The 55,570-nt window shown below is 71.9% G+C and carries 61 protein-coding genes; 29 read left to right on the top strand and 32 right to left on the bottom strand.

From position 1 onward, the window contains the following. Window position 1 precedes the first annotated feature (1 nt). The 8 genes from V5O40_RS10555 to V5O40_RS10520 all read right to left on the bottom strand — a co-directional run bounded on the left by V5O40_RS10555 (window position 2) and on the right by V5O40_RS10520 (window position 7,705). Window positions 2-211 (bottom strand): helix-turn-helix domain-containing protein, encoded by a 210-nt coding sequence (locus V5O40_RS10555; RefSeq protein ID WP_007465625.1) that lies wholly within the window; start codon window positions 209-211, stop codon window positions 2-4. Between the two features lie 225 nt (window positions 212-436). After that, complete coding sequence (locus V5O40_RS10550; RefSeq protein ID WP_281582349.1) at window positions 437-1,621, bottom strand: ABC transporter permease; 1,185 nt, start codon at window positions 1,619-1,621, stop codon at window positions 437-439. After that, a complete protein-coding gene (locus tag V5O40_RS10545) occupies window positions 1,618-2,397 on the bottom strand; it encodes an ABC transporter ATP-binding protein (protein ID WP_332905271.1) in 780 nt (259 codons plus the stop codon). The genes V5O40_RS10550 and V5O40_RS10545 overlap by 4 nt, the downstream gene beginning before the upstream one ends. Continuing rightward, entirely contained in the window at window positions 2,394-3,785 is a 1,392-nt protein-coding gene (locus V5O40_RS10540; protein WP_332905270.1) for an efflux RND transporter periplasmic adaptor subunit, read from the bottom strand. Before V5O40_RS10540 ends, V5O40_RS10545 begins: the two co-directional genes overlap by 4 nt. Window positions 3,786-3,830: 45 nt before the next feature. Beyond that, entirely contained in the window at window positions 3,831-5,072 is a 1,242-nt protein-coding gene (locus tag V5O40_RS10535) for a gluzincin family metallopeptidase (protein ID WP_332905269.1), read from the bottom strand. Window positions 5,073-5,313: 241 nt separating this feature from the next. After that, window positions 5,314-5,901 carry a TetR/AcrR family transcriptional regulator gene (locus V5O40_RS10530; protein ID WP_332905268.1) on the bottom strand — a complete coding sequence of 196 codons (588 nt, stop codon included), beginning with the start codon at window positions 5,899-5,901 and terminating at the stop codon, window positions 5,314-5,316. Beyond that, window positions 5,894-6,694, bottom strand: a complete 801-nt coding sequence (locus V5O40_RS10525) for an alpha/beta fold hydrolase (protein ID WP_332905267.1) — start codon at window positions 6,692-6,694, stop codon at window positions 5,894-5,896. The genes V5O40_RS10530 and V5O40_RS10525 overlap by 8 nt, the downstream gene beginning before the upstream one ends. Before the next feature lie 90 nt (window positions 6,695-6,784). Further along, window positions 6,785-7,705 carry a proline dehydrogenase family protein gene (locus V5O40_RS10520; protein ID WP_332905266.1) on the bottom strand — a complete coding sequence of 307 codons (921 nt, stop codon included), beginning with the start codon at window positions 7,703-7,705 and terminating at the stop codon, window positions 6,785-6,787. 135 nt (window positions 7,706-7,840) lie between these two features. On the opposite strand from V5O40_RS10520, the gene V5O40_RS10515 reads away from it, so the two are divergent. From V5O40_RS10515 to V5O40_RS10505, 3 genes are read left to right on the top strand one after another with little or no spacing between them, the layout of a single operon-like run. Then, entirely contained in the window at window positions 7,841-8,083 is a 243-nt protein-coding gene (locus tag V5O40_RS10515) for a hypothetical protein (protein WP_332905265.1), read from the top strand. Between the two features lie 2 nt (window positions 8,084-8,085). Then, on the top strand, window positions 8,086-9,252 hold the full coding sequence (locus tag V5O40_RS10510; protein ID WP_332905264.1) for a glutathionylspermidine synthase family protein: 1,167 nt from the start codon (window positions 8,086-8,088) through the stop codon (window positions 9,250-9,252). 18 nt (window positions 9,253-9,270) lie between these two features. After that, window positions 9,271-9,828 (top strand): CGNR zinc finger domain-containing protein, encoded by a 558-nt coding sequence (locus V5O40_RS10505; protein ID WP_269738399.1) that lies wholly within the window; start codon window positions 9,271-9,273, stop codon window positions 9,826-9,828. 31 nt (window positions 9,829-9,859) lie between these two features. Here the strand turns inward: V5O40_RS10505 and V5O40_RS10500 are convergent, their stop codons facing one another. Next, complete coding sequence (locus V5O40_RS10500) at window positions 9,860-10,666, bottom strand: sugar phosphate isomerase/epimerase family protein (protein ID WP_332905263.1); 807 nt, start codon at window positions 10,664-10,666, stop codon at window positions 9,860-9,862. A 75-nt stretch (window positions 10,667-10,741) separates the two neighbouring features. Beyond that, on the bottom strand, window positions 10,742-11,686 hold the full coding sequence (locus V5O40_RS10495) for a Ppx/GppA phosphatase family protein (protein ID WP_332905262.1): 945 nt from the start codon (window positions 11,684-11,686) through the stop codon (window positions 10,742-10,744). Window positions 11,687-11,758: 72 nt separating this feature from the next. Here V5O40_RS10495 and V5O40_RS10490 point away from each other — a divergent pair, with 72 nt between their 5' ends. From V5O40_RS10490 to V5O40_RS10480, 3 genes are read left to right on the top strand one after another with little or no spacing between them, the layout of a single operon-like run. Continuing rightward, a complete protein-coding gene (locus V5O40_RS10490) occupies window positions 11,759-12,568 on the top strand; it encodes a hypothetical protein (RefSeq protein ID WP_332905261.1) in 810 nt (269 codons plus the stop codon). Between the two features lie 45 nt (window positions 12,569-12,613). Further along, complete coding sequence (locus V5O40_RS10485; RefSeq protein WP_269738403.1) at window positions 12,614-12,814, top strand: hypothetical protein; 201 nt, start codon at window positions 12,614-12,616, stop codon at window positions 12,812-12,814. After that, a complete protein-coding gene (locus V5O40_RS10480) occupies window positions 12,814-13,197 on the top strand; it encodes a type II toxin-antitoxin system death-on-curing family toxin (protein WP_332905308.1) in 384 nt (127 codons plus the stop codon). The genes V5O40_RS10485 and V5O40_RS10480 overlap by 1 nt, the downstream gene beginning before the upstream one ends. Before the next feature lie 14 nt (window positions 13,198-13,211). Here the strand turns inward: V5O40_RS10480 and V5O40_RS10475 are convergent, their stop codons facing one another. After that, window positions 13,212-13,895, bottom strand: coding sequence for a response regulator transcription factor (locus V5O40_RS10475; protein ID WP_093403456.1), 684 nt, complete (start codon window positions 13,893-13,895; stop codon window positions 13,212-13,214). 56 nt (window positions 13,896-13,951) lie between these two features. After that, a complete protein-coding gene (locus V5O40_RS10470; RefSeq protein ID WP_408631855.1) occupies window positions 13,952-15,190 on the bottom strand; it encodes an ATP-binding protein in 1,239 nt (412 codons plus the stop codon). Window positions 15,191-15,391: 201 nt separating this feature from the next. Between V5O40_RS10470 and phoU the strand changes: the two genes are divergently transcribed. After that, window positions 15,392-16,042: a phosphate signaling complex protein PhoU gene (phoU, locus tag V5O40_RS10465; RefSeq protein ID WP_332905306.1), complete on the top strand. Its 651-nt coding sequence runs from the start codon at window positions 15,392-15,394 to the stop codon at window positions 16,040-16,042. 71 nt (window positions 16,043-16,113) lie between these two features. Here phoU and V5O40_RS10460 read toward each other — a convergent pair whose 3' ends face one another. Further along, the gene (locus V5O40_RS10460; protein WP_332905260.1) at window positions 16,114-16,881 is read right to left on the bottom strand and encodes a phosphoglyceromutase; all 768 of its coding nucleotides are present in this window, start codon (window positions 16,879-16,881) and stop codon (window positions 16,114-16,116) included. Window positions 16,882-17,032: 151 nt separating this feature from the next. Here V5O40_RS10460 and V5O40_RS10455 point away from each other — a divergent pair, with 151 nt between their 5' ends. Next, entirely contained in the window at window positions 17,033-18,340 is a 1,308-nt protein-coding gene (locus V5O40_RS10455) for an MDR family MFS transporter (RefSeq protein WP_332905259.1), read from the top strand. Between the two features lie 52 nt (window positions 18,341-18,392). Further along, window positions 18,393-19,706, top strand: coding sequence for an MFS transporter (locus V5O40_RS10450; protein ID WP_332905258.1), 1,314 nt, complete (start codon window positions 18,393-18,395; stop codon window positions 19,704-19,706). A gap of 367 nt (window positions 19,707-20,073) precedes the next feature. On the opposite strand, the gene V5O40_RS10445 is transcribed toward V5O40_RS10450, so the two are convergent. From V5O40_RS10445 to mshA, 3 genes are all read right to left on the bottom strand, one after another. Continuing rightward, complete coding sequence (locus V5O40_RS10445) at window positions 20,074-21,027, bottom strand: hypothetical protein (RefSeq protein WP_332905257.1); 954 nt, start codon at window positions 21,025-21,027, stop codon at window positions 20,074-20,076. Window positions 21,028-21,104: 77 nt separating this feature from the next. Then, window positions 21,105-21,638 carry a type III secretion system chaperone family protein gene (locus V5O40_RS10440; RefSeq protein ID WP_332905256.1) on the bottom strand — a complete coding sequence of 178 codons (534 nt, stop codon included), beginning with the start codon at window positions 21,636-21,638 and terminating at the stop codon, window positions 21,105-21,107. A 101-nt stretch (window positions 21,639-21,739) separates the two neighbouring features. Next, window positions 21,740-23,089, bottom strand: coding sequence for a D-inositol-3-phosphate glycosyltransferase (mshA, locus tag V5O40_RS10435; protein ID WP_332905255.1), 1,350 nt, complete (start codon window positions 23,087-23,089; stop codon window positions 21,740-21,742). A 184-nt stretch (window positions 23,090-23,273) separates the two neighbouring features. Between mshA and V5O40_RS10430 the strand changes: the two genes are divergently transcribed. Together V5O40_RS10430 and V5O40_RS10425 are read left to right on the top strand one after the other, a co-directional pair. After that, the gene (locus V5O40_RS10430) at window positions 23,274-24,038 is read left to right on the top strand and encodes an SDR family oxidoreductase (RefSeq protein ID WP_332905254.1); all 765 of its coding nucleotides are present in this window, start codon (window positions 23,274-23,276) and stop codon (window positions 24,036-24,038) included. Next, on the top strand, window positions 24,038-24,832 hold the full coding sequence (locus V5O40_RS10425; RefSeq protein WP_332905253.1) for a methyltransferase domain-containing protein: 795 nt from the start codon (window positions 24,038-24,040) through the stop codon (window positions 24,830-24,832). Before V5O40_RS10430 ends, V5O40_RS10425 begins: the two co-directional genes overlap by 1 nt. 83 nt (window positions 24,833-24,915) lie before the next feature. Here V5O40_RS10425 and V5O40_RS10420 read toward each other — a convergent pair whose 3' ends face one another. Beyond that, complete coding sequence (locus V5O40_RS10420) at window positions 24,916-25,998, bottom strand: UDP-N-acetylmuramate dehydrogenase (RefSeq protein WP_332905252.1); 1,083 nt, start codon at window positions 25,996-25,998, stop codon at window positions 24,916-24,918. A 70-nt stretch (window positions 25,999-26,068) separates the two neighbouring features. Between V5O40_RS10420 and V5O40_RS10415 the strand changes: the two genes are divergently transcribed. From V5O40_RS10415 to V5O40_RS10380, 8 genes are all read left to right on the top strand, one after another. Beyond that, window positions 26,069-26,833, top strand: coding sequence for a maleylpyruvate isomerase family mycothiol-dependent enzyme (locus V5O40_RS10415; protein ID WP_332905251.1), 765 nt, complete (start codon window positions 26,069-26,071; stop codon window positions 26,831-26,833). A 176-nt stretch (window positions 26,834-27,009) separates the two neighbouring features. Continuing rightward, on the top strand, window positions 27,010-28,317 hold the full coding sequence (locus tag V5O40_RS10410; protein WP_332905250.1) for an ABC transporter substrate-binding protein: 1,308 nt from the start codon (window positions 27,010-27,012) through the stop codon (window positions 28,315-28,317). Window positions 28,318-28,430: 113 nt separating this feature from the next. Then, window positions 28,431-29,438 carry a carbohydrate ABC transporter permease gene (locus V5O40_RS10405; RefSeq protein ID WP_332905249.1) on the top strand — a complete coding sequence of 336 codons (1,008 nt, stop codon included), beginning with the start codon at window positions 28,431-28,433 and terminating at the stop codon, window positions 29,436-29,438. A gap of 236 nt (window positions 29,439-29,674) precedes the next feature. Next, window positions 29,675-30,508, top strand: a complete 834-nt coding sequence (locus V5O40_RS10400; protein WP_332905248.1) for a carbohydrate ABC transporter permease — start codon at window positions 29,675-29,677, stop codon at window positions 30,506-30,508. Next, window positions 30,505-31,875, top strand: a complete 1,371-nt coding sequence (locus V5O40_RS10395; protein ID WP_332905247.1) for a GH1 family beta-glucosidase — start codon at window positions 30,505-30,507, stop codon at window positions 31,873-31,875. Before V5O40_RS10400 ends, V5O40_RS10395 begins: the two co-directional genes overlap by 4 nt. Window positions 31,876-31,894: 19 nt before the next feature. Further along, complete coding sequence (locus tag V5O40_RS10390; protein WP_332905246.1) at window positions 31,895-32,902, top strand: LacI family DNA-binding transcriptional regulator; 1,008 nt, start codon at window positions 31,895-31,897, stop codon at window positions 32,900-32,902. 108 nt (window positions 32,903-33,010) lie between these two features. Next, a complete protein-coding gene (locus tag V5O40_RS10385) occupies window positions 33,011-33,964 on the top strand; it encodes an endonuclease domain-containing protein (RefSeq protein ID WP_332905245.1) in 954 nt (317 codons plus the stop codon). A gap of 123 nt (window positions 33,965-34,087) precedes the next feature. After that, the gene (locus tag V5O40_RS10380; RefSeq protein ID WP_332905244.1) at window positions 34,088-35,005 is read left to right on the top strand and encodes a GNAT family N-acetyltransferase; all 918 of its coding nucleotides are present in this window, start codon (window positions 34,088-34,090) and stop codon (window positions 35,003-35,005) included. On the opposite strand, the gene V5O40_RS10375 is transcribed toward V5O40_RS10380, so the two are convergent. Together V5O40_RS10375 and V5O40_RS10370 are read right to left on the bottom strand one after the other, a co-directional pair. Beyond that, complete coding sequence (locus tag V5O40_RS10375; protein ID WP_332905243.1) at window positions 35,002-35,517, bottom strand: O-acetyl-ADP-ribose deacetylase; 516 nt, start codon at window positions 35,515-35,517, stop codon at window positions 35,002-35,004. The two genes, V5O40_RS10380 and V5O40_RS10375, sit on opposite strands and share 4 nt — an antisense overlap. Before the next feature lies 1 nt (window position 35,518). Beyond that, window positions 35,519-36,310: an EI24 domain-containing protein gene (locus tag V5O40_RS10370; RefSeq protein WP_332905242.1), complete on the bottom strand. Its 792-nt coding sequence runs from the start codon at window positions 36,308-36,310 to the stop codon at window positions 35,519-35,521. A 160-nt stretch (window positions 36,311-36,470) separates the two neighbouring features. Between V5O40_RS10370 and V5O40_RS10365 the strand changes: the two genes are divergently transcribed. The 5 genes from V5O40_RS10365 to V5O40_RS10345 are packed head-to-tail and all read left to right on the top strand — an operon-like array spanning window position 36,471 to window position 41,118. Next, on the top strand, window positions 36,471-37,379 hold the full coding sequence (locus V5O40_RS10365) for an ABC transporter ATP-binding protein (RefSeq protein WP_332905305.1): 909 nt from the start codon (window positions 36,471-36,473) through the stop codon (window positions 37,377-37,379). Window positions 37,380-37,389: 10 nt separating this feature from the next. Further along, window positions 37,390-38,124, top strand: a complete 735-nt coding sequence (locus V5O40_RS10360; RefSeq protein WP_332905241.1) for an ABC transporter permease — start codon at window positions 37,390-37,392, stop codon at window positions 38,122-38,124. A gap of 4 nt (window positions 38,125-38,128) precedes the next feature. After that, a complete protein-coding gene (locus V5O40_RS10355; protein WP_332905240.1) occupies window positions 38,129-39,454 on the top strand; it encodes a sensor histidine kinase in 1,326 nt (441 codons plus the stop codon). Next, a complete protein-coding gene (locus V5O40_RS10350; protein ID WP_332905239.1) occupies window positions 39,451-40,101 on the top strand; it encodes a response regulator transcription factor in 651 nt (216 codons plus the stop codon). The genes V5O40_RS10355 and V5O40_RS10350 overlap by 4 nt, the downstream gene beginning before the upstream one ends. A 6-nt stretch (window positions 40,102-40,107) precedes the next feature. Beyond that, complete coding sequence (locus tag V5O40_RS10345; protein ID WP_332905238.1) at window positions 40,108-41,118, top strand: helix-turn-helix transcriptional regulator; 1,011 nt, start codon at window positions 40,108-40,110, stop codon at window positions 41,116-41,118. A gap of 46 nt (window positions 41,119-41,164) precedes the next feature. On the opposite strand, the gene V5O40_RS10340 is transcribed toward V5O40_RS10345, so the two are convergent. From V5O40_RS10340 to V5O40_RS10320, 5 genes are all read right to left on the bottom strand, one after another. Further along, the gene (locus V5O40_RS10340; RefSeq protein ID WP_332905237.1) at window positions 41,165-42,079 is read right to left on the bottom strand and encodes an SDR family oxidoreductase; all 915 of its coding nucleotides are present in this window, start codon (window positions 42,077-42,079) and stop codon (window positions 41,165-41,167) included. 242 nt (window positions 42,080-42,321) lie between these two features. Next, window positions 42,322-43,209, bottom strand: a complete 888-nt coding sequence (locus V5O40_RS10335) for an alpha/beta fold hydrolase (RefSeq protein ID WP_332905236.1) — start codon at window positions 43,207-43,209, stop codon at window positions 42,322-42,324. Beyond that, window positions 43,206-43,520 carry a DUF2516 family protein gene (locus V5O40_RS10330; protein WP_164448510.1) on the bottom strand — a complete coding sequence of 105 codons (315 nt, stop codon included), beginning with the start codon at window positions 43,518-43,520 and terminating at the stop codon, window positions 43,206-43,208. Before V5O40_RS10330 ends, V5O40_RS10335 begins: the two co-directional genes overlap by 4 nt. A gap of 70 nt (window positions 43,521-43,590) precedes the next feature. After that, the gene (locus tag V5O40_RS10325) at window positions 43,591-44,388 is read right to left on the bottom strand and encodes a hypothetical protein (RefSeq protein WP_332905235.1); all 798 of its coding nucleotides are present in this window, start codon (window positions 44,386-44,388) and stop codon (window positions 43,591-43,593) included. A 2-nt stretch (window positions 44,389-44,390) separates the two neighbouring features. Continuing rightward, entirely contained in the window at window positions 44,391-45,038 is a 648-nt protein-coding gene (locus V5O40_RS10320; RefSeq protein WP_408631854.1) for a helix-turn-helix domain-containing protein, read from the bottom strand. Window positions 45,039-45,151: 113 nt separating this feature from the next. On the opposite strand from V5O40_RS10320, the gene V5O40_RS10315 reads away from it, so the two are divergent. After that, window positions 45,152-45,949, top strand: coding sequence for an alpha/beta fold hydrolase (locus V5O40_RS10315; RefSeq protein WP_332905234.1), 798 nt, complete (start codon window positions 45,152-45,154; stop codon window positions 45,947-45,949). A 148-nt stretch (window positions 45,950-46,097) separates the two neighbouring features. Here the strand turns inward: V5O40_RS10315 and V5O40_RS10310 are convergent, their stop codons facing one another. From V5O40_RS10310 to V5O40_RS10295, 4 genes are all read right to left on the bottom strand, one after another. After that, entirely contained in the window at window positions 46,098-47,057 is a 960-nt protein-coding gene (locus V5O40_RS10310; RefSeq protein ID WP_332905233.1) for an asparaginase, read from the bottom strand. A 93-nt stretch (window positions 47,058-47,150) separates the two neighbouring features. Then, entirely contained in the window at window positions 47,151-47,978 is an 828-nt protein-coding gene (locus V5O40_RS10305; RefSeq protein ID WP_332905232.1) for a BKACE family enzyme, read from the bottom strand. A 132-nt stretch (window positions 47,979-48,110) separates the two neighbouring features. After that, window positions 48,111-49,223, bottom strand: coding sequence for a CAF17-like 4Fe-4S cluster assembly/insertion protein YgfZ (ygfZ, locus tag V5O40_RS10300; protein WP_332905231.1), 1,113 nt, complete (start codon window positions 49,221-49,223; stop codon window positions 48,111-48,113). Further along, complete coding sequence (locus V5O40_RS10295; RefSeq protein WP_269738433.1) at window positions 49,220-49,648, bottom strand: Fur family transcriptional regulator; 429 nt, start codon at window positions 49,646-49,648, stop codon at window positions 49,220-49,222. Before V5O40_RS10295 ends, ygfZ begins: the two co-directional genes overlap by 4 nt. 68 nt (window positions 49,649-49,716) lie before the next feature. Between V5O40_RS10295 and V5O40_RS10290 the strand changes: the two genes are divergently transcribed. Continuing rightward, window positions 49,717-50,565, top strand: a complete 849-nt coding sequence (locus V5O40_RS10290; protein ID WP_332905230.1) for an aminotransferase class IV — start codon at window positions 49,717-49,719, stop codon at window positions 50,563-50,565. 59 nt (window positions 50,566-50,624) lie between these two features. Here V5O40_RS10290 and V5O40_RS10285 read toward each other — a convergent pair whose 3' ends face one another. Beyond that, window positions 50,625-51,227: an FABP family protein gene (locus V5O40_RS10285; protein WP_269738744.1), complete on the bottom strand. Its 603-nt coding sequence runs from the start codon at window positions 51,225-51,227 to the stop codon at window positions 50,625-50,627. Window positions 51,228-51,232: 5 nt separating this feature from the next. Further along, on the bottom strand, window positions 51,233-51,337 hold the full coding sequence (gene mtfM, locus V5O40_RS10280; RefSeq protein WP_046570768.1) for a small membrane protein MtfM: 105 nt from the start codon (window positions 51,335-51,337) through the stop codon (window positions 51,233-51,235). A gap of 12 nt (window positions 51,338-51,349) precedes the next feature. Here mtfM and V5O40_RS10275 point away from each other — a divergent pair, with 12 nt between their 5' ends. The 3 genes from V5O40_RS10275 to V5O40_RS10265 all read left to right on the top strand — a co-directional run bounded on the left by V5O40_RS10275 (window position 51,350) and on the right by V5O40_RS10265 (window position 54,247). Beyond that, the gene (locus tag V5O40_RS10275; protein WP_269738435.1) at window positions 51,350-51,724 is read left to right on the top strand and encodes a DsrE family protein; all 375 of its coding nucleotides are present in this window, start codon (window positions 51,350-51,352) and stop codon (window positions 51,722-51,724) included. 94 nt (window positions 51,725-51,818) lie between these two features. Then, on the top strand, window positions 51,819-52,199 hold the full coding sequence (locus V5O40_RS10270; RefSeq protein WP_332905229.1) for a hypothetical protein: 381 nt from the start codon (window positions 51,819-51,821) through the stop codon (window positions 52,197-52,199). After that, window positions 52,196-54,247: an amylo-alpha-1,6-glucosidase gene (locus V5O40_RS10265; protein ID WP_332905228.1), complete on the top strand. Its 2,052-nt coding sequence runs from the start codon at window positions 52,196-52,198 to the stop codon at window positions 54,245-54,247. The genes V5O40_RS10270 and V5O40_RS10265 overlap by 4 nt, the downstream gene beginning before the upstream one ends. A gap of 21 nt (window positions 54,248-54,268) precedes the next feature. On the opposite strand, the gene V5O40_RS10260 is transcribed toward V5O40_RS10265, so the two are convergent. Together V5O40_RS10260 and V5O40_RS10255 are read right to left on the bottom strand one after the other, a co-directional pair. Then, complete coding sequence (locus tag V5O40_RS10260; protein ID WP_332905227.1) at window positions 54,269-55,126, bottom strand: hypothetical protein; 858 nt, start codon at window positions 55,124-55,126, stop codon at window positions 54,269-54,271. Window positions 55,127-55,138: 12 nt separating this feature from the next. Further along, on the bottom strand, window positions 55,139-55,570 hold a 432-nt coding region (locus V5O40_RS10255), incomplete at its 5' end, for a winged helix-turn-helix domain-containing protein (RefSeq protein WP_332905226.1).

Genomic DNA, 55,570 nt, shown 5'->3' with positions numbered 1-55,570 from the left:
GTCAGGCGGTCTCCTGGAAGGCGCCGCGCAGGTACTCGTGCACCGCGTGCTCCGGCACCCGGAACGACCTGCCCACCCGCACCGCGGTCAGCTCGCCGCTGTGCACCAGGCGGTAGACCGTCATCTTCGACACCCGCATGACCGTTGCCACCTCGGCGACGGTCAGGAACTTGACCTCCGACAGCCGACCGTCGGACTGCGACCCGGCCATGGCTCACCCGACCCATCCCATGCCCGGCGCGTGCCGCCACACGGGTCCTCCCGCGCGGCCGGCGACGCGCGTGTTACCAGTACGGTAGCGGGACGGCTGTGACCGGCGCGATCCCTTCCTGCAACTGATCATGGATCGTGCCGGTGCGGCGGCGAAAAACCCCTGGTCGGGTACGGTCCTCGGGATTCCGGCGACGATCAACCTCGGCCGCGGGTATCGGGGAGGTCACTCGGCGCGCAGCGCCACCACCGGATCGAGCCGACCGGCCCGTTGCGCGGGTACCACCCCGAAGACGATGCCGACCGCCGCGGAGACGCCGAAGGCCAGTGCCAGCGACCACCAGGTCACCGCCGCGGGGATGGGTGAGAGCGCGGCCACCAGCAGCGCGCCGCCCACCCCGAGGGCCATCCCGGTGAGCCCACCGACGGAGGTCAGCAGCACCGCCTCCAGCAGGAACTGCACACCGATGTCCCGGGGCCGGGCCCCGACCGCCTTCCGCAGCCCGATCTCCCGGGTCCGCTCACGTACCGAGACGAGCATGATGTTGGAGACGCCGACCCCACCGACCAGCAGCGAGATGCCCGCGATGGCGGCCAGTACGCCGGTCAGGATGCCGAGGATGTCACCCAGCACACCGAGAATCTGCTCCTGGGTGACGGCGCTGAACTCGGTACCGGGGTGCCGGCCGTTGAGTTCGGCCACGATCCGGTCACCCAGCTCGTCGATCCGTTCCCGGTCCGGCGCCTTCACCGCGATGGCGTCGACCCGCTGGGTGCCGTAGAGCCGCTGCGCCGCCGTCACCGGCACGTGCACCTCGTCGTCCCGGTCGACGCCGAGGCTCTGCCCGAGCGGGGTGAAGACGCCGATCACCCGGAAACGGACACCGGCGACGTTGATCTGTTGGCCGACCGCCTCCCGGTCCGGAAAGAGGGACCGGGCCACCGAGTCGCCGAGCACCGCCACCCGCCGGCCGGTGTCCACATCGGCCCGGGTCAGGTACCGGCCCCGGCCCAGTTCCCGGGCGAAGACCGTCGGGGTCGTCTCCAGCACCCCCTGCACGGTCGTGAAGTCCTCCCGGTTGCCGGCCCGCACGGTCGCACCCGAGGCGACCGTCACGGCCACCCGGTCGGGATCGCCGACCACCCGCCCTACCGCGTCGACGTCCTGCAGGGTGAGCGGGGACAGCGCCGGCGCGCTGCCCACGTCCAGTCGCCCCGGCACGACCAGCAGCAGATTGGATCCGAGTCCCTCCACCTGCTGTTCCACCCGCTGCTTGGTGCCGGTGCCGATGGCCACCAGCAGCACCACGGAGGCCACCCCGATGACCACCCCGAGCATGGTCAGCGCGCTGCGCATCCGGTTCGCCCGCAGTGCGTCCCAGGCCACCCGCCACGCCTCGGCCACCCTCACGTGCCGGCCCCGCCGTCAGCCACTCCGCGCGCACCGGCCCCGCCGGCGTCCGCACCTGCCGGCCCCGCCGGCTCGTCGGCCGAGGTGGCCGCGCTGTCGGCGACGACCACACCGTCCCGCATCGCGATGCGCCGTCCGGCCCGGGCCGCCACCTCCGCGTCGTGGGTGACCATCACCAGCGCCACCCCGGACTCGACGTTGAGTCGTTCGAGCAGTTCCAGCACGGCCGCGCCGGTGGCGCTGTCCAGGTTGCCGGTCGGCTCGTCGGCCAGCAGCACGGTCGGGTCGGTGACCAGGGCCCGGGCGATCGCCACCCGCTGCTGCTCGCCGCCGGAGAGCTGGTTGGGCCGGTGGTGCAGCCGGTGCCCCAGGCCGACCCGGCCGAGCATCGCGGCGGCGCGCTCCCGCCGCTGGCGCGCGCCCACCCCCCGGTACACCAGCGGCAGCGCCACGTTGTCCACCGCCGAGGTACGCGGCAGCAGGTGGAACGCCTGGAACACGAATCCGATCGTCTCGTTGCGCAGCCGGGCCAGCTCCGGTGCGGACAGGCTGCCCACCTCCCGGCCACCGATGACCAGACGGCCGCCGCTGGGCCGGTCCAAACCGCCGAGCAGGTGCATCAGCGTGGACTTGCCGGACCCGGAGGGCCCGATCAGCGCCACGTAGTCGCCGGCGCCGACGGTCAGCGACACGCCCCGCAGGGCGGGCACCGAGACCCCGTCCAACTCGTACGTCCGGGACACGTCGAACGCCTCGATGGCCGGCCCCCGGCTCACCCGATCTCCTGGCCCTCGCGGATCTGGTCGGTACCCCGGACGACGATCCGGTCCCCGGCCTGCACCCCGTCGACGATCTGCACCAGGTCCTGGCCCTGGACACCGACGGTGACCACCGCCCGGTCGGCACGACCGTCGCGCACCAGCCAGACGGTGTCCCTACCGTCTACCGAGAAGAGCGCCGACGCGGGCACGGTCACCGCGTCCGCCTCCTCCCGGACCCGCAGTCGCAGCACCGCGTTCATTCCAGGGCGCGGGGTGGGCGCCGGCTCGGCCTCACCGAAGCGGCCGTCGCCGAGCGCGAGTCGTACCCGGTAACTCACCCCGCCCCGGGCCGAGGTGCTGGGCAGCACGTCGATCGAGCGGACCGTCGCCGGGTAACTGGCACCGGGGACGGCGTCCAGTTCGACGGTGCCGGTCAGCCCGGGCCGGACCAGCAGCACGTCCGTCTCGTCGACCTCGGCGAGCAGACCCAGGTCGCGGGTGTCGACCACGGTCAGCACCGCGGTGCCGGCGGTGACCCGACCACCCACCGGTATCGCGGTGTCCACCCCGGGCGGCGGGCCGGCCGGCGCGCCGAGGGCCTCCGCACCGATGCCCGCCGGCATCCCACCCGACTCCAACAACCCGGCGAGCGCCCCCGCCGAGCCACCGCCGCTGCTGACGCCGCCCGGTTGCACCACCCCGGCGATCGGGGCGCGCAGGGTCAACGCGTCGACGTTCGCCTCGGCCAGGTCGTACGCCTGCTGGGCCTGGAGTCGCTGGGCGGTGGCGAGCGCGCTGACGGCGGAGTTCAGGTTGCGCACGCCGCGCTGCACCTCCCGTACCGCCCGGTCGGCGGCCCGGGCCGCCGCGTCGTACCGCCGCTGGGCCGCCTCGACCTGGGTGAGCAGCGCCTTGCGAAGCTCCGGGTCGTCGATCCTCGCCGCGGCGGCGCGGGCGGCGGCGTGGGTCTGCTCGGCGGCCCGGTCGGTGCCGCGCAGGGAACCGACGAGGTCACCGCCGCCACCGCCACCACCGGCGCGCTTCGCCGCGTTCAGCGCGTCACGCGCCTGGCGGAGCCGTTCCCGGGCCGACGGTGAGCTGATCACCGCGAGCACCTGGCCCCGCTTGACCTGCTGCCCCGGCTTGACCCGCAGTCGGGCCAGCGTGCCGTCCGCCGGGGCGGTGAGGGTCGCCGCCGCACGCGCGACGACCGTGGCGGGGGCGTCGATCTCCTCCGCCACCGCCGCTCGGGCCGCGGCGGCGAGGGTGATCGACGGTTCGTCACCACCGCAGGAGGCGGCGGTGGTGGTGACGGTCAGCACGGTGACGGCGAGCAGGACGGTGAGCAGGCGGAGCCGCATGGCTGGCAGCCGCGGCGAGTCGGGGCGGCGCACGCGACACATGCTACGAGCCGCTGTCGATGTCCGCCCTGCCAGGGCCGCCCCAGGTCAGCGCACGGCCTTCCGGACGTACGCGACACACTCCTTGCGCAGGCTCGCCCAGGACTGACCGAAGATCTCCTCGGTGGTCTGCGCCGGTAGCCGCAGGTCGTACACCACCGCCTTGAAGAAGGCGAAGGCCCGCTCCTCGCCGAAGCGGTCGACCAGATGCCGGAAGGCGAGGTACGCGATCCCGTAGTTGCCCGTCACCTCCTCGTGGGGTGCGTCGTCGGCGGGTATGAGCTTGTCCAGCTTGCCGTCCCAGTCGCCCCGCACCAGCCGCCGGGTGGGCACCAGCCCCTCGTACCGCGCGACCGACCGGCCGTCGGCACCGGCGTGCTCGGCCAACCCCTCGATCAGCCACCAGGCCGAGTTGTCCCAGTAGTCCTTGTCGGGCAGCGAGGCGGTGTGGGCCAGCTCGTGCCGGAGCAGCTCGTCCAGCCCGGGGCCGTAGTCGAGCGTCTCGGGTGCCAGCACCACCTCGTGGTGACCGCCGCCGACGTTCACCGCGTACCCCGCGCCCCATTCCGGCTGGTCACCGCCGTACCACCGTTCCCACTCCTTCGGCCCGGCGTAGAAGACGCGGTACAGGTCGGGCGGCGCTCCGGTCACCACGTAGCCGTCCGCCACCTTCGCCGCCGCCTCGGCCCGCTTCAGCAGGCCCGGCAACCGGTCGCGGTGGGCCGGGGTGCTGGCCACCATCACCCGCTTCCCGACCAGGACGGCCAGCTTGCTGACCTCCCAGGGCAGGACACCGGGCTGGCCGTTGTAGCGGCCGTTGACAGTTGCCGAGGACTTCGACTTGAGCAGGCTGAGCAGCCGGGGTTCCGCACCGTCGCGCCACCGGGTCTCGACCACCACCGGGCTCGGTTGACAGTTCCGTACGACGAAGCAGTACTGGAACTCGATCGACACCCGCCATTCCCCCGCCCGGCCCGCGGAGGTGGGCAGGCCACTCGGCCGCCCCTGCCAGTGCATGACCCGCAGGGCCTTGAGCGCGTCGAACCGTCGACGCAGCTCGGGGCGTACCCCACTGGCCGCGATCGCGGCGAAAGCTGACCGGTCACCACCGAGCAGGGCGGCGGCCTGCTTGTCGAGTTGCGCGGTGATCCGTTCGGCGACCTGTCGGGCGGCGGCCGTGGTCGGGTTCTCCGTCGGCGAGGCGGCGGTCGCCGGCTCACCGACCTCGACATCGGACGCTCCGCCGGCCAGCAGCACCACCGGAGCGCCGACACTCAGGGTCAGCAGCACCGCGACTAACGCGGTCCACAGTGGCCAACGTCGACGCCGCCGGCCTTCGATCCCCGGACCGGCTGGCGGCTCCTCCACCGCCGGTACAGATGCCGGCTCCGCCGTCACCCCATCCGGTGTCGCACCGGTCGGCGCCGGCCCATCGCTGCCCACATGGCCCCCGTGATCCACCGGCGAAGGGTACGGCCTGCGGTGGCGCCGACGGAAGGGCGATCGACCGACGCTGTCCCGGTCGGTACGTTCAGGCAGGGCCGGGCGTCCCCGATCCGGGCCAGGACGAGAACGCCACGCCCAAGGCGGCGATCATCTGGTCGAAGGAACGGTCGAGTTCCCGGGGCAACCCGAAGCCACCGGACGCCTCCAGTGCGACGAAGCCGTGCACGGCCGCGCGGAACATCCGGACTCCGTCCACTGCGGCGGCGCCGTGGATGCCGTAGCCCCGCAGGATGGCGTAGACCACACCGACCGCCCGCTCCCCGGCGGCCAGGTGCGCCGGGTCGGCCGGATCCGGTACCCGCTGGGTGGCCGGATAGCGGCCGGGGTGTCGACGGGCGTACGAGCGGTAGGCGGCGGCGACGGCTCGCAGCGCGTCCGCACCGCTACGGCCGGCGGCGGCCGTGGTCATCTCGTCGGCAATCTCGGCGGTGGCCAGCGCGGACAGTTGCTGCGCGAGCGCCTCCAAGCCCTTGATGTGCTTGTAGAGGCTCGGCAGCGCCACGCCGAGCCGGTTCGCCAACGCGGCGAGGGTGAGCCGGTGGTACCCGACCTCGTCGACGAGCCGGGCCGCCTCGCGCACCACCACCTGCGCGTTGAGCCCGGCCCTAGGCACGCTTCGCCGCCGCCAGGAAGCCGACCAGTTCCGCCGCCATCGCCTCCGGACGGTCGGCGTGCGGATAGTGCCCGGCGTCGGTGATCATCCGCGCCTCGGCGACCGGGAACAGCCGTCGGGCGGCCCGCGCCTCGGCGCCCGGGTCGGGGAAGTCGGGGTCCTTCGTGCCCATCAGCACCAGCACCGGCTGGCGCACCTGCGGGGCGCGGGTGGTCCAGTGCGGCCGCACCGGATAGATCACTCCGCGCACCGGCGCCATCCGGCCGGGGCGACGCAGCGCCGCCACCAGCTCCCGGCGGTACTGCGCGTCGTCGGTCGGACGGTGCACGGGAAAGAGCGTGCGGTGGAACAGGCCGAACAGTCGTGGACTACGCAGCACCACGCCCTGCGCCAGCCGCAGGAAGGGGCTGAGCCTCGGCTGGCCGACGAACGCGCCGACCAGCACGATCCCGTTGACCAGGCCGGGCGCGTCGGCGGCGGCGACGACCACGGCGGCGGCGCTCGACGAGCTGCCCACCAGGACGGCCGGACCGCCGCCGAGGTCGCGCACCACCGCGAGCAGGTCGCCGCCCACCTCCACCGGGGCGTACGACGGCCAGTCGGCGCTGGAGTCCCCGTGCCCGCGTACGTCGACCGAGGCGACCCGGTAGCCCGCTGCCACCAGCAGCGGGATCAGATGCCGGTAGGAGCGGCGGTTCTCTCCCATGCCGTGCGAGAGGACCACCAGCGGCCCCTGCCCGTGCACCTCGTAGGCGATCCGACCACCGGCACGCTCCACCAAGCTAGTCTTCATAGCTCTCAAGCTAATGTCATTAGCCAAATCGGTCAAGGCGGTGCCGGATACCGCCGACCAGGTCGATCGGCGGTACGGCCACGTGGGGAGCTACTTCTTCGAGGTGAGCGCGCGGGCGAAGAAGGCCAGGTTGGCGGGACGCTCGGCGAGCCGGCGCATCAGGTAGCCGTACCAGTCGTCGCCGTAGGGCACGTAGGTGCGCACCGTGTAACCCTCACCGACCAGGCGGGCCTGCTCCTCCGGCCGGATGCCGTACAGCATCTGGAACTCGAAGCGGTCGGGGTCACGGTCGAACCAGCGTGCCCGGTCCTCACCGATCGCGATCAGGCGTGGGTCGTGGGTGGCCAGCATCGGATAACCGTCGCCGGACATCAGGATGTTGAGGCACCGGACGTAGGACTTGTCGACCTCGCGGGCCGACTGGTACGCCACCGACTCCGGCTCCCGGTACGCGCCCTTGCACAGCCGCACCCGCGACCCGGCCGACGCCAGGTCGCGACAGTCTGACTCGGTGCGCCGCAGGTAGGCCTGCAGCACCGCGCCGGTCGACGGGTGGTCCTTGCGGAGCTTGGTCAGGATGTCCAGGGTCGAGTCGGTGGTGGTGTGGTCCTCCATGTCCAGGGTGACCGTGGTGCCCGCCGCCTCGGCGGCGGCGCAGATCGCCCGGGCGTTGTCGTACGCGAGCTGCTCGTCGAACGCCTGGCCGAGCGCGGAGAGCTTCACACTGACCTCGGCGGCGGGCGTCAGCTTCGCCTCGCCGAGCATCCGCAGCAACGTGAGGTACTCGTCCCGGGTGGCGTTGGCCTGTTCACCGGTGACGGTGTCCTCGCCGAGATTGTCGAGGGTGACCGCCAGACCGTCGTCGACGAGTTCGCGGGTCGCGCGCAACGCGTCGTCGGTCTTGGCGCCGGCGACGAACCGGCGGACGACGTCCCGGGAGAACGGGGCCGTCGCGACGAGCCGCTCGACCCGGGATGACCGGGAGGCGGCGAGGATGACGGAACGGAGCATGAGCCGAGCGTAACGCCCACCCGACCGCCAGGTACCTTCCCCCGTCGCCCCCGGCCCGGGGCGGACGGGATGGCGTTCATCGGTTACAACCATGTCGTGGAACAACGCCCTCGCCGCCGACTCCGATCGGCCTCCGTGCAGCTTGGCGCCATCACCGCGCTGGCGCTCGCCCTCTCCGGCTGCAACATGACCTCCGACGACGACGATGACGACTGCGCCCTCGGCCCGGCCGGCGGCGGGGAGACGGTGGCCCTGGCCCTGCGGGTGCCGGCCCCCGCCGCCGAGACCGACGCCGGCCGTGCCGCGCCCGAGCCGGTCGGCGCGGCCGTGCCCGAGCGCGGCGGCTTCGGCACCCACCTCGCCTCCTGCGGCGGCTGAGCGTGCGTCGCGAGACGACCGCTCCCCGCCCCGACTGGGACACCACCATCCGCGAGCAGGGCCTGGTCTATGTCGACACGGAACTGCCCGACGGCGGGGTGATGTCGTACTGGGACGAGACCGCCACGTACGCCTTCGAGCTGGACGAGGTGCTGCGGCTGGAGGAGGCCACCGAGGAGCTGCACCGGATGTCGGTGGCCGCCGCCGAACACGTGGTGGCGCGCAACCGGTACGCCGATTTCGGCATCCCGGCGTGGGCGGCCGAGGCGGTCGCCCGCTCGCTGCGGGAGACGCCGCCGACCCTCTACGGCCGCTTCGACCTCTGGTACGACGGCAGTTGGCCGCCGAAACTGCTGGAGTACAACGCCGACACCCCGACCGCCCTGGTCGAGGCGAGCATCATCCAGTGGTACTGGCTGGAACACACCCGGCCGGACCTGGACCAGTGGAACAGCCTGCACGAGCGGCTCGTCGGCAGCTGGGCGAAGATCGGCGCCGAGCTGTACGACCGGCGGGTGCACGTGGTCTGGTCGAACGAGGAGGAGACCGGCGAAGACCACATGACCGCCGGCTACCTGGCCGAGACCGCCCGCCAGGCGGGGCTGGACGTCGAACTGCTGCCGATCCAGGATCTCGGCTGGGACGGCCGGCGTTTCATCGACACCGACGACCGCCCGGTCACCACCTGTTTCAAGCTCTACCCCTGGGAGTGGATGCTCGCCGAGCCGTACGGCCCGCTGGCGCTGCGGCCGGGCACCCCGACCACCTGGATCGAGCCGGCCTGGAAGCTGCTGTTGTCCAACAAGGCGCTGCTGGCCGTCCTGTGGGAGTTGTACCCGGGGCACGAGTTGCTGCTTCCGGCGTACCTCGACTCGCCGCGCGGCATGTCCGAGTACGTCGCCAAGCCGCTGCTCGGCCGGGAGGGCGCCGCGGTGCGGATCGTCACCCCCGGTGGCGAGATCGGCAACCCGGGCGACTACGGCGACGAGGGCTACTGCTACCAGGAGTTCCGGGCGCTGCCCGAGTTCGCCGGAAGCCACCTGGTGCTGGGCAGTTGGACAGTCGACGGAGAGTCGGCGGGCGCCGGGCTGCGGGAGAGCGCGAGCCTGATCACCGACGGCTACGCGCGGTTCCTGCCGCACTACATCGACGCGCCACGCCCGCAGTGAGTCGTCTACCGTTGGGGCGTGAACTTCGACGCGTACGCCCGGACCGGGGTTGACCTCGTCAACGCGCGCCTGGACGATCTCGACGATCTTCGCGCCATCTTCTGCGACGACCAGAAGTGGATGCGCGACGAGGTCGCGGAACGGGACCTGCCGACCTTCCGGCGCGCGCAGAAGCGGCTGCGTGACGTCTTCGAATACGGCACCTCGGGGCGCGACGCCGAGGCGGTGAACGAGCTGAACTCCCTGCTGGAGGCGTTCCCGGTGCAGCCGCGCATCTCGGGGCACGACTCCAGCGACTGGCACATGCACGTGACCAGCCGGGGCGCCTCGGTCAGCTCGGAATATCTGGCCGGCGCGGTGTGGGGCCTGTCGGTGTGGCTGTGCGAGTACGGCAGCGCCCGATTCGGCGTCTGCGCCGACGACCGCTGCGGCAACGTCTACCTGGACACCTCGTCGAACTGCTGCCGGCGGTTCTGCTCGGAGCGCTGTGCCACCCGCTCGCACGTGGCCGCGCACCGGGCCCGCAAGCGGGCCGCCGTGCCCAGCCAGCCGGACCCGCTGGCGCCGGTCTCCTGACCCGCGTGCACGGGCCGTCCCGGCCGGAGCCTCAGGCGTCGACCGGTGACGGCGTGCCGAGGTGCTGGCGGGCGAAGGCCAGCGCCTCGCGCAGGTCCGCCTCACGGACCTGCCGGCTCTTCGCGCCCCGGGTGGTCACCTCCACCGCCACCGAGCCGGTGAAGCCCCGCCCGGCCAGCGAGCGCAGCAGCTCGGCGCAGGGCTGGTTGCCGCGCCCCGGCACCAGGTGCTCGTCGCGTCCCTCGCCGGTGCCGTCGCCGAGGTGCACGTGGGCCAGACCGTCGCCCATCCGGTCGGCCATCGCCAACGCGTCGCTGTGCGAGGCCGCACAGTGCGACAGATCCAGGGTGTACGAGGCGTAACCGGCTTCGGTGGGATCCCAACCAGGCACGTACGGGACGAACTGGCGCCCGGCCATCCGTACCGGATACATGTTCTCCACCGCGAACCGGAGGCCGCCGAACTCGCCGGCCACCCGGTCGAGCCCCTCGGCGAAGCCGCGTGCGTACTCCCGTTGCCAGGTGAACGGCGGGTGCACCACGACGGTCGGCGCCTCCAACGTCTCGGCCAGCACCGCCGCCCGGCGCAGCCGCTCCCACGGGTCGGGGCTCCACACCCGCTGCGTGACCAACAGACACGGTGCGTGCACGGAGAGCACCGGCACTCCGTAGTGATCGGACAGCCCGCGTAGCGCGCCCGCGTCCTGGCTGACCGCGTCGGTCCACACCATCACCTCGAGGCCGTCGTAACCGTGCGTGGCGGCCAGCTGAAACGCCGCCGCGGTCCGCTCAGGGAAGACCGAGGAACTGGACAGGAGCACCGGGACGCGGGAAGTCACGCCATCGAGGGTAGCCGGGATGCGGTCGGGCCTCATGACGAGAACCGACAAAACAGACAGCCGGGACGATCAGCATCACACCGGAGTCAGTCGATCCAGTCGGCTGAGGATCACGCCCTCCCGCAACGCCCACGGACAGACGTCCAGCGCGTCGATCCCGAGTCGACGCATCACCGACTCGGCGACGACGGCACCGGCGAGCAGTTGGTGGGCGCGCCCCGCGCTGACCCCCTCCAGTTCGACAAGCTGCGCGGGCGGGATGTGCCGGATGAAGCCGAGCACCTGTCGCAGCCCGGACCGGGTGAGCCGCCGTCGGGCCCAGAGCCCGGCGCCGCTGGGTGCCGCACCGGCGAGTCGGGCCAGCGTACGGAACGTCTTGGAGGTCGCCACCGACCGTTCCCACCCCACCTCGGTCATCCGCTCGGCCACCGGATCGAGGAGGGCGTCGACGTACTCCCGCAACTGCTCCACCGTCTCCGGCGCGGGCGGGGCGGTGCTGTCCGGATCCACGTCGAGCCGGTCCCGGGTCAGCCGACCGGCACCCAGCGGCAGCGACACCGCGACGTCCGGATCCTCGTCGATACCGGCCGCGACCTCCAGCGAGCCGCCACCGATGTCCAGCACCAGCAGCCGCCCGGCGGACCAGCCGAACCACCGCCGGACCGCGAGGAAGGTCATCCGCGCCTCGTCGGCACCGGAGAGCACCTCCAGCCGTACCCCGGTGGAGTCCCGCACCCGGGTCAGCACCTCCGCCGCGTTCGTGGCGTCGCGCACCGCGGAGGTGGCGAAGGCGATCAGGTCGTCCACCTCCAGATCGGCGGCCGACGTGCGCGCCGCCTCCACCGCCGTGACCAGGGCGTCGGCCCCGGCCTCGCGAAGCGCGCCGTCCGGTCCGATCTGCTCGGCGAGACGCAGCACCGTCTTCTCCGAGTGCGCCGGCCAGGGGTGCGCGCCCCGGTGGGCGTCGACCACCAGCAGGTGCACCGTGTTGGAACCGACGTCGAGGACACCCAGTCGCATGGGGAAACCCTAGGCCCAACCGGTTCGCGCCACTCGGCGACCTGCCCGCCGCACCACGCGTACGCTGGCCGGGTGACAGGGCAGATCGAACTCCGTGTGCTGGTGGACGACCCGGCCGACCCGCGCAGCCGGGAGGTGCCGCTGGACTTCCCCCGGGAGTGGATCGAGTTCGTCGACCCGGCGGACGAACGGCACCTGATCCGGGCCGACCTCACCTGGTTGCTGTCCCGGTGGACCTGCATCTTCGGCAAGGGCTGCCACGGCATCATCGCCGGCCGGGCGGCCGACGGCTGCTGTTCGCACGGTGCGTTCTTCACCGACTCGGACGACGAGTCGCGGGTACGCGCCGCGGTGAAGCGGCTCACCCCGCAGACCTGGCAGCACTATCGGCGGGGATTCAAGAACTGGACCGCGAACGACACCGTCGACGGCAAGACACCGGCCCGGCGTACCGCTACCCGGGACGCCGACGGGCCCTGCGTCTTCCTCAACGACGCGGACTTCCCGGGCGGGGGCGGCTGCGCGCTGCACGCCCAGGCGCTGCGGGACGGGGCGCATCCGCTGGAGTACAAGCCGGATGTGTGCTGGCAGCTGCCGGTCCGCCGGGACCAGGAGTGGGTGAAGCGCCCGGACAACACGAAGGTGCTGGTGTCCACGCTCGCCGAGTTCGACCGGCGCGGCTGGGGTGCCGGCGGGCACGACCTCGACTGGTGGTGCACCTCCTCCACCGACGCGCACGTCGGCGCCGACCCGATGTACCTGTCGTACGCCCCGGAGCTGACCGCGCTCGTCGGCGAGGCCGCGTACGCGAAACTGGCCGAACTGTGCGCGGCGCGGACCCGGCAGGGCCTCGTCGCCCCCCACCCGGCGGACCAACTCTGAAGCAGACCTAGGTGATCTTGATAGCACCGTTGCTACCATGCACCCATGGCCATGACGCTCCGTCTCGACGACGATCGCGAACGCCGACTCCGCCTCGTGGCTGACGAGGAGGAGCGGTCGATGCACGCGGTGGTGGTGACCGCCATCGACGACTACCTGATGCGGCGCAACGCGCGGCAGTTCGACGAGTTGGCCGACGAGATCATCGAACGCCATGCCACGCTGCTCGCCCGCCTGGCCGAGTGATGCCGGAGATCTACTACCCGACGCTCACAGACGTCGTTCGCATCGCCCGCAAGATCGGCGTCGCGGTCCGGGACGCAGGGTTGATCGAATCAGCCGTCGCCCGACCCCGGACCAGCGTTTTTGGTCAGGACGCCTACCCGGATCTGTGGACCAAGGCGGCGGCGTTGCTGCACTCGTTGCTCAACAATCATCCGTTCGTGGACGGGAACAAGCGCATCGGCTGGATCGTGACCGTCGCTTTCCTGCTCCAGAATCGCGCCGTCTCCGTAGCCGAGCTTGATGACGTCGACCAGGATGTCGCGTACGACCTGGTCATCGCGGTGGCGGAGAGCCGGCTGACCGAGGTCGACCCGATCGCGAACTCGCTGCGAAAGCTCTTCTGAGCCGCGTTGTCGGATCAGGGCTCGAACTTGTAGCCGAGACCGCGCACCGTGACGATGTGGCGCGGGGTGGAGGGTTCGGGTTCGATCTTCGAGCGCAGCCGCTTCACGTGCACGTCGAGCGTCTTCGTGTCACCGACGTAGTCGGCACCCCAGACGCGGTCGATCAACTGGCCCCGGGTGAGCACCCGACCCGCGTTGCGCAGCAGCAGTTCGAGCAGCTCGAACTCCTTGAGCGGCAACTGCACCGCACCCCCGTCGACGGTCACCACGTGCCGCTCGATGTCCATCCGGACCGGACCGGCGGCCAGCGTCGGCGCGCCCGACTCGGGCGCCTCCGGGCTCTGCCGGCGCAGCACCGCACGGATCCGGGCGACCAGCTCCCGGGGGGAGTACGGCTTGGTCACGTAGTCGTCGGCACCGATCTCCAGGCCGACCACCTTGTCGATCTCACTGTCCCGGGCGGTGACCATGATGATCGGCACGTGCGAGCGCTGGCGCAGCTGCCGGCAGACCTCGGTACCGGACATCTCCGGCAGCATCAGGTCGAGCAGGACGATGTCGGCGCCGGTCCGGTCGAACTCGGTGAGGGCCGACGTCCCCGTGGCGGCCACGGAGACCTCGAACCCCTCCTTGCGGAGCATGTACGACAGTGCGTCCGAGAACGACTCCTCGTCCTCGACCACCAGAACGCGACTCAACGGCGTTTCCTTTCATCGGTCGGACCGGGCGGCGCCCAGCCTGATCCAGGTGTGGTTCAGACCTGCCGGACCTCGGCCGGACCGGCCTCGATCCCAGCAGGTGGCAGTGTCGCCAGCAGGTCGTCCGGCGGACGGGCGGGCAGCCGGAGGGTGAACGTCGACCCACCACCAAGAGTGCTCGCCACCTCCACCCGGCCGCCATGGTTGCTCGCGATGTGCTTGACGATCGCCAACCCGAGGCCGGTGCCGCCGGTCGCCCGCGACCGCGCCTGATCGGCCCGGTAGAACCGTTCGAAGATGCGGTCGACGTCGGTGGGGGCGATGCCGATGCCCTGGTCGGTGACGGCGATCTCCACCTGCTCCCCGGCGGTCCGGGCGGCGATACGAACCGTGGTGTCCTCGCCGGAGTAGTTCAGGGCGTTCTCCACCAGATTCGCCACCGCCGTGGCGAGCTGGTTGTCGCTGCCGTACACGGTCAGGCCCCGCTCCGCCTCGACGGTTACCTCGATCCGGCGGGCCGCGGCGGCGGTCCGGGTGCGGTCGATCACCTCGGAGATCACCCAGTCCACCGCGACCGGCTCGGGGGCCGGCTGCGGTTCGGCGCCCTGGAGCCGGGTCAGTTCCAGCAGCTCCTGCACCAGCCGTCCCAACCGGGTCGACTCGTGCTGGATGCGCTCGGCGAACCGCCGGGCGGCGACCAGGTCCTCGGAGAGATCCGGCCGGCCCTCACCGGCCGGCTCGGTGGCGTCCAGCAGCGCCTCGGCGAGCAACTGTAACGCACCGATCGGAGTCTTCAGTTCGTGGCTAACGTTGGCCACGAAGTCGCGACGCACCCGGGCCAACCGGTGCGACTCGGTCACATCGGCCGCTTCCACCGCGATGTAGCCGTTGCCCAGTCCCATCGCCCGCAGGTGCACGCCGAGCGGGTTCTCTCCGGCGTTGTCGCGGCCCCGGGGCAGGTCGAGCTCGATCTCGCGCCGCACACCGGTGCGCCGTACCTGCCCCGCGAGGGTACGGATCAGCGGATGGGCCATGATCGAACCTGGTCGGCCACCGGTCCGCAGCAGCCCCATCGCCCGCGCGGCCGGATTGACGAGTACGGGCACATCGTCCGCGTCGAGCACCACGACTCCCGCGCGCAGCGAATCGATCGCGCGGCGGCCGAGCCCGACCTGCACTTCGTCGACGATCGCGAGCCTCCCCTTGCCGAACGGGATCATGCGGGACAACCACAGGCCGGCGACCACCCCGACCACCAGGGCCGTCGCCACACCCACCGTCACCGCCCACGTCACTCGGCGATCGTAGGGTCATTGTTAACCTGGCTATCGCCCAGAACAGGACGAAGCACTCTCACTTCCGGGAAAGTTCACCCGCGCGTCCGGCGCAGTTCATCAGCGTTCACCTCCGGTCCGCCCGCGAGTCATAGCTTGGCGGGCGTACCTGCGCAAACACCCGCCGGCGGGATCGCCGGCCCCGACGGACAGGACGTGAGAATGCGCGACGAGTTCCGGGCCGAACTTCAGGCCGTCAGCCAACTGCTTGTCGAGATGGCCGAGGGAGTTCGGGCGGCGCTGCGACAGGCGACCCGGGCCCTGCTCACCGCCGATCGTCGAGCGGCCGAGTCCGTCATCGAGCGGGACGCCGAGATCGACGGGCTGTACCGCCAGGTCGAGGAGCGGGTCTGCGACCTGCTGGCCCGCCAGGCACCGGTCGCCTCCGACCTGCGCGCCATGATCACCGCGCTGCACGTGGCCGCCGACCTGGAACGGATGGGCGACCTGGCCGATCACGTCGCCAAGACCGCGTTGCGCCGGCACCCGTCCCCGGCCGTGCCGGCCGAGTTGCGTCCGGTCTTCACCGACATGGCCGGCATCGCCGACCGGATGGCCGAGAAGATCGCCTCGGTGCTGGCGCACCCCGACGCCGATCTCGCCGCCGAGCTGGACAGCGACGACGACGCCATGGACGAGCTGCACAAGGGGTTGTTCGGGGTGCTGCTCGGCGCGGACTGGCCGTACGGCGTGGAGACCGCCATCGACGCCACCCTGCTGGGTCGCTTCTACGAGCGCTTCGCCGACCACGCCGTGAACAGCGCCGAACACGTGGTCTACCTGATCACCGGCGAACCCGTCACCTCCCCCTGAGGTGCGCGGAAGGGCCCCTGCCGACGACTGACGTGGCGGGGGCCCTTCCGACGATCGGGGCTCGGGCCGGCTCAGCGGCCCTGGTTGGCCACGGCGGCGGCAGCCTCCTTGGCGGCCTGCGGGTCGAGGTAGGTCCCGCCCAGGGTCTGGGGACGCAGCAGCGGGTCCAGGTCGTAGCGGAGCGGAATCCCGGTGGGGATGTTGAGCTTCGCGATCGCCTCGTCACTGATCTGGTCCAGGTGCTTGACCAGCGCCCGCAGCGAGTTGCCGTGCGCGGCCACCAGCACCGTACGGCCGGCCAGGATGTCCGGCACCACCGAGTCGTACCAGTACGGCAGCATCCGTTCGACGACGTCCTTCAGGCACTCGGTGCGCGGCATCAGCTCGGTCGGCAGCAACGCGTACCGCGGGTCGCCGACCTGCGACCACTCGTCGTCGTCCGCGATCGGCGGCGGTGGGGTGTCGTACGAGCGGCGCCAGAGCATGAACTGCTCCTCGCCGTACTCATCCAGGGTCTGCTTCTTGTTCTTGCCCTGCAGCGCGCCGTAGTGGCGCTCGTTGAGCCGCCACGACCGGCGCACCGCGATCCAGTGCCGGTCGGCGGCGTTCAGCGCCAACTCGGCGGTCCGGATGGCGCGGCGCATCACGCTGGTGTGCACCACGTCCGGCAGCAGGCCGTGCTCGCGCAGCAGCTCGCCGCCGCGACGCGCCTCGTCCTCCCCCTTCGCGGTCAGGTCGACGTCGACCCAGCCGGTGAAGAGGTTCTTGGCGTTCCAGTCGCTCTCGCCGTGGCGCAGCAGGACCAGCGTCCCGACGGTGGGTCCCTCGCTAGCTGTCATGCCGATCATCCTGCCGCAACCCGCTGTGGCACGCGCGCGAAGGGTGGTGACGACCACCACGTGGAAATGCGGGTGACCTTGATTCCGGCACAGCACTAGGTTGGTAAGGATCCTTTAGAGCACCAGGCATTACGGAAACGGGGGCGCCGGCGTGCGCGCGATACGGGGTTGGTTCCGGGACACGACGGGCGGGTTACCGAGGACCTTCTGGTACCTCTGGACGGGCACGCTGATCAATCGACTCGGCTCGTTCGTCCTGGTCTTCCTCGCCATCTACCTGACCCAGGAACGCGGCTTCTCCGCCTCGCAGGCCGGCCTGGTGCTCGGTGCCTGGGGCGTCGGCGGCGCGGTCGGCACCACCGCCGGCGGCACCCTGACCGACCGGTGGGGTCGCCGGCCGACCCTGCTCACCGCCCATCTCGGCGCCGCGACGATGATGCTCGCCCTGGGCTTCGCGCGGGACCTGTGGACGGTCGCGGCGGGCGCGCTGCTGCTCGGCCTCTTCGCCGAGGCGGCCCGCCCGGCGTTCGGTGCCATGATGATCGACGTGGTGCCGGAGCGGGACCGGCTGCGGGCCTTCTCGCTCAACTACTGGGCGATCAACCTCGGCTTCGCCTGCGCCGCCGTACTCGCCGGCTTCGCCGCACAGGCCGGCTACCTGCTGCTCTTCGTGGTCAACGCGGCCACCACCGTGGTCACCGCACTGATCATCTTCGTGAAGGTCAGCGAGACCCGGACGGTCACCGTCGGCATGCCGCGCGGCGGCGCACCGGCGGGAGCCCTGCGCACCATCCTTTCCGACCGGGTGTACCTCGGCTTCGTCGCGCTCAACCTGCTCGGGGCGTTGGTCTTCCTCCAGCACATCTCGATGCTGCCGATCGCGATGGCCGACTCCGGTCTGAGCCCGGCCACCTACGGGTCGGTGATCGCGCTCAACGGCGTGCTGATCGTGGCCGGTCAACTCTTCGTGCCTCGGCTGATCAAGGGACGCAGCCGGTCACACGTGCTCGCCCTGGCCGCGGTGGTGATGGGCGTGGGCTTCGGGCTGACCGCGTTCGCCGAGGTCGCCTGGTTCTACGCCCTCACGGTGCTGATCTGGACCCTCGGCGAAATGCTCAACTCGCCGTCCAACGCCACCCTCATCGCCGAACTCTCCCCCGCCGCACTACGCGGTCGCTACCAGGGCGTCTTCTCGCTCTCCTGGCAACTGGCCGGAGCGGCGGCGCCGATCCTCGGCGGACTGGTCCGGGAGCAGGCCGGCAACGCGACTCTCTGGGCCGGCTGCGCCGTGATCGGTCTGGTGATGGCGGTGGGCCACCTGCTGTCCGGGCCGGCGCGGGAGCGGCGTGCCGTCGCCCTGCGTACCGCCGGTTCGGCACCCGTGGTGACGGTGCAGTCGACCGCACCGCAGCCCGCCGCCCCGCAGGCCGCGGAGCCGGTGGCCACCTCGCGGGGGTGAGCCGCGCCACCCGGCGCCGCTCCGGTCCGGCGATCCGGGCAAGATCTGTTAGGTGTCCGAACAGATTGGGGAGGTCGCGCGGCACGACCCGCCGCCGGTCGGTGCGGTTCGTCGCTGGCTGACCGACACCGCGGGTGGGTTGCCCGCCACCTTCTGGTACCTCTGGGCCGGCCTGCTGATCAACCGGGCTGGCGCGTTCGCGATGCTCTTCCTGTCGCTCTACCTGACCGCCGCTCGGGGCGCCAGCGAGTCGCTGGCCGGCGTGGTGGTCGGCGCGTACGGCGCGGGTGGTGCGGCCGGGGTGCTGCTCGGCGGGGTTCTGGCCGACCGGTGGGGCCGGCGCTCGACCCTGGTGGCGTCGCACGTGGTCACCGCCGCCCTGATGGTCGCCCTGGCCCTCAGCCAGCATCTCGGGGTGATCGCGGCGCTCGCCCTGCTGGTCGGGGTGACGCACTCCATGCCGAGCCCGGCCTTCGTCGCCGCGATCGTCGACGTGGTGCCCGAGCAGCGCCGGTCCCGCGCCTTCAACCTGCAGTTCTGGGCGTTCAACCTCGGCATGGCCGTCGCCTCGTTGCTGGCCGGTCTGCTCGCGGAGGCCAGCTACGTGGCCCTCTTCCTGGTCGACGCCGTCGCCACGGTGGCCACCGCCGCGCTCATCGCCTGGAAGGTCCCGGAGACCCTGGCCCGTCGGCAACCGCCGGCGGATCCGGTCACCGGCACCCGAGGTCCGCGTCGCCCCGGCCTGCACACCGCGTTGACCGACCGGCACTTCCTGATCTTCGTCGGACTGACCTTCGTGCTGGCCGTACTGACCATGCAGGCATCGACGATCATGCCGCTGGCCATGCGTGCCGACGGGTTGGGCCCGTCGTCGTACGGGGCGGTGGTGGCTCTCGGCGGCGTCCTGATCGTGCTCGGGCAACTGTTCGTGCCCCGGCTCATCGACCGCCACCGGAAGGCCCACGTGCTGGCCCTGTCGACGGCGTTGCTCGCCGTCGGCTTCGGCGCGCTCGCCATCGCCGACCACCTCGCGTTCTACCTGGGCGCCTGCGTGGTCTGGACGGTCGGCTCGATGCTGGCCGCGCCGCCCAACGCACAGATCAACGCGGACCTGGCACCACCGGCGCTGCGGGCCCGCTACCAGTCGGTGTTCTACCTGGCCTTCCCGGCGGCGTCGTTCCTCGCGCCGACGCTCGGCGGCTTCAGCCTGCAACGGTGGGGCGACGGGCACTGGTTGCTGGTCGGCGCGTTGGGTCTGCTGGCCGCCGGTGTCCACCTGCTCGCCGGGCCGTCGCGGGAACGGCGCGTGGCCGATCTGCGGCACCAGGGGGAACCGGCCGGGGCGTCGCTGGCCGGGCAGGTGTGAAAAACGCGTCATGCCCGGCACGGAGCCGTGCCGGGCATGTCACTCGTACGACCGGCGGCGGCGGGCGACACTCACCCCCGTAAGCGACGCCCGCTCGCGCCGCCGGTCAAACAGGTGGGCCACCGTCCCCCAACGGTGTCGGTCCACCCGTCCCCCGCGCCTCGCCCGGTTGTCCAGATCTGATCGATCCGCCGCTCCCCCGAACGGTTCCGAGCGTGGCACGGTGCAATAAAGTTAGTGTGGCCCGACCTCGCGATTCAACCTGAGCGACTGTCTCGCCCGTCACAGCGCGAATCCTTTCGAGACGGCGCTTAGGCCCTCGGTCAAGGCCAACTGCGGGTACCCGAGCACTATTCCCGCAAACCACTCACCCGTCCTCCCGATCGGGTGACTCGGTCCGGAAAAAGTTGCTCGGCCGGCCGTCCCGCATCTGCTCCTGATAGATCAGATTCAGCCGACGCAGGTCGAAGGTGTGGAACCACTCGTCCCAGGTGATCTCGCGGATCCGGCTGCTCTCCCGGTAACCCGGAATGTTGAACGTCAGCACCCCGGCCCGGCCCTCGCGCTCGGTACCGCTGATCGTCGCCGGTTTGGCTCCCCGCTCCCGGGCCCAGCGTCGGATGACGTCGTGGTTGGTGGTGACCAGGCTGCGGCCGGGACGTTCCGGCCGGTCCTGGAGGGAGGAGATCACCTGCGACGACCGGACCGAACGGGATGTCGAGCGTCCGGTACGCACCGCGCCACCACGGGCCGGCCGGGCCTCGGCCGGACGGCGGGTCGGTGCCGCCTTGCGGGCGCGGGTGGCCCCAGCCGTCGTGCCGCTCGGCGCCGACCCGCGCGGGGTCGACTTCCGCGCGCCCGCCGTGCTCTTCCGCGCCGTGCCGGCCGTGGACCTGGGCGCCGCGCTTGTCGTCTTGCGGGCGCTGCCGGCGGCCGGCCTGCCCGCCGCGCCGGTCGCCTTACGCGCCGGAGCGGCCCGTTTCGTCGGGGCCGCCTTGGCCCGCCCCGGCGCGGTACGGCCGGACGCCGCCTGCTTCGCACCGGAGGCCTTCGTGGCACCGGCGCGGCCGGCCGGACCACTGCTGCGTCGCCCGGCGCCACTGGACCGCAACGTCTTCGTCAGGGTCTTCACCAGTTCCGGCTTCCGCAGGGCGGAGATGCCGGAGACCCCGTGCCGCCGCAGCTGTCCCCGAATGTCGTCCACCCGCATCCGGGAGATCTCCGCCTCGGAGATCCTCGGCGTGTTCGGGGTCTGGTTGCCACCCTGCCGCTTGGTCCTGGTCGCGGTCCCGCCGCGACCCGAGCTGCTTCGCTGAGCCATGGACGCTCACGCTCCTCGCCACTCGCCGTCTCGGCGCGGCGGGTCCCAACGCCGCACCGCGCGCTGCGGCTTACCCCTCAGGAGCGGTCCGAACCTCCGGCGGTCGGCGGAGTCGACCGGGCCGCCGCCGAGGGCTCGAACAGGTGCGCGAAGGCGGCCAGGTTGGCGGTCGACTCACCCCGCTTCACCCGCCACTCCCACTCGCGGCGGATCGAGCTGCCGAACCCGATCTCCAGCATCGTGTCGAAGGACTCGTCGGCGTAGGTCAGTACCGCGCCGAGCAGCCGGTCCAGCTCGTCGGCGTCGACGCCGTCCGGATTCACCCGACCGGTGAGGTAGACGTCGCCGACCGCGTCGATGGAGAACGACACCGCGTACATCTTGGCGTTGCGCTGCAACAACCAGGCCCACAGCTCCTCGCGCCGCTCGTCCGGTTGGCGCATCACGAACGCCTCGATCCGCAGCGCGTGCTCGCCGACGATCAGGTTGCAGATCGTCTTGAGCTTGTGCGTACCGGGCAGGGTCACCGCGTACGAGCCGGGGCCGGTGGACTCGCAGGCGAGTTCCCGCTCCGCGCAGACGGACTCGACAAGTGCACCGAGGTCGCTCATCCGGCCAACTCTACGGCGACCAGCGCCGCGCCGCCCGGGCGCCGTTGCGCTCCGGCGCTGTCAGGTGGCACGTGGCCCGCCGGGACCGCCCCGCGCCGACGTCAACAGCGGGACGCGGCGAGTTCGGCGGTGAGGCCGGCCCGGTGGTCGGCGACCGCCTCACCGTAGACGGTGAGCAGGCCGGCGGCGGTGCGGTGCCAGGAGAAATCCCGGGCGTGCCGGGCGGCGCCGACGGACAACTCGGCCCGTCGGGCCCGATCGGGCAGCAGGCGGGCCAGCGTACCCGCCCAGTCCACCGGGTCGTGTCCGCGCACCAGCACCCCGCTGACCTGGTCGCGCACCGTGGTGACCAGTCCGCCGACGGCGGCGGCCACCACGGGCGTACCGCAGGCCTGGGCCTCCAACGCGACCAGGCCGAAGGACTCGTTGTACGACGGCACCGCGACCAGGTCGGCCGCCTGGTAGAGCAGGGGAAGCTCCGCCCCGGTACGCGGGGGCAGGAAGTGCACCCGGTCGGTCACGCCGAGCGAGGCGGCCAGCTCGATCAGCGCGGTGGGCCGGTCCAGCCCGGTGCCGCTGGGACCGCCGCAGATCACCACCGCGACCTCACGGGCCAGTTCGGGATCCCGGGCCCGTAGGGCGGCGATCGCCCGGACGAGCACGTCGGGCGCCTTCAGCGGCTGGATCCGGCCGACGAACGCGACCAGGTGGCCACCGGCCGGCAGGCCGAGCCGGATCCGGGCGGCGGTCCTGGCGGCCTCCCGGTCGCCGACCGGGGGACGGAACCGGTCCAGGTCCACACCGGGCTCGACCACGGTGACCCTCGTCGGGTCCGCGTCGTACCGACCGATCAGGTCCCGCGCCTCGACCCGGGTGTTCGCGACCAGCCGGTCGGCCTCCGCGACCACCTGTTCCTCACCGATCACGCGCGCCTTGGGCTCCGGCCGGTCACCGGCGGCCAGCTGCGCGTTCTTCACCTTGGCGAGGGTGTGCGCGGTGTGCACCAGCGGCACCCCCCAACGGTCCTTGGCCAACCAGCCCACCTGGCCGGAGAGCCAGTAGTGGGAGTGGATCAGGTCGTAGTGGCCCGGCGGACGGGCCGCCTCGGCGCGCAGCACACCCGCGGTGAACGCGCACAGCTGGCCGGGCAGTTCCTCCTTGGTCAGGCCCTCCAGCGGGCCGGCCATCACGTGCCGGACGTGCACGCCGGGAGCCACCTCCACCACCGGCGGCAGGTCGCCCGAGGTGGCCCGGGTGAAGATCTCGACCTCGACGTTCGCCTCGGCCAACCGCCGCGAGACCTCAAGGATGTAGACGTTCATGCCGCCCGCGTCCCCGGTGCCCGGCTGGTGCAGCGGCGAGGTGTGTACCGACAGGGTCGCGATCCGCCGGGGTCGCGGCCACGGCAGGGAACCCCGCTGACGCCCGACACCGGTGTGCTCTTCCGCCACGTCCGCTCCCTTTGCCACGGTTGATGCCGTCCCCGCACGACCGGCGCTCCTGCGTAAACACGCCATGCCGGATGTCATCTTCCCGATCGGCGGCGGGAAATACGTCGGGCAGGGTCTCGGGCGTGACCGACCTCATGGCGACCGTGCCGCCGGCGGTCGCCGGGCGGGGAGCGAGAATGGCCGGATGAAGCGTGTCGCGATCGTCACCGGAGCGTCCAGCGGGATCGGCGCCGCCACCGCGCGGCGGCTCGCGGGCGAGGGTTTCCACGTGCTCGCCGCGGCGCGGCGTACCGACCGGCTCGTCGAACTGGTCGCGGAGATCACCGCCACCGGCGGCTCCGCCACCGCGGTGAGCTGTGACGTCACCTCCGACGAGTCGGTGGCCGGCCTCGCCCGGGCCGCGCAGCAGGCCGGCGCGCCGGTGACGGTCCTGGTGAACAACGCCGGTGGCGCACGCGGGCTGGATCCGGTGGAGTCCGGCGCCGTCGGCGACTGGCAGTGGATGTACGACGTCAACGTGCTCGGCACGCTGCGGGTCACCCAGGCGCTGCTGCCGATGCTGGAGGCCTCGGGGGCGGGCACGATCGTCGTCGTCTCGTCGACCGCCGGCTTCACCGTGTACGAGGGCGGCGGCGGCTACACCGCGGCGAAGCACGCGCAGACGGCCATCGCCGGCACGTTGCGGCTGGAGCTGTGCGGACGCCCGGTGCGGGTGATCGAGATCGACCCGGGCATGGTGAAGACCGACGAGTTCTCGTTGACCCGCTTCGGCGGGGACGTCGAGCGGGCGGAGGCGGTCTACGCCGGTGTCGCCGAGCCACTGCTCGCCGAGGATGTCGCCGACTGCATCGCCTGGTGCGCCACCCGTCCGCAACACGTCAACGTGGACCGTCTCGTGGTCCGGCCGCTGGCCCAGGCCGCGCAGCACAAGGTGCACCGGACGGGCTGATGGTGGTGCCGGCGTCCCGGCCGCTCGGCGTGGTCACCAGGGGTACCACCGGGCCCAACCGGCTGCGGCGGGTGGACAACTGGATCGTGGAGACCTGCGCCGACCCGCTGCGCGCCGCACCGGACCCACTCGTGGTGGACCTCGGCTACGGTGCGGCGCCGGTGACGGCGGTGGAGCTGCGGGCCCGGCTCGCCGCACGCGTCCGCGCCGACGTGCGGGTGGTCGGGCTGGAGATCGATCCGGTGCGCGTCGCGGACGCGCAACCGGCCGCCGACCCGCCCGGGCTGACCTTCGGCCGAGGTGGCTTCGAACTGGCCGGTCTGCGGCCCGCCCTGGTCCGCGCGCTGAACGTGCTACGGCAGTACGACGAGAGCGAGGTGGCCGCCGCGTGGGCCACGATGTGCGCCCGCCTGGCCCCGGGTGGCCTGCTGGTGGAGGGGACCTGTGACGAGTTGGGACGCCTCGCCGGCTGGGTGCTGCTCGATGCCGACGGCCCACGCTCGCTGACCCTGGCGGCCCGGCTGGCGACCCTGGAGAGTCCGGCCGAGCTGGCCGAGCGGCTGCCGAAGGCGCTGATCCACCGCAACGTGCCGGGTGAGCGGATCCACGACCTGATCCGGGCCCTGGACGACGCCTGGCACGCCGCCGCCGGCTACGTCCCCTTCGGCCCCCGCCAACGCTGGCTGCACACCGTCTCCGCCGTCCGCGCCCAGGGCTGGCCCGTCCTCGACCGCCCCCGCCACTGGCGCCACGGCCGCCTCACCCTCCCCTGGCCCGCAGTCTCCCCCACCTGAACGAGCCCGGCAGGCACGGGTTGATCAAGAAGTTTTCGTCGGTTCACGCGCGGGAGCTGACGAAAACTTCTTGATCAACCCGGTTAGAGGGTGCAGTTGATGAGGACGGGTTCGGGGTGGAGGGTTACGCCGAAGCGGGACTGGACGCCGTCGCGGATCTCGCGGGCCAGGGTGAGCAGGGCCCGGGTACTGGCGGTGCCGGTGGGGTTGGTCAGGGCCAGGGTGTGCTTGGTGGAGATAGCGGTGCCCTCGGGACCGGGATACCCCTTGCCGAAGCCGGCCTTGTCGATCAACCAGGCGGCGCTGACCTTGACCAGGTCGTCCGCACCGGGCCAGGCCGGTGGCTCGCCCAGCCCGGCGGCCCGCTGCCGCAGCTGCTCGTACGTCGCGGGGTCGAGGACCGGGTTGGTGAAGAACGAGCCGACGGAGCGGGTGTCCGGGTCGTCCGCGTCGAGCACCATGCCCTTGCCGGCGCGCAGTCGCAGCACCGTGGCTCGGGCCTGGGCCAGTGGCACCCGGTCACCGACCTCGACGCCGAGCGCCCGGGCCAGCTCCGCGTAGCGCACCGGGCCGGACAGCGGCGAGCGGGCCAGCCGGAAATCCACCGAGAGCACCACCCAGCGGTCGTTGTACTTGAAGATGCTGGACCGGTAGGCGAAACCGCAGTCCGCCGCCGCCACCTGCCCGACGGCTCCGGCCGTCCGGTCGTAGACCTGCACGGCGGTGATGGTCTCGGCGACCTCCTGCCCGTACGCCCCGACGTTCTGGATCGGGGTGGCACCGGTCGAGCCGGGGATGCCGGACAGGCATTCCAGCCCGGACCAGCCGTTGCGTACCGTCGCGGCGACCAGGTCGTCCCACGGCTCACCGGCCTCGACCCGGATCGTCACGGTCCGCTCGTCCTCGGCGAGCACCCGCAGTCCCCGGGAGCGGACGAGAACCACCGTGCCGGGAAAGCCACCGTCACCGATCACCACGTTGCTGCCGCCGGCGATCAGGAGGATCTCGGCGCCCGCCTCGCGTACCCGGCTGACGATCTCGTCGGCATTGGTGGCGGCGACCACCTGGCCGGCCGGCCCACCCACGCACAATGTCGTGTATTGCGCCAGATCGCCCGTGCTGGCGGGTTGCGCGGCGGCTGTCGGCTGGGCGTAGACGTCAGACACGCCTCTCACCCTAGGCTGAGGGGTAGCCGTGGCACCCACTGGTGGCCCGGTCACCCCCGGGAGGATGGCGATGAGCAGATTGCACGGCAGCAAGGATTTCTGGATCGGCGCACTGCGGGCGGAGGGCCCGGCGTTCGCCGCCGCGGTGGCCGAGGCGCCGCCCGAGACACCCGTGCTGTCCTGCCCCGGTTGGACCGTGACCGACCTGACCCGTCATCTCGCCGGCATCTACCGATGGGTGCACGACGTGGCCGGTTCGGGCGATCCGACGGCACCGCGGCACAGCCGGGCGCAGCCGGTCGAGCCGGCGGCGGGCGTCACCGCCGTGCAGCAGTGGCAGCAGGCGTACGACGAGCTGATGGCGCTCTTCGAGACCCTCGATCCGGAGGCACCGGCATGGAACTGGGCCCCCCAGCCGAAGAAGGCCGGCTTCTGGCCGCGCCGGATGGCCCACGAGACGGCGGTGCACCGCTGGGACGCCCAACTCGCCATCGCCGCGGGTGAGCCGATCGAGGCCAAGCTCGCGGCCGACGGGGTGAGCGAGGTGCTGGACACCTGGTTGCCGGCGGGCCGGCGCAGGTCGGGCGGCCCGTGGGCGGGCGTGGTCCGGTTGACCGCCACCGACGCCGACCACGAGTGGTATCTGCGGCTGCGCGGCGAGGGGGTCGCCCTGCTCGACACCGGCACCATCCTCGACCATGACGATCACCACGCCCGGGTACAGGTCACCGGCACCGCCAGCGATCTGCTGCTGGCGCTCTGGGGACGGGTCAGTTTCGACACCCTGACCGTCGCGGGCGACCGCGCCCTGCTCGACGGAGTCCGCGCCGGCTGATCAGTACCTCCGTCCTGACGAGCGACCCTCCGGTGCGACGAGGGTCGCTCGTGGCCATTCTGTGACCCCTCGCGAGAGAGCGCTCTCTTGACACCGGTCCCGAGCGGACCGCAGGCTACGTGAGAGCGCTCTCAGAGCCCTTCCACCACCACCCGACCTGAGAGGGGTCACCAGAAATGGGCACATTCCCGCGTCACCGCCTCGCGGCGGTCGCTCTGGCCGCCACCGGCGTCCTGCTCGTCACCGGCGGCTGCGGCGGCGGCGACGAGGCCGCCGGCGACGGCACCATAACGCTCACCGTCGACGTCTTCGGACAGTTCGGCTACGAGCAGCTCTACCAGCAGTACATGGACGCCAACCCGAACATCAAGATCGTTGAGCGGGGCACCGGCGGCAACCTCGACGAGTACTCGCCGAAGCTGACCCAGTGGCTCGCCGCGGGCAAGGGCGCCGGCGACGTCGTGGCCATCGAAGAGGGCCTGATGGTCGAGTACAAGGCCAACCCGGACAACTTCGTGAACCTGCTCGACCACGGCGCCGCCGACCTCAAGGGCAACTTCCTGGAGTGGAAGTGGAACCAGGGGCTCACCGCCGACGGCCAGAAGCTGATCGGACTCGGCACCGACGTCGGCGGCATGGCGATGTGCTACCGCACCGACCTCTTCGAGAAGGCCGGCCTGCCGACCGACCGGGAGCAGGTCTCCGCGCTCTGGCCGACCTGGGAGGACTACATCGCCACCGGCGAGAAGTTCAAGGCCGCCGACACCGGCGCCTCGTTCCTGGACGCGGCCACCAACACCTTCAACACGATCGTGCTCCAGACCGCCGGTAACGCGCAGGGCTACCACTACTACGACACCAGCGACAACCTGGTCGTCGACACCAACCCGGCGGTGAAGCAGGCCTGGGACATCACGATGAACATCGTCAACGCGGGCCTGTCCGGCAAGTACGGCTCCTGGTCGGAGGAGTGGGTTTCCGCCTTCAAGCAGGCCAAGTTCGCCACCATCGCCTGCCCCGCCTGGATGACCGGTGTGATCGAGGGCAACGCCGGGCCGGAGGCCAAGGGCAAGTGGGACATCGCCCGGGTGCCGGGCAACGGCGGCAACTGGGGCGGCTCGCACCTGGCCGTACCGCAGCAGAGCAAGCACAAGGACGAGGCGGTCAAGCTGGTCAAGTTCCTGACCAGCGCCGAGGGGCACATCGGCGCCTTCAAGGCCAAGGGTCCGCTGCCGTCCTCGCCGCAGGCGCTCGACGACCCGGCCATCACCGAGGCGACCAACGCGTACTTCTCCGACGCGCCGGTCGGCAAGATCTTCGGCGAGGGCGCGAAGACGCTGAAGCCGGTCTACATGGGGCCGAAGAACCAGGCCGTCCGCACCGAGGTGGAGAACGCGGTCCGCACCGTCGAGCTGGGCCAGCGCAGCCCCGAGCAGGGCTGGCAGGACGCGGTCGAAAACGCCAAGAAGGCCGCCACCAAGTAACCGGCCCGAGACCCCGACCCCGCCGCCGGTCCAGGCTCCGCCGCGATGCGCAGGCATCCGCGACTTGTCCTGGACCGGCGCGGGGCGGGGGCGTGGAAAGGAGTCAACGGGTCATGGCGTTGCAGCTCGACGCACGACCGCCGGCCACACCGGCGCCGCGTGGCACCCGCCCGTCCCGGGCCGGCCGGCTGAGCCGGATCGACGCGAAGTACTCGCCCTACCTCTACATCGCCCCGTTCTTCGTGATCTTCGCGATCTTCGGAGCCTGGCCGCTGGCGTACACCTTCTGGGTCTCGCTGCACGACTGGGACCTGCTGGGCAGCAATCCCACATTCGTGGGCGCGGACAACTACACCCGACTGCTGGCGGACAGCGACTTCTGGCACTCGGTGGTCAACACCCTCGGCATCTTCGTGCTCAGCACCCTCCCGCAACTGCTCGCCGCGCTCTGGCTGGCGAACCTGCTCAACCGGCAGCTGCGGATGCGTACCGGTTGGCGGATGGCGGTGCTGGTGCCCAACGTCACGTCCACGGCCGCCGTGGCGATCGTGTTCGGGGTGCTGTTCGGCCGCGAGTTCGGCATGGTCAACTGGCTGCTCGACCTGGTCGGTGTCGACGGCATCGAGTGGAAGTCCAACCGGTTCGCCTCCTGGGTTGCCATCTCGACGATGGTCGACTGGCGCTGGACCGGCTACAACGCGTTGATCTTCCTGGCCGCCATGCAGGCCATTCCCCGCGATCTCTACGAGGCGGCGGCGATCGACGGCGCGAACCGGGCCCGGCAGTTCTGGAACATCACCGTGCCGCTGCTCAAGCCCACGATCATCTTCTGCGTCATCATCTCCACGATCGGCGGGCTGCAACTGTTCACCGAACCCCGGCTGTTCCACTCCGGCACCAACGCGATCCGGGGTGGGCCGATGCGCGAGTCGCAGACGATGACCATGTACATGTTCGAGAACGCCTTCGCGCCTTACTACAACTTCGGCTACGGGTCCGCGGTCGCCTGGCTGCTCTTCGCCCTGATCGCCATCGTCGCGGCGATCAACGTACTGATCATCCGTCGGCTCGGTGCCGGCGCCCGGCCGGACACCGGCAAGCGGAAGGGGGTCTCGCGGTGAGCGAGCGGAGCGAGCGAACAATTCGGCTCAGTGCCGGGAAAGCTCATCGTGACGCCGAGCGAAGCGAGGTGGCGCGATGAGCGAGCGCAGCGAGCGAACAATTCGGCTCAGTGCCGGGAAAGCTCATCGTGACGCCGAGCGAAGCGAGGTGGCGCGATGAGCGAGCGCAGCGAACGAACAATTCGGCTCAGTGCCGGGAAAGCTCATCGTGACGCCGAGCGAAGCGAGGTGGCACGATGAGCAGGTTGTGGCGGGCGAGCCCGCTGACGTACTTCGCGCTCGTCGCCGCCGGCGTCCTGTCGGTCTTCCCGATCTACTGGATGTTCGTGGTGGCCAGCCGGTCCAGCGACGCGATGGGCCAACTGCCCCCGCCGGTGACCCCCGGCGGCAACCTGGGCGCGAACATCTCCCGGCTGTTCGCCAACACCGACGCCTACTTCCTGACCGGCCTGATCAATTCGGCGATCGTCGCGGTCACGGTCACCGTCTCGGTGGTGTTCTTCTCGACCCTCGCCGGCTTCGCCTTCGCCAAGTTGCGGTTCCGGGGCAGCAACGCACTACTGATGATCATCATTGCCACCATGATGGTGCCCACCCAACTGGGCGTCATCCCGTTGTACATCCTGATGACGAAGCTGAACCTGAACGACCGACTGCCGGCCGTGATCATGCCCGCCCTGGTCACCGGGTTCGGGGTGTTCATGATGCGGCAGTACGCCGGGCAGGCGGTCAGCAGTGAGCTGATCGAGGCTGCCCGGGTGGACGGTTGCGGCACCGCCCGCATCTACTGGAACGTGGTGGTGCCGGCACTGCGGCCGGCCGCCGCCGTCCTCGGCCTGCTCACCTTCATGACCACCTGGAACGACTTCCTCTGGCCGTACGCGGTGCTCAACGACCCGGAGAATCCCACTGTGCAGCTATCGTTGCGAGCCCTGTCTGACGGCTACTACCAGGACATGTCCCAGGTCTTCACCGGAACGGCCATCGCCACGCTGCCCCTGCTGCTGGTATTCGTCCTGTTCGGCCGCCAGATCATCGGCGGGATCATGGAAGGTGCGGTCAAGGCGTGACTGAGTTGAGATTCCCGGACAACTTTCTCTGGGGTGCGGCCACCGCGGCGTACCAGATCGAGGGGGCGGTCCGCGACGACGGGCGCGGCCCGTCGATCTGGGACACCTTCAGTCGTACGCCGGGCAAGGTGCACGCCGGTCACACCGGTGACGTCGCCTGCGACCACTACCACCGCTACGCCGACGACGTCGCGCTGATGGCGGAGCTGGGACTGCAGGCGTACCGCTTCTCGGTGTCCTGGCCCCGCATCCAGCCCGACGGCAGCGGCCCGGTCAACCCACGTGGCCTGGACTTCTACGACCGGCTGACGGACGCGCTGCTCGGTCGGGGCATCGACCCGATCGTCACGCTCTACCACTGGGACCTGCCGCAGACGCTGCAGGATCGGGGCGGATGGACCAGCCGGGACACCGCCGAGCACTTCGCCACCTACGCCAGCGCCGTGTACGCCCGCCTGGGCGACCGGGTCGGCACCTGGACCACGCTCAACGAGCCGTGGTGCTCGGCGTACCTCGGCTACGGCAACGGCGTGCACGCCCCCGGGGTGCAGGACCCGGGCGCGGCCTTCAGCGCCGTACACCACCTGCTGCTGGCGCACGGCCTGGCGACCCAGGCGTTGCGCGCCGGCGGTGCCGGCCGGATCGGCGTCACGCTCAATCCCGCCGACGTGTGTCCGGCCGATCCCAACAGCGCCGCCGACGCCGCCGCCGCACGCCTGGTCGACGGGCTGCACAACCGGATTTTCCTCGATCCGCTGCTGGTCGGCGGGTACCCGGACGACGTCCGCGAGCACGTCGCACGGTTCGTCGAACCCACCTTCGTCCGGGACGAGGACGAGAAGATCATCGCGGCGCCGATCGACCTGCTCGGGATCAACTACTACGCGCCGACCTACGTCGCCGGCCGGCCGGACGGTGCCGGCGGGGGCGGGGCGTACCCCGGCACCGAGGGGCGGGTGCAGTTCCTGGCACCGGTCGGACCGCTCACCGACATGGGTTGGATGATCGAGCCGGCCGGACTGACCCGGCTGCTGGAACGCATCGCCACCGACTACCCGGCGGTGCCCCTGCTGATCACCGAGAACGGGGCGGCGTTCCCGGACAAGACCGCCGACCCGACGACCCCGCTCCAGGACGCGGACCGGGTCGCCTACCTCGACGGCCACCTGCGGGCCGCGCACGAGGCCATCGCCCGGGGCGTCGACCTGCGCGGCTATCTCGTATGGTCATTGCTTGACAACTTCGAGTGGGCCGAGGGGTACCGTAAGCGATTCGGCATCGTGCACGTCGACTACCTCACTCAGCGGCGTACACCGAAGTCCAGTGCCCGGTGGTACCAGGAGGTGATCTCCCGGAACGGGCTGTGACGAGGTGGTGGTTTCTCCGATGACGGGGGCGCAGCGGCCCACTCTGGAAGCGGTGGCACGACGGGCCGGTGTGTCCCGGGCCACCGTCTCCCGGGTGGTCAACGGCTCGACCACGGTCGCCGAACCGATCCAGGAGGCGGTCCGCCAGGCGGTCGCCGAGCTGGGGTACGTGCCGAACCTGGCCGCACGCACCCTGGTCACCCAGCGGACCGACTCGATCGCCCTGGTGATGCCGGAGGAGGCCACCCGGGTCTTCTCCGACGACCAGGTCTTCCCGGGGATCATCCGCGGCGCCGCCCAGGAGTTGGAGGCCGCCGACAAGCAGCTGGTGCTGATGCTGGCCGGGTCGCCGGCCGGGCATGAACGGGTCGCCCGGTACACCACCGGTCGGCACGTCGACGGGGTGCTGTTCGCCTCGCTGCACGGGGCCGATCCGCTGCCCGCCCGGCTGGCCGCACTGGGCATCCCGGTGGTGTGCAGCGGCCGACCGCTCGACGGGGCGGAGGTGCCGTACATCGACGTCGACCAGGTCGGCGGGGTCACCCGCGCGGTACGGCACCTGATCGACAGCGGCCGACGGCGCATCGCCACCATCGCCGGCCCGCAGGACATGGTCGCCGGCATCGAGCGGTTGTCCGGGTACCGGGACACCGTGGCCGCCGCCGGGCTGCCCGAGATGGTGGCGGTCGGCGACTTCACCCGTGAGTCCGGCGCGGCGGCGATGCGCGAACTGCTCGCCGCCCACCCCGACCTGGACGCCGTCTTCGCCGCGTCGGACCTGATGGCGCACGCCGCCCTGCGTACGCTGCGCGAGGCGGGACGGCGGGTGCCCGAGGACGTCGCGGTGATCGGCTTCGACGACATCGAGACCGCCGCGTACACCGATCCGCCGTTGACCACCGTTCGGCAACCGATCGTGGAGCTGGGCCGGCAGGGCACCCGACTGCTGCTCCGCCTCGCCGCCGGCGAGGACGTCGAGCCGGCGCTGATCCTCCCCACCGAGCTGATCATCCGCGACTCCGCCTGAGCTGTTGGCTGCCAGCCGCGCATCCGGCTCGCCGTGAAGTCGATGGTGGGTAGGTTTGTTGTCGCCGGAACGACAACAAACCTACCCACCAATCGGTTCAATCGACTTGTGCGGATCCCCCGAGATGACGCCGACGCGTTGCAGTGGCTGCTGTTCGAGCAGGCGGGGATCATCACCTGGGCGCAGGCCACCGCCGCGTTGAGCCCCGCTGCGGTGCGCCACCTCGTGACGTCCGCACGCTGGAGCCGGGTGTGCCGGAGCGTCCTGCGAGCCGAGCCACCCGGTGGGCCGTACTCCCAGGCACAGGCGCCGTGGGTGGCGGTGCTCGCGGCCGGGGAGGGCGCGGTGCTCGCCGGGCTGGCCTCGGCCACGGCGGGTGGACTGCGCAGTGCCTGGCGCTACCAGACCGTCGACGTGCTGATCCCGCACCAGCGCCACCGAGCCGACCTGCTGCGTCGGCTGCCGCTCGGCCTGCCCGCGGTCCGGGTACGCCGGTCTCGCCATCTGCCGGACGAAGATCGGCAGCGTGGTCGACCCGACCGCACGTCGATGGCCCGCTCCCTGGTCGACGCGGCGCAGTGGGTGCGTACCGACGCCGAGGCGCAACAGATTCTCGCGGCCGGCTGCCAGCAGCGGCGGGCGACCCCGGCGGAGATGACCGCGGTCCTCGCCCGATTGCCCCAGGCCCGGCGACGCGTCCTGATCCGACAGACGCTGCACGACATCGCCGGTGGCGCGGAGGCGCTCTCCGAGATCGACCTGGTACGGCTCTGCCGGCGCCACCGTCTCCCGGCACCGACAGGGCAGCAACGACGCCGGGACGCCGACGGACGGATCCGCTACCTGGATGCCTACTGGCCACGGTGGCGGCTGCACGTGGAGGTCGACGGCGCGCACCACATGGACGTCCGGCACTGGGCGGCGGACCTGCGCCGACAGAACCGGATCTGGATCGACGGCGACCGCATCCTCCGGTTCACCGCCTTCGACGTCCGCCATCGCCCCGACGATGTCGCCGCCCAACTCCGCGCCGCCCTGACCGCCGCTGGCTGGCGAGGCTGAGCGTGGGTACGTTTCTTGTCGCTGGGGCGACAAGAAACGTACCCACCGTCCCGGTGCCGCACGGCGGAGATGGGGCGGAAAAGCGGGCGCGGAGGTCGGTCGGGCTTGGTTAGCGTGCCGTGCATGTCTGCACCGTCCGCGCTGATCCGTCCGACACACCCTGACGACGCACCAGCCGTGGTGGCGTTGCGTACGCTCGTGTTTCCTTTCTTGATCCGTGGGGTCGAGTCCACCCGGCAGCTCATCTCGACGCCACCGGCGGAGCAGCACTGGGGCGGTTTCGTCGCCGAGGTCGACGGGCAGGTCGTCGGTTGGGTGTCGGCGTCCCGCAACACCAACACGAGCGCTGCGGTCGGCGAGGTGTCCCTGCTGCACGTACATCCCGACCAGCGGCGACGCGGAATCGGCGGGGCACTGCTGAGCCGGGCGCTGGAGCACCTCGCGCCGCTCGACCTGATCCGGCTACGTGGGCGGGCGCTGCCGGAGTCGTTGCCGTTCGCCCGCCGGCACGGCTTCATCCCGAGTCGCCAGGAGCGCTTCTCGGCCCTGGAGCTGCGCGCGCTGCCGCCGCTGCCGGCGGTCCCGGACGACGTCCGGCTGGTCCCGCTGGCCGGGGTCGACAGTCGCCAGGTCCACCGAGTGGAGATGCTGGCCAGCGCCGACGAGCCGGGCGACGTGGCCTCCGACGCGATCAGCTACGCCACCTGGTGCGCCGACACCTGGGACAACGTCGGGCTGGACCGGGAGGCCAGCATGGGCGTCGAGGTGGATGGCGAGCTGGTGGCGATCAGCCTGGTGAAGCGGGACGGCGCGCGGATGTGGTCGGACTACACCGGCACCGTGCCACAGCACCGGGGACGCGGGTTGGCCCGGCTGGTGAAGCTGGCCGCGCTGCACCGGGCGGCGGCGCGCGGCGTCACCGTCGCGTACACCGGGAACGACGCGGCGAACGCGCCGATGCTGGCGGTCAACGACCGGCTCGGCTACCGACGGGTGGCCAGCCAGTGGTCCTGCGTACGCGAGCTGCGCCCCGGCGGCTAACCCTCCGCGTACACCCGCTCGGCGATGGCGTGGGTGTCGGCGCCGAACAGCACCAGCCGAGCCTCGGTGATTGTCGTCGGCGTCGCCGAGCGCAGCACCGACAGGGCCTGACGCACGGCGTCCTCGACCGGCCAGCCGTAGACCCCGGCGGAGATCAGCGGGAAGGCGATGCTTGCCGCGCCCAGCTCGTCGGCGACGGCGAGGCTGTTGGTGTAGCAGCCACGCAGCAGTGCGGTGCGGTCCTCGGTGTCCGACCAGACCGGGCCGACCGTGTGCACCACCCAGCGGGCCGGCAGCTCACCGGCGGTGGTGGCCACCGCCTGCCCGGTCGGCAGGCCGCGCCCGTAACGGGAGGCGCGCAGCGCGCGGCACTCGGCGAGGATCGCCGGTCCACCCCGGCGGTGGATCGCACCGTCGACTCCGCCGCCACCCAGCAGCGACGAGTTCGCGGCGTTGACCACCACGTCCACCCGCTCGGCGGTGATGTCCCCCTCGACCAGTGCGATGTCCATGTCATCCCTCCGTGATGGGTTGGCCGAGCGAGCGGCGGGCCAGCAGGGTGGCACCGGCCACCGCGGCCGGCATCAGCAGTACCGCGCCGAGCGGGATCAGGAAACAGACGAAGACCGCGACCCCGAAGCCGAGTGCGGTGGGGCGGTCCGCCTTCAGCGCGGCGCGCCGGTGCGGCAGTCGCTTGCCGCGCCGGGAGAAGGGCGCGCCGGTCAGTTCCACGGCGAGCAGCCAGCCGCCCACCGCCGCGCCGATGACCGGCACCACGGTCTGGCCGACAAGCGGGATGAAGCCGGCGGCGAACAACGGCACACCGAACAAAGCCGCCAGGGCGACCAGGCGGAGCGAGTCGGCGGCGCTACGCTGCAGCGACGGCCAGAACGGCACCTCGACCGCGTCCGGTGTACCGCCGTAGCGTCGCTCCACCCGCTCCGAGATCTTCTCGTAGAACGGATCGCCGATGACCAGGGTGACCGCCGTGAAGGTGAGCACGGTGAGCAGGCCACCGAGACCGAGGAAGGCCAGCCCGGCGATCACCCGGACCGCGCTACGCGGCGTCGTGGCCCAGTCGTCGGCGAACGGGGTGGCCGCGGCGGCCAGGTCGTCGACGAAGAAGACCAGGAGGGCGTACGCGGACAGGAAGACCGCGCCGGAGATCAGCGCCGGGACGACGCCGAGCAGCATCAGACCTGGGCTGCGTACGTACAGGCCGACGCCTCGCAGCAGGAGCGTGGCCCCGCCGAGGAAGCGGCGACCGGCGCCAACGGCGGTGGCGGGAAGCTCGGATGCGTGCACGCCCAGGAGCGTAGTCACTCGTCGGCGCATCCACCGGTTGACGGACCGCCGGAATCAACCGGAGCCGATCAAGATCACCTCCAGCCGGTCGATTCGTCGCCGGTGTGCTCTCGCGACCCTTGAGTCGTACCCGGGAACCCGACGGCGAGAGGCGGTGACCATGCCGGTCATCGAGGTGAAGAACCTGCACAAACGGTACGGGGAGACGGTGGCGGTGGCGGGCGTGTCCTTCGACGTCGAGGCCGGCGAGATCTTCGGCGTTCTCGGGCCGAACGGCGCCGGCAAGACCACCACTGTGGAGTGCGTCGCCGGGTTGCGCGTCCCAGACGGGGGCGGGGTGTCGGTCCTCGGGCTCGACCCCCGCCGGGACGCGACCCGGCTGCGCCAGCAGGTAGGGGTGCAGCTTCAGGAGAGCCAACTGCCCGACCGGCTCCGGGTCGCTGAGGCGTTGGCGCTCTACGCCTCGTTCTACCGCGACCCCGCAGACCCGGCGCGGCTCATCGACGAGCTGGGCCTCGACAGCAAACGGAACACCCCGTACGACAAGCTCTCCGGCGGTCAGAAGCAGCGCCTCTCCATCGCGCTGGCGCTCGTCGGCAACCCGCGGATCGCGATCCTGGACGAGTTGACCACCGGGCTGGATCCGCAGGCCCGCCGGGACACCTGGGACCTGATCGAGCGGGTCCGGGACCGCGGCGTGACCATCCTGCTGGTCACCCATTTCATGGAGGAGGCCGAGCGACTCTGCGACCGCCTCGCCGTGATCGACAAGGGGCGGGTGGTGGCCCTGGACACCCCGGCCGGGCTGGTCTCGGCAGCGGTACCCGAGCACCGGATCCGGTTCCGGCCGTCCGCGCCACTCGACGACCGGCTGCTGACCGACCTGCCGCAGGTCTCCGCGGTGACCCGGACCGGCAGCCAGGTGGTGGTGACGGGTACCGCCGACATGCTGCACGCGGTCACCTCGGTGCTCGCGCGCCACCAGATCATCGCCGCCGACCTACGGCTGGAGCAGGCCACGCTCGACGACGCTTTCGTCGAGCTGACCGGGCGCCGGCTCGCCGACTGAGGGGAACTCGATGCACGCCTTCGGCCAGATCCTCAAGACTGAGGCGAAGCTGCACCTGCGGGACATCCCGACGCTGGTGCTGACCGTCGCCCTACCCACCCTGATCCTGGTGGTGCTCGGGCTGATACCCACGCTGCGCGAACCCAGTCCGGACCTCGACGACAAGTCCTTCATCGCGTACTTCACTCCGTCGCTGCTCGTGGTCACGCTGGCGATGGTCGCGGTGAACGCGTTGCCCTCAGTGCTGGCCACCTACCGGGAGCGCGGCATTCTCCGCCGACTGGCCACCACACCGGCGAGTCCGCTGGCGCTGCTGGCCGCTCAGCTCGTGCTGGCCCTGGTGGGCATCCTGACCAGCGCGGTGCTCCTCGCAGTGGTCGCCCGGGTCGCGTTCGGCATCCCGCTGCCGCGGCATCCGCTCGGGTTCGCGGCGGCGCTCGTCCTGGGTACGGGCGCACTGCTCGCGGTGGGACTGCTGGTGGCGGCGGTCGCGCCCACCGCCAGGTCGGCCCAGGCCCTGGCGGTACCGGTATTCATGCTGATCATGTTCTTCGGCGGGGTGTACCTGCCCCGGTTCCTGCTGCCCGGCTTCCTCGCGGACGTCGGCGCCTACACGCCACCCGGGGTCCAGGCGCTGCTCGACGCCTGGACCGGCACCGCACCGCACCCGCTGCACCTGGGGATAATGGCGGTCATCGCCGTGGCGGCCGGCGCCGCAGCGGCGAAGCTGTTCCGCTGGGAGTGAGCGCATGGTGAGTGGGGACGGGACGAGCTGCGGCGGCGGGGACCCGACGGCCAGCCGCGACGACGCCCTGCCCGCCCACGAGGACCGACTGGCCAGCTGGCGGGCACGCGAGGCGCGGCTGCACCGCCTTCTGCCCTACGGCGGGCTGCTCGTCGGTTCGCTGCTGGCCGCCTTCGCACCGGCACCGCGCGGGCTGCCGATGCTGCCCACCCTGGTCGTCGCCGGGCTGACCGCCTGCTGGGTCACCTGGTTCGTCATCCTGTCTCCGCAGTGGCCGGGACGACGGCGGCCGATGACGCTCTACTACGTCGGGCTGCTCATCTTCGCCACCGCGCTGGTGGCCGCGAGCCCGTGGTACGGCTTCTTCGCCTGGGTCGGCTTCCTGCACGCCTTCCTCGTGCTCAACGGACGATGGCGCTTCGTCGGGATGGCCGCGACCGCCGTGCTGGTCGCCACCGCGCAGGGTGGTGGCCTGCCGTCCTCGTGGTCGAACTGGCCGCTGTGGCTGGTGCTGGTGCTTGTCAACCTGCTCCTGGCCGGTGCGGTCAGCTGGTTCAACCTCCTCGGTGAACGGGAGGACGCCAGGCGCAAGCGGCTGGTGGCGGACCTCGCCGCGGCCAACCGGCAACTCGCCGAGACGGTACGGGAGAACGAAGGGCTGCACGCCCAGCTCATCACGCAGGCCCGCGAGGCGGGCGTGCTTGACGAGCGGCACCGGATGGCACAGGAGATCCACGACACCCTGGCGCAGGGACTGACCGGCATCATCACCCAACTGGAGGCGGCCGAGCAGAGCCGTGACCGCTCGGCGGACCGGCGTCGGCACATCGACAACGCCCTGGCACTGGCCCGGGAGAGCCTCACCGAAGCCCGCCGGTCGGTCCGGGCGTTGCGCCCCGAGCCGCTGGAGACGGCCCGCCTTCCCGACGCGCTCTCCGAGCTGGGTGAGCGCTGGTCGGCCCTGCACGGGGTGGCGGCCGACGTCAACACGACAGGGACACCCAGGCCGTTGCACCCGGAGATCGAGGTGACATTGCTGCGGGCGGCGCAGGAGGCGTTGAGCAACGTGGCCCGGCACGCCGCCGCCTCCCGGGTCGGGCTGACCCTGTCGTACATGTCGGACGTCGTGACCCTGGACGTCCGCGACGACGGATCGGGATTCGACGTGGCCGACCGGCCGGCGACGCCGGACCAGGACGGAAGCTACGGCCTGACCGCGATGCGGCAGCGGGTGACCCGGGTCGGTGGCCAACTTGCGGTCGAGTCCGAGCCGGGTGGCGGCACCGCCGTCTCGGCCTCGGTACCGGCCCTGCCGGGAGCGGCCGCATGACCGGACCGGTACGCCTGCTCATCGTCGACGACCACCCGGTGGTGCGCGACGGGCTGCGCGGCATGTTCGCCGGTGACCCCGGGTTCGAGGTGGTCGGCGAGGCGGCGGACGGCGCCGAGGCCCTGACGATGGCCGCCCGCAGCCGCCCCGACGTGGTGCTGATGGACCTGCGGATGCCGGGGATGGACGGGGTGACCGCGATCGGCCGCCTCGTCGCGACGGACAGCCCGGCGAAGGTGCTGGTACTGACCACCTATGACACCGACGCGGACGTGCTGCCGGCGATCGAGGCGGGCGCCACCGGCTACCTGCTCAAGGACGCGCCCCGCGACGAGCTGGTCCGGGCGGTACGCGCCGCCGCCCGGGGGGAGGCGGTGCTCTCGCCGAGCGTGGCCGGCCGGCTGATGGGTCGCCTGCGCACGCCACGCCAGCCGGCCGGGGAACCGCTGAGCCAACGCGAGTTGGAGGTGCTCACCCTGGTGGCCCGGGGCTCGTCGAACCGCGACGCCGCCGCGCGCCTGTTCATCAGCGAGGCCACGGTGAAGACCCACCTGCTGCACGTCTACGCCAAGCTCGGGGTCAACGACCGGGCCGCCGCGGTCGCGGTCGCGTACGACCGGGGGTTGTTGACCCCCGGCGGACGGTGAGTGTCGGTGCGGGCGTCCCGGTTGCTCTCCCTGCTGCTGTTGCTGCAGGCCCGTGAGGTGATGACGGCGGCCGAGCTGGCCCGCGAACTGGAGGTGTCCGAGCGGACGGTCTACCGGGACGTGCTGGCGCTCTCCGCCGCCGGCGTGCCGATCTACGCCGACCGGGGGCGGGCCGGCGGCTACCGGCTGCTCGGCGGCTACCGGACCCGGCTGACCGGCATGACCCGGGACGAGGCCGAGGCGCTCTTCCTGGCCGGACTGCCCGGCCCGGCCGGTGACATGGGGTTGGCCGACGCGGTGGCGGCGGCGGAACTGAAGATCCTCGCGGCGCTACCGCCGAACCTGCGCGACGCCCCCGCACGCACCGGCCAGCGGTTCCATCTGGACGTGCCGGGCTGGTACCGCGAGACCGCACCGCCACGGTGGTTGGCCGAGCTGGCCGGCGCGGTCTGGCGGGACCGGGTGGTGACCCTGCGCTACCGGCGCGGGGAGCACGAGGTCACCCGCCGGGTCTGCCCCTACGGCCTGGTCCTCAAGAGCGGTACCTGGTATCTCGTCGGTCGGGTCGGCGACGATGTGCGCACGTACCGGGTGGACCGGGTCACCGCGGTCGAGCCGCACGAGGAGAGCTTCGACCGGGAGCCCGGGTTCGACCTGGCCGGCCACTGGCGGGCGCGGGCTGAGGAGTTCCTGCGCGGCATGCTGCGGGCCGAGGTGACGATCCGGCTGAGCCCCGCCGGCCTGCGCCGGCTCCGTCAGCTCGCCGAGATCCCGTTCGGGTACGAGGCCGCGGTCGCCGCCGCGGACGAACCCGACGGGCAGGGTTGGGTACGGACCCGCCTGCCCGTCGAGTCCGTCGACGTGGCCTACACCCAACTCCTGGCGCTCGGGCCGGAGGTGGAGGTGATCGAGCCGCCGGAGCTACGGTCGCGGCTGGCCGAGGCGGCGAGGCGAGCCGCCGCGCTGTACCACACCGGCGACGAGCGGTCTCCCGACCGGGCGGCGCCGGCCGGGTGAATGCCGACCGGGGCCGCTCGGACGGGCGGACGCCGGGGCGGGAGGATCAGCGATAGCCCGTGACGTCGGCGGGTCTGCCGGCGTCGACCACCTCGCTGATGTAGCGGAAGGCGTCCGGCTGGGAGCCGTCGACGTCGGTGAAGCCGTACACCCGGGCCAGTTCCCCGGCGGAGACGGAGCGGCCGCTCCAGCGCGCCCGGTCCGGGTCGGCGGCGAGCGCGGCGACGGCTCGGCCGACGAACGCCGGGGTCTCCGAGATGAGGAAGTGCGGGTCCTTGGCCGCGCCGTCGCGCCAGTTGGCCTCGGTGACGCCGAAGTGCTCGAGCATCGCCTCGGAGCGGATCCAGCCCGGGGTGAGCGCGACCGCCGTGGCTCCGTACGGCCTGAGTTCGTGGGCCCAGTCGAAGGCGAGCCGGTTGACCGAGGTCTTGGCCAGGTCGTAGAAGACCGAGAGCCGGTAGTTCTCGTCGTTGTACGCCTTCGTGCCGTCACCGATCTCGACCACCAGTCCGCCGGGACGGCGGATCAGCAGCGGCAACGCGAAGTGACTGGTGATCACGTGCGTGTCGACGGCCAGCCGCAGGGTCCGGAAGCCGGCGTCCAGCGGCTGCTCCCACACCGGCTTCTCCCAGGTGATCAGCGGATCGGCCCCCCACACGTCGTTGACCAGCACGTCGAGCCGGCCCTGTTCGGCGTCGATCCGGGCGACCAGGTTCCGCACCTCGTCAGGCACCAGGTGGTCGACCCGCATCGGGATGCCGGTGCCGCCGGCCGCGGTGACCAGTTCGGCGGTCTCCTCGATGGTTTCCGGACGGTCCAGTTCGGAGCGGCCCGCGCGGCTGCTGCGGCCGGTCGCGTACACGGTGGCCCCCGCGGCGCCGAGTTGCACGGCGATCTGCCGGCCGGCGCCCCGGGTGGCACCGGCGACAAGCGCGACCGTTCCGATGAGAGGTTTCGTCATGCGTCTCACGCTGCCAGCAATACCTGCCACCTGGTGGCAGGTATTCGCACCGACGACTGTGACCCACGAGACGCGGTATGGCGGACCTTCCCGCGCGCCGGACGTCACGGCATGCCGCATGTCGCGCCTTCCGCACGCCGGGATGGCGCGACATGCCGCATCTCGCGTGTCGCGCCCTTCCGCACGCCGAACGCCGCGACATGCCGCATCTCGCGGCGCCCACGCCGGGCGACCGGCGGCGGTCAGCCGTTGAGGAAGTCGCCGATGCGGCGGCGCAGGTCGGCGCGTTCCGTCCAGAGCACCCCGGGACGGTCGTAGCGGTGCAGGGTGGCCCGGGGCAGCACGGCGGCGAGTTGTTCGGCCACCTCCACCGGGTGCAGCTCGTCGCCCTCGGCGGCGATGACAAGTGCCGGCGCGGAGACCCGGGCGAGCACGCCGGCGTCGGGCAGCGGCGCCTGCTCCGGCAGCTCGACAAGCCCGGCGGCGAGGCCGTCGCGCAGCAGATGGTCCAACCGTTGCCGCAGGTAGGCCCAGCCGGCCGGAGTGTTGCGTACGGCCGGTGGCAGCTCGGTGGCGACAACCTCCGCCGCCGCCGAGGCGTCCCCGCTCTCCACCGCCGCCAACAGCTCGCTCAGCCGCGCACGGGCGAGCGGCCCGCGGGGCCGGTCGAGCGCGGCGGGCAGGAAGAAGACCAGCCGCTCGAACCGTTCCGGGCTCTCGGCGAGCAGCCGGCACAGCGCACCGGCCCCCAGGCTGGCCCCGAAGGCGCGGGTGGCGCCGCTGAGGTCGGCGATCGCCCGCAGGTCGCGGGACAGGTCCAGATAGCTCCACGGCCCGTCGGGCGCGTCGGAACGGCCATGGCCACGGAACTGGAAGAAGACCCGGCGGCCGGTGACACCGCTGCCGAAGGGTCGGGTGGTGGCGATGCCGTTGGCCAGCCCGTGCGCGAAGACGGTGACCGGGTCACCGACGCCGGTGACCAGCCGCTCCAGTCGTACGCCGTGCGGGGTGGCGACCAGTTCGGTCTCCGGATCCGGCAACGGCGGCCGGCCGCTGCGCGGGGCGCCCGGTCCGGGCCCCCAGGTGCGCGGCCCACCGTCCGGTGGTGGTGGCCAGCGGAAAGCTCTCACCAGGACCCTCTGTTGTCGCCCAGGTCGCGTAGCCCGACCCGGACGTCGAGCAGGTAGATCAGCGCCGCCGCCACCCCGATCAGCCCGAAGATGCTGAGGGTGGAGCGGGTGAGCAGGGTGAGCAGGAGAGTGACCGCCAGGATCGCGATCCAGCCACCCTTCGGCAGGGTCCCGATGGCCGGGAACGCATCGGAACGTTGCGTCACGGCGTGCACGAGAGCCACCCCCTGCACGACAAGCGCGAAGACGAACAGGATCAGCTCGATCACGTAGCGGACGTCGAAGACGAAGATCGGCGCGGCGTTGGCCATGACGGCAAGCTTATGCCGGCGACCCCGGGTCCGTGGCGACAGGACGGTCCCGGGGGCGCCGGCTGCCGACTCACTGGCTCCGCTTGGTGCTCCGGGGAAGCTTCGCCGACGGGCTGTCGGTCCGCTTGGCGGCGGTCTGCCGGGTGGTCGACTTCGCCCGGGTGGTCTTCTTCGCGGCTGCCGGCTTGGCCTCCACGATCTCGGCCACCTCGGCCGGGCTCGGCACCTCGGCCGGTGCGGCGTCGGCCTGCTCGACAGCGGCAGGCGCGGTCTCCTGGGCGGGAGCGGCAGGCGCGGCGGCAACGCTGGCCTCGGTCGCCTCGATGTCGGTGTTCACCGTTTCGGCGACCTCCAGCACCCCGGTGCCGACGACCCGCTCACCCCGCGCCACCAGCGCCCCGTACGCGGCCAGCGCCCGCTCCTGAGCGGCCTGGGCGCCGGCGACGACGACCGCCGCGTTACGGGTGGCCAGCTCGCGCAGCCGGTCCAGATCGGCCGCCCCACGCAGCTTGTTCAGATCCGCCGTCTCGCGCAGCTTGTTCAGATCCGCCGCCTCGCGGAGCTTGGCCAGGTCGGCGTGCTCACGCAGCCGGTTCAGGTCGGCGGCCGGTGCGGCCTTCTGCCGCAGTGACTCGGCCGTCCGGTTGGCGTTGCGCAGCGTCTCGTTGGCCTTCTGACGCAGCTCGAAGCCGGTGACGACGGCCTTGCCGCCGAGTTCGCTGACGACCCGGCCACCGTCGGCGACGGCCCGGTCACGCAGCTCACCGACCACGGTGGGCAGTCTGCGCAGCTGCCGCAGGGCCAGTTCACCGGCGCCGGCCGCAGCGTAGATCGGGGCAGGGATGCGGTTGGTCTTCGGCTGGGTCATGACTACTTCTCCTCCTGGACCGCGGTCGCGGTCTTGCGGACCACCTTGCGGGCGGCCTTCCTGGCTGGGGTGCTGTTCGGAGCGGGCGCGGAACCGGCCTCGGTCACGGCGACCGATTCCAGCACCGCCTCCGTCGGGGTGCCCGCCGCGGTGGTGGGCCCGGTCGCGGCCAGATTCGCCACGTCGGGGGCGGTGACGTCAGCCGTCTCGGAGACGCCGGCCTCGCCGCTCCCGACGGAGCTGCCGGTCCGGTCGCCCGTCGTGGGGGCGTCGCCCTCGCCGGTCATCGTCGCGGTCGCCTCGGCCAGCCGCGAGTTCTCCCGGCGGAATGTCTCGTATATCTGGGTAAGGGACTGTTTCTGAGCCATCGTCAGGTCTGGGTCGACGGCGATGGCGGCCAGCACACCCTGGCCCTCCTTGTCGTCGAGCAGACCGGCCCGCAGGTACATCGCCGGAGTGGAGACCCGCAACGCGCTGGCGAGCTGCTGGAGCACCTCGGCGCTGGGCCGGCGCAGGCCGCGTTCGATCTGGCTGAGGTAGGGGTTGCTGACCCCCGCCTGCTCGGCCAGTTGCCGAAGCGAAATCTTCGCGTTCCGCCGCAGGTCACGAATGAACCCGCCGACGTCGGGAAGGTCCTTGGGAGTGGCCATGACTCAACGCTAGCCCGCCCCGCTAGCAGCTGCAAGCAAAGTGCTAGCCGGAGTTAGCAACGTCTCATCACCCGCTTGCGCAGCCGCCACACCCGGTCGTACCGTCCTGCGGTGTGACCAAGATCGAAGTAAACGGGGCCCGGCTGGCGTACGACGAGGCCGGCACCGGATCGCCGGTCGTCCTGCTGCACGCCGGCATCGCCGACCGCCGGATGTGGCGGGACCAGGTCGGCCCGCTCGCGGCCCGACACCGGGTCATCAGCCTCGACCTGCGCGGGTACGGCGAGTCCGAACTGCCGCCGACCGCCTTCGCCCATCACGAGGACGTGGTCGGGCTGCTCGACGCCCTCGGACTGGCCGCCGCGGCGCTGGTCGGCTGCTCCTTCGGCGGGGCGGTGGCGATCGACACCGCGCTCGCCCACCCGCACCGGGTGAGCGCGCTCGCCCTGCTCGGCACCGCGGTGTCCGGTCACGAATGGTCGGAGCAGACGAACGAGTTGTGGGAGAACCTGGTCGGCGACGTCGACCCGGAGGACTTCGCCGCGACGGCCGCGGGTGAGGTGCGGTTCTGGGTGGTCGGCCCGGACCGCGAACCCGCGGATGTCGACCCTGAGCTGATCGCCTTCGCCACCACGGTGGACGAACGGGCGCTCGCCGCCGAGCTGGCACTCAGCGCCGTGGACGTGGCCGAACTCGACCCACCGGCCATCGGGCGACTCGCCGAGCTGACCATGCCCGTACTGGTCGCGGCCGGCGCGGCGGACGTACCCGACATCCGGCACCTGGCCGACCGCATCGCGGCCGAGGCACCACAGGCGGTGCGCATCCCCGACCTACCCAACGCCGCCCACCTACTACCCCTGGAACACCCCACCGAAATCAACCACCAACTCCTAACCTTCCTCCCCTAAAAACCACCCCTCCCCCTCCCCACCCCCACCCCCACCCATCTCGTCGATCTTGCACTTTCGGTCGCCGAAACGCCGGGTTCAGGCTGTTTTGCGGCGACGAAAAGTGCAAGATCGACGAGGTGGTCCGGGGGTGGTAGCGGTGGGGTGGTTACCAGAGGGGGCGGGTGGCGCCGACGGGGAGGGCGCCGCCGAAGATCGGCACCTCGGCGAACTCCGCAAGCACGGGAGCGTCCACGCCGAGTCGGCGCAGGGCCGAGACCAGGACCGGCATCCGGGCCCGGGCGGCACCGTCGTCGATCTTCAGCGCCACGGCACCGACGTCGGGCAGCGCCGCGGCGATGACACCCTCCGCGCCGATCTTCGCCAGCAGTCCGGGTACGCCACGCATCAGCCGGGTGTCGTCCGCCTGCGTACCGCCGACCACCTCCGGGTGGGCCCGCATCGCGTGGGCCACCAGACCCGCTCCGCTGTCGCCCTCGGCGGTGACCATCCGCAGGTACGCCGTGGCCAGTCCGGTCAACGACGCGGACAGCACCGGAGCGCCACAGCCGTCGACGCCGACGGCCACCGCCTCCTCGCCGGTGAACTCCTCCACCGTGTCGCGCAGCCGGCGCTGCAGCGGGTGGTCGGCACGCCAGTAGCCCTCCATCGGCCAACCGGCGGACCGGCAGGTCAACAGCATCCCGGCGTGCTTGCCGGAGCAGTTCATCTGGAGCCGGCTCGGGCCGCCCCCGGCGCGCAGCACGGCCGTTCGCGCGAGATCACCCACCGGCAACTCCGGCGGGCAGTGCAGCGCGTCCGCGTCGAGCCCGGCACCCGCGAGCAGCCCGGCGACCCGGGCCAGGTGGAACTCCTCGCCCGCGTGGCTGGCCGCGACGACGGCCAGGTCGGCGGGGTCGGCGAGCGACAGCCCGGCGCGGAGCATGCCGACCGCCTGCATCGGCTTGTTCGACGAGCGCGGGAAGATCGGCGAGGTGACGTCACCCGCGGCGGCCAGCGGCGCGCCGGTGCCGTCGAGCACCACCACCGAGCCACGGTGCACGCCCTCCACGAAACCGGACCGGACCACCTCGGCGAGCGGCACGCCGCCCTCGTACGTCTTTCCCACGACGTGGACGGTACCGAGGTGTCCGACCGCGTTCACCCCGGGGTGAGCTGGTACTCCACCTCCGGGGGTAAAGAACGCCGGGCAACCCGCGCCTTACAGGCCGAGCAGCTCCCGGGCCTCGGCGGTGTTCAGCGGCGGACGCTGCGCGAGTTGGGCGAAGCCGACCGCCCGCGCGACCAGTTGCATGTTCGACTCCACCGGACGGCCCTTCGCGTACGTGACCGTGTCCTCCATCCCGACCCGCAGGTGGCCACCGGCCGAGAGCGCGGCGAGCAGCACCGGAAGACTGGTACGGCCGATGCCGGTCGCCGAGAACGTGGTGCCCTCCGGCAGGTCCCGGAGCATCTGCTGGGCCGCCACGAGCGTCGCGGTGGTGCCCGGCATGCCGCCCGGCACCCCCATCACGAAGTCGACGTGGACGTGGCCGCCGTGCGGCAGGCCGTACTTGCCCAACAGGCGCTGCAGGGCGCTGAGGTGACCGAGATCGAAGATCTCGTACTCCGGCACGATGCCCCGCTCCTGCATCCGGGTGTGCAGCTCGACGACGAACTCCCACCGGTTGAGGAAGACCTGGTCACCGAAGTTGACCGTGCCCATGGTGCAGGAGGCCATGTCCGGCGCGGCGTCCAGCACCGCGAGCCGGTCGGCCTCGGGATCGGTGACCGCGCCTCCGGTGGACAACTGCACGATGAGATCGGTGCTCTCCCGCAGCGCCGCGACGGTCGCGCCGAGCCGGCCCGGGTCCAGGGTCGGCCGGGCCTCGTCGTCGCGGATGTGCACGTGGATCACGGCGGCACCCAGCGCCTCGCACTCCTTGGCGGTGAGCAGCAGCTCGTCGAGGGTCACCGGCAGCGCCGGAACCTCCGTCTTCGCCGACTCCGCACCGGTGGGGGCAACCGTGATCAACGTCCCTGTCGTCATGCCGGCGATCCTAGAGCGCCCCCGGTCAGCCGCGGGGTCGGCGGGGTAGCCACACCGGGCGACCGCCGGATCAGGGGACCGGGCGCAGGGCTCCGGATCCTCGCCGACTGGTCGGCCGGTTCCGGAAACGCCCTACGAGGGATCGATGGCGGCGGCGCTGTCGCCGACGCGGAGCGCGGCGTCGTCGGGCACCGAGCGCTTGACCACCGCAAGCGCGACCTGGCCCAACTCGTGATGAAGCACCGCGGTGCCGACGAAGCCGACCGGACGGCCGTCCAGGGTCACCGGGGTACCGGCGACCGGCAGCTGGTCGGAGGCCACCCCGTCGAGGTGCAGCAGCACCAGTCGGCGCGGCGGGCGGCCCATGTTGTGCACCCGGGCGACCGTCTCCTGCCCCCGGTAGCAGCCCTTGTCCAGGTGCACGGCCGGGGCGATCAGGTCCACCTCGGCGGGGATCGTCCGGTGGTCGGTGTCGACGCCGACCCGGGCCCGCCGGGCGGCCACCCGCACCGCCTCGTACGCCCACAGCCCGACCGGGGGCACCCCGTTGTCGCGCAGTCGCGCGACCACCTGGTCCATCGCGGGCCGGGGAACCAGCAGGTCCACGCCGAGCGGGCCGCGTCGGGCCCAGCCGCCCTGCGGCAGCGGCCCGACGTGGTAGCGGGCGGTCGGGCGGGGCGGCAGTTCGCCCGACCGGAACTTCGGGCCGGGCAGCGCCACCACGTCCGGCTCGGCGAGCGGCGGCACGTCGAGCAACGCCAGCGCCTCGACGGCCTTCGGCCCGACCAGCGACAGCAGTGCGTGCTCGGCGGTGGCGTCACGGGGGTCCACCTGGCTGAAGAAACGCATCTTCTCCAGGTACGTCAGCAGCCCGCCGGTCGCCCCCGGCTCGGTGTCGAGCCAGGTGGTGTCGCCGTCCTCGGCCACCATGGCGTGCTGCTCGACATGGCCGTGCGGTGAGAGTACGAGCAGCTCGGTGCCCTGCCACGGCCCCAGCTCGGCGAGGTGCTGGGTGGTGAGGGTGTGCAGCCAGGAGATGCGCTCCGCACCCGGCACCGCGACGACTCCCCGGTGCGACCGGTCCACCAGGCCGACCTCGGTGTCCAGTTGGCGCTGCTCACGCATCGGGTCGCCGTAGTGCGCCGCCACGCCCCGCACCCCGGCCGCGGCGTGCACCGGCTCCGGCTGGTCCCGGCTGGCCTCGTCGATGCTCTCCACGGCCACCGCGCCCGCGATGTCGATCATGACTGCTCCCCGTTTCCGCACCGCGCGCAGAGGCCGAAGAAGGAGACGTGCCCGATGTCCACCCGGAAGCCCCGCTCCCCGGCCAGCTGGTCGGAGAGCGGGCGCATCAGTTCCGGATCCATCTCGTCGATCGCGCCGCACTCGCGGCAGACCAGGTGCACGTGCTGGTCCTCACCGGCGGCGTGGTAGGTCGGCGACCCGTGCGAGAGGTGGGTGTGGGTGACCAGGCCGAGCCGCTCCAGCAGCTCCAGCGTGCGGTAGATGGTGGTGATGTTGACCCCGGCGGCGACCTCGCGTACGGCGGTGTGCACCTGCTCAGGGGTGGCGTGCCCCAGGTCCAGCACCGCCTGGAGGATCAGCTGTCGCTGCGCCGTCAGCCGCAGCCCACGGGCGCGGAGCAGTTCCGCGAGGGAGGATTCGGACACCCCCCGATCATAGTTCGGGCCGGCGCGCACCTCCCGACGCGACCGGCGCCGCACTATGCTCGGCCCCCGTGGTGACCTCGCGGATCGGCGTGCTGGGTCGCGGGCGGCTGCCGGCCGGCGAGCCGATGCTGCGCGGCGACGATCTCGGCGTGCTGCGCGGCGACGGACTGTTCGAGACCATGCACCTCCGCGACGGGCGGCCCTGGCTGCGCCAGGAGCACCTGGCCCGGCTGCGGGCCGGCGCGGCGGCCGTGGAACTGACCCTGCCGGCGGACGACGCCCTGGTCGAGCTGCTGGACCAGGTGGCCGCCGGTTGGCCCGCTGAGATGGAGGGCGCGCTGCGGCTGGTCTGCACCCGGGGGCCGGAGAGCGGCGGCCCACCCACGGTGTACGCCACCCTCTCGGAGGTGCCCGCCACGGCCCGGCAGGCCCGACACGACGGCGTGCGGGTGGCCACCCTCTCGCTGGGCGTGCCCGCCGAGGCCCGTCCGGAACTGGACTGGCTGCCGGCGGGCATCAAGTCCACGTCGTACGGGGCGAGCAGCGCCGCCCGGCGCTGGGCCGCCCGGGCCGGCGTGGACGACGTGCTCTGGATCTCCTCCGACGGGTACGCCCTGGAAGGCCCGACCGCCAACCTCGTCTGGCTGGCCGGGGAGACGCTGTGCACCGTTCCCGCCCGACGCACCGGCATCCTGCCCGGCACCACCGCCGCCTGGTTGCTCGCCCACAGCGCCGACGTCGGCTGCGGGGCCGCCGAACGCATGGTCACCCCGACGGACCTGCGTGGGTCCGACGGGGTATGGCTCACCTCGTCGGTACGCGGCCTGGTCGCGGTGCGCGCCCTCGACGCCGAACCACTGCCGCTCAGCCCGCTGACCCGCCCGTTGCAGGAACTGCTCGGCTTCCCGCTGCCGTAGGCCACGGCCTCACCTGCCGCCTCCCCTAGGGCGGCCGGGCAGGCCCGCCACGGAGCGGGTCAGCCGGCCACCCGGATGAGGCGGGCGGACAGATGCGGAGACAGCGGCTGACCGACAGCGGCCATGTCCTGCGCGTAGAGCAGGGCCCCCTCGACGATGCCGAAGAGGCGGTGACCGGCGGTGACCTCCTTGGCGGTGGAGGTGCGCACCACCGCGTCGGTGACGAACTCCACCTGGGTGCCCTTGCGCCGGCCGAGATGCAGTTCCATCACGCCGGTCGGGGTGGTCAACAGGGCCTCCAACTCGTCGGTGGCCCGGTCACCGTCCAGCACCGGACGCCACCAGCCGACCTCCCGCCCGGCCGGCCGCACCGGCCGGCTCTGCTCGTCGAGGATCCACGCCCGCGACTCGTAGTGCAGGAACGGCCGCCCGTCGTGGCTGATCCGGATCTCCTGGGCGAAGTCGAAGTCCTCGATGGTGGGGAAGCCGCCCCGACCCCGACCCCGCCACACCCCGATGTACGGCAGCAGGCCGTCGAGCGCGGGATGCAGCTTCGGGCCGACCCGCAGATCGTGACTCTCCTCGAAGGGGTACGCCTCCACCGGTGGCGCGTTCAGCCAGGGCGGCGGCGCCAACGGATTGTCGTCACTGCTCGCACCCACCGCACTCACCACTTGCCTCTCGATATCCGTACCGCCAGGTAGACCAGGCCACCGGCGAGCGCGCCCAGGCCGGCGACCAGCAGGCTGACGAACCCGATCTCGGTGACCATCCGGGTCATCCTATGCTGGCTGGCATGGCCCGCACTCTCGTCGTCAAGGCCACCGCCGGTGCCGACGCACCGGAACGGTGCGCCCAGGCGTTCACCGTGGCGGCCACCGCAGCCGCCGCCGGGGTGTCCGTCTCCCTCTGGCTGACCGGGGAGTCGACCTGGTTCGCGCTGCCCGGCCGGGCGCAGAGCTTCGAACTGCCGCACTCGGCCCCGCTGGCCGAGCTGCTGCATGTGATCCTCGCCACCGGCACGGTGACGGCCTGCACCCAGTGCGCCGCACGGCGCGACATCGACTCCGGGGACGTGATCCCCGGGGTACGGATCGCCGGGGCGGCCGTCTTCGTCGAGGAGACGATGGCCGAGGGCGCGCAGGCGCTCGTCTACTGACTCGCCGGTCAGTGTTCGGGAGGACTCACCGGGTGCTGCCTGGGAAGGCGACGGAACCCGCCCGGCAAGGCGGGCGAATGCCTACGATTCGGATGTGACCGAGGCCACCCAGCAGTTCTTCGCGACCCTGCCGGCCCGCGCCCCGGAAGTCCTCCGCACTCCGGTCGCGGGAACGCTGCGGATCGACCTGTCCGAGGGACAACGCACCGAGCACTGGCTGGTGCGGATGCGGCTCGGCGCGGCGGAGGTCGACCAGGGGGCGGAGCCGGGCGACGCGACCTGGTACTGCGGGGCTGATCTCTTCGATCGGCTGGTCACCGGACGTGCGCAGGCGATCTCCGCGGTGCTTCGTAACGAGAGCACCTTTCGCGGCGACGTGGTGCTGTTTCTCGCCTTCCGCCTGTTCTTCCCGACCGCACCCGGCACCCGCGATCCGCGCGAGGTCGCCCGCGAGCACGCCAGGTGGACCCGGTGAAGGAACTGGTCAGCATCCTCGACGGCAACACGTTCCTGGTCAGCGACCGCCGGGGGGACGTCGAGCCCTCGTTGGACTTTCCCACCGGGCTGTTCTCCTTCGACACCCGGTTCCTGTCCACCTGGCTGCTGCTGATCGACGGTGAACGGCTGCACGCGCTCTCCATCGACGACGCCGAGTCCCACCGGACCCGCTACTTCCTGGTGCCCGGCGAGCCGACCCACTTCCTGGACGCGAAGGTCTCGGTGATCAGGAGTCGGGCGATCAGCGGTGACCTGTCCGAGGAACTGACCGTGCTCAACCACTCCGGGCAGGAGATGAACTTCACCGTCCGGATGGAGATGGCCGCCGACTTCGCGGACATCTTCGAGATCAAGGACACCCAACGCAAGAAGGGGCACAACACCACCGCACCCGGGGAGAACTCGCTACGGCTGACCTACCGGCGGGACGCGTTCCACCGCGAGACGATGATCGAAAGCAGCGCTGCCGCCCAGGTCGACCGCCGGGGGATGACCTTCCCGATCCGGATCGGGCCGCACGGCGAGTGGACCACCCGGTTGACGGTGAACGTCGTCATCTACGGCGCCCGCGGCCAGGACGTCCGCTCCCTGCTGCCCTTCGCGGGCAGCCGGACGACGGCGGCGATCGAGGCGGAACACGCCGAGTTCGTCGCCCGGGCACCCAAGCTGGGTTGCGACTGCGCGCCGATGGCCGGGGCGTACCGGCGCAGCCTGACCGACCTGGCCGCGCTGCGGTACGAGTCGATCGCGCTCGGCGTCCGGCTGATGGCCGCCGGTCTGCCGTGGTTCATGACACTGTTCGGCCGGGACAGCATCTTCACCTCGCTCCAGGTGCTGCCGTTCGTGCCGGAGCTGATCCCGCCGACGTTGACCATGCTGGCCGGGCTGCAGGGCCAACGGGTGGACGACTTCCGCGACGAGGAGCCGGGCAAGATCCTGCACGAGTTGCGCTACGGCGAGTCCGCCGGCTTCGAGGAGCAGCCGCACTCGCCGTACTACGGTTCGGCCGACTCGACCGCCCTGTTCGTGATCCTGCTCGACGAGTACGAGCGGTGGACCGGCGACGTGGAGTTGGTCAAACGGCTGGAGTTCTCGGTGCGGGCCGCGCTGACCTGGATTGACACCTACGGCGACCTGCTCGGCACCGGGTACGTCTGGTACCAGACCCGCAGCCCTCAGGTCGGGCTGGAGAACCAGTGCTGGAAGGACTCCTGGGACGCGATCTGCTACTCCGACGGTCGGCTGCCGAGTTTTCCCCGGGCGACCTGTGAGTTGCAGGGCTACGCCTACGACGCCAAGCTGCGCGGTGCCCGGCTGGCCCGACTGTGCTGGAACGACCCGGTCTACGCCGACCGGCTGGAACGTGAGGCCGCCGATCTGAAGGAACGCTTCAACCGGGACTTCTGGCTGCCGGACAAGGAGTACTACGCACTGGCCCTGGACTCCGACGGCAGCCAGGTCGACGCGCTCACCTCCAACATCGGGCACCTGCTCTGGAGCGGCATCGTCGACGAGTCCCGGGCCCGACGGGTCGCCGAACACCTGCTCGGTCCCCGGCTCTTCTCCGGTTGGGGCGTCCGTACCCTCGCCGACGACCAGGGCCGATACAACCCGATCGGCTACCACGTCGGCACCGTCTGGCCGTTCGACAACTCGATCATCGCCTGGGGTCTGTGGAAGTACGGTCTCCGGGAGGAGGCGGGACGGATCTGCGAGTCGATGTTCGCGGCGTCCCGTTACTTCTTCGGCCGGCTGCCGGAGGCCTTCGCCGGCTACGAACGTGACCTGACCGACTACCCGGTGGAGTACCCGACCGCGTGCAGCCCGCAGGCCTGGTCGGCGGGCACGCCGCTGCTGCTGCTGCGGGTGATGCTCGGCCTCGAACCACAGGGCGAGCACCTGATCATCGACCCGTACGTGCCGGCCGGGATGGGCCGGGTGGAACTGCTGGACATCCCCGGCAGGTGGGGCCGGGTCGACGCGCTGGGTCGCAGTCGCGACCAGGGGCCGGCCCGACCTGACTGACCGGCAACGACGTTTCGCGGCTCAGCCGGCGCAACCCGTCGTCGCGGAGACCACGACCCGGTCCGGCTGGAGATCGGCGAGCACCGCGACACCGGCGCGCCGGTAGGCGTACACCTCGGGGGTTTCCACCACCGGTGTGCCGCCGGCCAGCGGCGCGAGCGCGGCCTGCGGCGTCGCGGCCACCGGGTCGACGACGGCGCGGACGGTACGGGCCGTCGCGCCACCGGGACAGGGGGCGCTCGTCACCGAATCGGGGCCGCCGGGCCGGCCGTTCAGCGCCCGCACCGCCTCGGCCAGTGCGTCGGCCTCCGGGCCGGCCGCGGCGGAGCCGGCGCTGTAGTCGTCGCCCACCGGCCGGCACCCGGTGTCGACAGTGAACCGGATCCGGCCGTCGGTCGCCGGCCGTCCGGTCACGGTGACGAACTCGCCCGCGTCGCCGCGTAGGCGCGGACCTTCCGGGGTGAGCCGGACACCGGCCCGCCACCGCTCGGGCAGCCGCTCGGCGATCTGCTCCAGCAGGGCCCGCTCCTCGCCCACCGGTGCGGCCAGATCGACCGCCCGGGTCAACGACGCACCGTCCGCGAACGGGCTGATCCGGCAGCCCCGGTCCACCTCGGGTGGGCTCAGCGCCGGCACACCGCCGCCGGCCGCCGCGACCAGTTCACCTATCGCGCCGTCGACCACCGGCCCGGCCTGCGACAGGGTGCGCTGTTCACGGACGGTCGGCGGATCCTCGGCCACGGACCTCCAGGTGAGGCCGGCCAACAGCACCGCCCACAGCGCGGTCGCCGCGATCAGCCAACGCGGCAACCGGGAGCCGGTGGCCGGGGGCCGGGGGCCGGTCGGCGAAGGGTACTCGGCATGGACGGCGCTGCTCACCCGGTCATCGTGTCACGTCTGGTGCGACCTCCCGTTGGGACGCCCGTCGCCGGCCTCCGGCGGCATGCTCAACCGGTAGCCGACGCCGCGTACCGTCTGCACCTGCGGGCCGTCGGACAGCGTCCGCAGCTTGCGGCGCAGCCGCTTCACCGCCGAGTGCAGAATCGCGGTGTCGCCGAGGTAGGCGCCGCCCCAGACGGAGGCGAACAGCCGTTCGTAGCTCCACAACGTGATCGGCGGGCTCACCAGCCGGGCCAGCAGTTCCCGCTCGGTGCGGGTCAGCACCAGCGGTGCACCGCGCCAGGTGACCAGGTGCCCGGCCCGATCGACCACCAGGTCTCCCCAGGTCGCCGGACGTTCCGGGGGGCGCTCGGCCGGCTCGCCGGCCGACCCCCCCCCCACCCGAGGGGGGGCGGGGAACAACGCCCCCCCTTTGGCGCGGTC

Origin of the sequence: Micromonospora palythoicola, assembly GCF_036689795.1 — a bacterium.
Classification (GTDB): Bacteria; Actinomycetota; Actinomycetes; order Mycobacteriales; family Micromonosporaceae; genus Micromonospora; species Micromonospora palythoicola.
This window is presented reverse-complemented; position numbering and strand designations above follow the sequence as displayed.

What these genes read in the sequence shown, in the direction of transcription:
- V5O40_RS10555 (WP_007465625.1), bottom strand. Translation starts at nt 211, where the DNA reads ATGGCCGGGTCGCAGTCCGACGGTCGGCTGTCGGAGGTCAAGTTCCTG.
- V5O40_RS10540 (WP_332905270.1), bottom strand. Translation starts at nt 3,785, where the DNA reads ATGTGTCGCGTGCGCCGCCCCGACTCGCCGCGGCTGCCAGCCATGCGG.
- V5O40_RS10525 (WP_332905267.1), bottom strand. Translation starts at nt 6,694, where the DNA reads ATGAAGACTAGCTTGGTGGAGCGTGCCGGTGGTCGGATCGCCTACGAG.
- V5O40_RS10520 (WP_332905266.1), bottom strand. Translation starts at nt 7,705, where the DNA reads ATGCTCCGTTCCGTCATCCTCGCCGCCTCCCGGTCATCCCGGGTCGAG.
- V5O40_RS10495 (WP_332905262.1), bottom strand. Translation starts at nt 11,686, where the DNA reads ATGCGACTGGGTGTCCTCGACGTCGGTTCCAACACGGTGCACCTGCTG.
- V5O40_RS10485 (WP_269738403.1), top strand. Translation starts at nt 12,614, where the DNA reads ATGGCCATGACGCTCCGTCTCGACGACGATCGCGAACGCCGACTCCGC.
- V5O40_RS10480 (WP_332905308.1), top strand. Translation starts at nt 12,814, where the DNA reads ATGCCGGAGATCTACTACCCGACGCTCACAGACGTCGTTCGCATCGCC.
- phoU (WP_332905306.1), top strand. Translation starts at nt 15,392, where the DNA reads ATGCGCGACGAGTTCCGGGCCGAACTTCAGGCCGTCAGCCAACTGCTT.
- V5O40_RS10460 (WP_332905260.1), bottom strand. Translation starts at nt 16,881, where the DNA reads ATGACAGCTAGCGAGGGACCCACCGTCGGGACGCTGGTCCTGCTGCGC.
- V5O40_RS10445 (WP_332905257.1), bottom strand. Translation starts at nt 21,027, where the DNA reads ATGGCTCAGCGAAGCAGCTCGGGTCGCGGCGGGACCGCGACCAGGACC.
- V5O40_RS10440 (WP_332905256.1), bottom strand. Translation starts at nt 21,638, where the DNA reads ATGAGCGACCTCGGTGCACTTGTCGAGTCCGTCTGCGCGGAGCGGGAA.
- V5O40_RS10430 (WP_332905254.1), top strand. Translation starts at nt 23,274, where the DNA reads ATGAAGCGTGTCGCGATCGTCACCGGAGCGTCCAGCGGGATCGGCGCC.
- V5O40_RS10425 (WP_332905253.1), top strand. Translation starts at nt 24,038, where the DNA reads ATGGTGGTGCCGGCGTCCCGGCCGCTCGGCGTGGTCACCAGGGGTACC.
- V5O40_RS10415 (WP_332905251.1), top strand. Translation starts at nt 26,069, where the DNA reads ATGAGCAGATTGCACGGCAGCAAGGATTTCTGGATCGGCGCACTGCGG.
- V5O40_RS10410 (WP_332905250.1), top strand. Translation starts at nt 27,010, where the DNA reads ATGGGCACATTCCCGCGTCACCGCCTCGCGGCGGTCGCTCTGGCCGCC.
- V5O40_RS10405 (WP_332905249.1), top strand. Translation starts at nt 28,431, where the DNA reads ATGGCGTTGCAGCTCGACGCACGACCGCCGGCCACACCGGCGCCGCGT.
- V5O40_RS10400 (WP_332905248.1), top strand. Translation starts at nt 29,675, where the DNA reads ATGAGCAGGTTGTGGCGGGCGAGCCCGCTGACGTACTTCGCGCTCGTC.
- V5O40_RS10390 (WP_332905246.1), top strand. Translation starts at nt 31,895, where the DNA reads ATGACGGGGGCGCAGCGGCCCACTCTGGAAGCGGTGGCACGACGGGCC.
- V5O40_RS10380 (WP_332905244.1), top strand. Translation starts at nt 34,088, where the DNA reads ATGTCTGCACCGTCCGCGCTGATCCGTCCGACACACCCTGACGACGCA.
- V5O40_RS10375 (WP_332905243.1), bottom strand. Translation starts at nt 35,517, where the DNA reads ATGGACATCGCACTGGTCGAGGGGGACATCACCGCCGAGCGGGTGGAC.
- V5O40_RS10365 (WP_332905305.1), top strand. Translation starts at nt 36,471, where the DNA reads ATGCCGGTCATCGAGGTGAAGAACCTGCACAAACGGTACGGGGAGACG.
- V5O40_RS10360 (WP_332905241.1), top strand. Translation starts at nt 37,390, where the DNA reads ATGCACGCCTTCGGCCAGATCCTCAAGACTGAGGCGAAGCTGCACCTG.
- V5O40_RS10355 (WP_332905240.1), top strand. Translation starts at nt 38,129, where the DNA reads ATGGTGAGTGGGGACGGGACGAGCTGCGGCGGCGGGGACCCGACGGCC.
- V5O40_RS10350 (WP_332905239.1), top strand. Translation starts at nt 39,451, where the DNA reads ATGACCGGACCGGTACGCCTGCTCATCGTCGACGACCACCCGGTGGTG.
- V5O40_RS10340 (WP_332905237.1), bottom strand. Translation starts at nt 42,079, where the DNA reads ATGACGAAACCTCTCATCGGAACGGTCGCGCTTGTCGCCGGTGCCACC.
- V5O40_RS10330 (WP_164448510.1), bottom strand. Translation starts at nt 43,520, where the DNA reads ATGGCCAACGCCGCGCCGATCTTCGTCTTCGACGTCCGCTACGTGATC.
- V5O40_RS10325 (WP_332905235.1), bottom strand. Translation starts at nt 44,388, where the DNA reads ATGACCCAGCCGAAGACCAACCGCATCCCTGCCCCGATCTACGCTGCG.
- V5O40_RS10320 (WP_408631854.1), bottom strand. Translation starts at nt 45,038, where the DNA reads ATGGCCACTCCCAAGGACCTTCCCGACGTCGGCGGGTTCATTCGTGAC.
- V5O40_RS10305 (WP_332905232.1), bottom strand. Translation starts at nt 47,978, where the DNA reads ATGACGACAGGGACGTTGATCACGGTTGCCCCCACCGGTGCGGAGTCG.
- ygfZ (WP_332905231.1), bottom strand. Translation starts at nt 49,223, where the DNA reads ATGATCGACATCGCGGGCGCGGTGGCCGTGGAGAGCATCGACGAGGCC.
- mtfM (WP_046570768.1), bottom strand. Translation starts at nt 51,337, where the DNA reads ATGGTCACCGAGATCGGGTTCGTCAGCCTGCTGGTCGCCGGCCTGGGC.
- V5O40_RS10275 (WP_269738435.1), top strand. Translation starts at nt 51,350, where the DNA reads ATGCTGGCTGGCATGGCCCGCACTCTCGTCGTCAAGGCCACCGCCGGT.